Source organism: Pseudomonas spelaei, assembly GCF_009724245.1.
In the GTDB taxonomy this organism is placed as follows: domain Bacteria; phylum Pseudomonadota; class Gammaproteobacteria; order Pseudomonadales; family Pseudomonadaceae; genus Aquipseudomonas; species Aquipseudomonas spelaei.
On sequence record NZ_WNNK01000003.1, the window covers coordinates 344,465 to 397,435 of the forward strand.

Consider the following 52,971-nt stretch of genomic DNA (forward strand, 5'->3'; position numbering starts at 1 on the left):
TCAAGCCGTCGGTGCTTGAGCCCGGTTGGGGGGCGGCATCGCCAGGGCGCCGGATCGAGGAGAGATAAATGTCGGTACGTATTGATAAGTCGCATCCCGTTGAGTACAGGACGAAAAAAGGCGTGGTGGTGCAGATTGGTTTCAGTTGGAGCCCGCCGCTCGACGTGCCGGTTGGCGCGACGCTGACCCTGGCTGGGTCACCACCGCTGATGGCGTATGTCGAGGGCGACCAATGGGACAGTTACGAACAGGCGTATCAAGAAGCACAACAGGCGGCGGAGCGGTGGGTAGGCTTGATGTGCTAAAAGCGAGCACTGACCTGTGGTGAGGGCACAAGTCTTAATGCCTGTCAGTTAAATAAGCGAACGCAATGCTTAAGGCGGCAGAGATCAACGGTGGGAGCTGTCGAGCCCCGGCGAGGCTGCGATAGCGGTGGGTCAGGCAACATCAATGTTTGATGTGCCGACGCCATCGCAGCCTCGCCGGGGCTCGACATCTCCCACATTAGGACAAGCCCTCTCGCCACCGTGGACTCAGCTCAACAACCCGGTGCTGACCGCCACAATCAGGAAAACCCCCAGCACCGCGCGGTAGATCACGAAAGGCCAGGTGGAGAACCGTTCCAGGAACTTCATCAGGCCCCAGATCGCAAAAAATGCGGAGACACTGGCAACCACCAGGCCAAAGATCAGGTGGCTCCACGCTTGCGCCGGCAGTTGCGCATGGAATAGCACCCACAGCTCTTTCAGGCCGGCGAGGGCGATGGCAGGTAAACCCAGCAGGAAGGAAAAGCGCGCCGCTTCTTCGCGTTTGAAGTTCAGGAACAGCGCGGCCGTGAGGGTCGAACCGGAGCGAGACACGCCGGGAATCAACGCGCCGATCTGTGCAATCCCGACAATCAACGCATCCCGCAGGCGCATCTCACCCACGGTCCGCTGATGGCGCGCGCTGAGTTCGGCCGCAGCCAGTAACACTGCCATCACCACACAGGAAATCCCGATCACCATCAGGCCGCGCAACGGCGAGTTGCAGGCGTTGAGGGTCGAGGATAACGCCAGGCCGGCAATGCCGATAGGGATGGTGGCCAGCACGATGGCCACTGCGAGCTTGAACCACTGGTTGTTGAAGTCACCTTGGCGTACGGCACCTACGCTCCCCGTCACCACTTGCCGCACATCCCGCCAGAAGTAGCTGACCACGGCCGCCAATGCCGCCAGTTGCATGGCGGCGGAGAACGCGGAACCCGGGTCGGGCCAGCCGAGCAGGGCCGGGACGATGCGCATATGCGCGGTAGAAGAAACCGGTAACAGCTCGGTGATGCCTTGGATAATGCCCAGGATGCCGATCTGCAGGTAATCCAGAGAAGCAAAGCCAACGTCAAGGCCGCTGGAACAGATATTTGTCAAAATACTTATCCTTGGGAATAAGAAGGGAGGAGGGTGTTCCATTCAAGGAAAACAGGGCTGGAACCGTGCGCCAGCGCGTTCGAGGGCTTCATCCAGCACGCCGAGTCTAGTTGATGCTTGCTGAAAATTTTGTAACAAGATGAGAAAAATGCAAGTGATTCAGGAAACTGAAAGGTTCAGCGATCGATGTTATGAGTGATGGCGTTGGGGGCAGGTTTTGTGAACAATAGCCGCCCCCAAAAGACGCCCCGGTACGTGGCGACTTCGCGATTCGTTGACCGAGATGCCAATGCCTTCAAGCCCCGAAACCACCGTCGAGATGATCCAGACTGGCCCGGAACACGCCGAACTGATCCGCAACCTTTACCAGTTCTATGCCTATGAATCCTCCGACTGGGAGCAGGAAGACGTGGAAGTGGACGGCCGTTTCTACATTCACGAGGAACACCTGGCCCGCTACTGGCAAGCGCCGCAGTGGAGCGCCAATCTGTTGTTGGTCGACGGTTACATTGCCGGCTTCCTGTTGATCGAGTCCAGCGAGTTGCCGGACCTCAACGCTTTGGAATTGGCCGACTTGTTTATTCTGAAACGCTATCGCCGCAAGGGCATCGGCCGGGCCATTGCCACCCAGGTATTGACCAGCGGGGACGCCAATTGGCTGGTGCGTTTCTATGATCAGGACGAGGCGTCCCAGGCGTTCTGGCGTTCGGTGATGGATGGGCTGCCACGACCGGTTCAGGCGATTGAACTGGAGGATGATCCGCAGTTGGTGAGTTTTCTGGTGACGCGGGCGGTGCATTGAGGAGAGGGCAGTCTGACTGCCTCCTGGGTGGAGGCAGTGCGAGGTTTTGCTCTATTTGTAACGCTGTTCAAACAGCGCCACCTGATCCGGTGTGATCAACTGAAAGGGCACCCAGACATCCCCCTCCACCGGCTCACCCTTGATCAGTTTGATCGCCACTTGCATTGCACTGCTGGCCTGAGCCTTGGGGTCCTGGAACACTGACGCCGCGAGCATCCCGCGTTTGATGGCCGCCAGGCCGTCAGGCAGGCCGTCGATGCCGACAATTGCAATCTCGCCCTTGGCTTTGCCGGCTTGTTGCAGGGCCATGGCGGCGCCGATGGCCATTTCGTCGTTGTTGGCGACGATGGCATCGAAATGGGTGCCGGCCAGCAGCCAGTTGCTGGTCAGGTCCATGCCTTTGTTGCGCTGCCACTCGGCACTTTGCTGTTCGACGATGGTGATGCCGGGATAGTCCTTGAGCACCTGTTTGACGCCTTCGGTGCGTTCGTGGGTGGCGTTCTGCGCGAGGTCGCCCATGATGATCGCCAGGCGACCCTTGCCCCCCAGCTTTTCGGCGAGAAAACGCATCTGCAATTGCCCGGCTTCGATCTCTTTGGACGCTACGGTGACCACGCCTTCAGGCAGTACGGCCTCGTCGGGGTGGCGGTTGATATAGATCAATGGTGTCTTCGCCGCGACGGCGGCACGGGTGATGTTGGCGGTGGCGGCGGTGTCCACGGGCAACACAATCACGGCATCGACCTTCTGGTTGATAAAGCCTTCCACCTGATTGAGCTGGCGAACCACATCGCCTTGGGCATCCTCGAGCTGGAGCTGGACGTCCGCTTGCTTCGCGGCCTGTTCAAGCCCATTGCGCACATAGGTCATGAAGTTGTCGTCGACCCTGGCGATGCTGACGCCAATGCGATAACTAGCAAATGTCCATTGGCTGAAGAGCATTAACAGCGTGGCAAAAAACAAGGTGCAGCGGCTCATGATGGTTTTCCTTTTGTTGTTATGAGTTGAAATTCATCAAGATCAGTGGTGCAGGGTGAAGGCTTGCCGAAAGCGCTCCAGGGCCGTTTCGTTGTCGCCGCTGGCCCAGCCTTCGAGCCCGACGACGCCGGTGTATCCCATGTCGAACAAAGCCTTGGCAATCGCCGGGTAATGGATTTCGCCGGTGCCGGGCTCCTTGCGGCCCGGCACATCGGCCACCTGGATTTCGCCGATGGCACTGCCGGCGCGCTGGATCAGTTCGATCAGGTTACCTTCGCCGATCTGGGCATGGTAAAGGTCCAGGTTCATCTTCAAATGCGCGCTGCCCACGGCCTCGATCAACGCCAGGGTATCGTCGGCGCGGGCGAAGGGTGTGCCGGGGTGGTCGACCTCGGTGTTGAGGTTCTCCAGCAGGAACACCCGGCCGGCGTCTTCTCCCAGGCGGGCGATTTTTTCCAGGGTCTTGCAGGCGCTCAACCACATGCGCCCGCTGGTGTGGGTCACGGGCTTGACCGGCAGGCCTCGATCCCCCAGGCCGGTGCCGTGCAGATTGAGGCTGGGGCAATTCAATTGGGCGGCGATGCCCAGGGATTCCCGCGCGCTGCCCAGCAGCAGCTGGATATCGTCGGCATCGGTCAGGTTGCCGGCGATGTAGCCGGTCATGGAGGTGAAGTCAGCGCCGCTGGCGACCAGGGCTGCGATGTCCTTTTGTGTCCAGTCCCAGATTTCAACACTGAAACCCAAGGCGTGAATCCGTTTGACGCGCTCGGTGAAGGGCAGGTCGAGGAAGACCATCTCGGCACTGACGGCCAGTTTGAACGGTATGAAGCTCATGAGCGGGCTCCTGGCACGGCCACCGGCTTGCCTTGCTGGAAGGATTCGATACAGGCGCGGGCAATGGCCAGGGCTGCGCGGGCATCTTCGCCGCTGGCCAGGGGTTTGGCGCCGGTACGCACGCACTCGACAAAGTGGTTGAGCTCGGCGATGTAGGCGTCGCGCAGCAGGTCAGTGTCCATGCGCTGGGTATCGGCCTGGATGCCACCGGCCAGGTAACGCACCAGGTCGCAGTCGTTGAGGCTGCCCATGGTTAGCATGCCTGCGCTGCCGAACACTTCACCGCGCACGTCATAGCCATAGACCGCCTGGAAGTTGGCTTCGGCGGTGGCGATGGCACCGTTGTCGAAGCGGATCGTGACCACGGCCGTATCCAGAAAGCCCTTGTCCTTGTAGGCCGGGGCGATCAGCGCATCCGCCATGACTTGTACCTGAACGGCTTCGGCGCCGGGGTTGAGGTAGCGCAGGGTGTCGAAGTCATGAATCAGGGTTTCGAGAAAAATTACCCATTGCGGCGAAGCGGCCGGGTTGTTCAAGGCCGGGTCACGGGTCAGCGAGCGCAGCAGTTGCGGCGTACCGATACGGCCGGCGACCACGTCCAGGTGGGCGGTGCGAAAGCTTTTGGCAAAGCGCCGGTTGAAACCGACTTGCAGCGCGACCTGGGCGTCAGCGGCTGCGGCGATGGCGCGGTCGGCTTCGTCGAGGGTGATGGCCATGGGTTTTTCACAAAACACCGCCTTGCCGGCGCGGGCAGCGCTGATCACCAGTTCGGCATGGCTGCGGGCCGGGGCGGCGATCAATACGGCGTCTATTTCCGGGTCTTCCAGCAGTTGTTGTGGGTCGGTGTAGACCCGCGCGACACCTAACTCCGCCGCCAGGCGAGCGGCCTGGCCGGGTGTCGGGTCGGCGATGGCGGCCAGGCAGGCACCGGGGATGTGTCGAGCGGCAGTCAGGCCGTGAAAGCTGCCCATACGACCGGCACCGATAAGGCCGAGGCGGATGATCTTGGAAGTAGTACCCATGGATGACTCCTTTTCTTGTTGTTCAATGGCTCCGCGGCAGGCGTTCTGTGCGGGTATGGACAACAGAGCAAGCGTCATGCCATTTATTAACTGATTGAAAATTAAGTATTTATTATTTTGATTATTAAGTAATCGTTCATTTAAAAGACATGTCTATACTGACATGTCAAAAATATGAACATAGGGGCGAACGTCGATGCCGGTAAACCCACAGCCCATGGCCTTCAGCGCTGAAGACCTGGATTACATTACGGCCCTGGGGCCTGCGTCCTTGAGTGGCGAACCCATTGCCGAGCTGGACCGGGCATGGCAAGCGTGCCAGGAAGGACGCACCGTGCGGCCGGCCGGCGTCAGGCAAGTGATCTGGGACTCCTGGCGGCGCAGTGTCGAGGCCGGCCTTGACTCGGACGATGGCCATTACCGGTTTGTCGCGCCTGACAGCCTGTCGGCCACCCTGACGAAGAATCGGGTGTTGATCGCCGCTGCCGCAGAAGTCATGCGTGGGTTACTGGCCTACAACCCCAGGGGCCATATCAACCTGACCGATGCCGACGGCACGACCCTGTATTTTTGCGGCCTGGACCTTACCCCGGTGGGCAGTCGACTGCTGGAGTCGGTACAGGGCACTAACTGCACCGGGCTGGCGATTACCGAGGACCGGTTGATGTACGTGCTGGCCGAGGAAAACTTCGGCACCGGCTTGCGTCGACGGCGCATGCACTGCGCCGCAGCGCCCATCCGCGATGATCAGGGCAAGACACTGGCGATGCTGACCCTGACCGCCGAGCCAGGTTGGTTTCACTTCCATACCCTGGGCACCGTCCAGGCTGCCGCCGAAGCGGTCTCGCGGCAGATGGCGTTGCAAACCCTGTTGGAAGAACAGCAAACCGTGCTTGAAGTGCTCAATGAGGGCCTGGTGGTGCTGGATGAGCGGGGTCGCATCAAGGCGCTCAACGGCTATGCCCGGCAACTGTTTCGCGTGGGCCGGGACTTGCTCGGTAGCCCGTTCCAGCGCCTGGGCCAGAGTGAGCTGAGCGCTGAAATCCTGATGCGCGACGGGGAAGGGCTGCGGGACCTGGACTGCACGTTCGAGCTGCATGATCGCAGCCACCTGGCGTGCCTGGTTTCCGTTTGCGCACTGGAGCAGGGTGGGCGCGTGGTGTCTCTGCGTGAAAACCGGCGTATCCGGGAAATCACCCGACGGATCATCGGCACCCAGGCCAGCTACACCTTCGAGACCATTCAGGGCACTTCGCGTGCGATCCAGGACGCCTTGCACCTGGGCCGCATCGCCAGTCGCAGTGATTCGACCACCTTGATCCTGGGTGAGAGCGGCACCGGCAAGGAACTGTTTGCCCAGGCGATTCATAACGCCAGTGACCGTTGCAGTGGGCCGTTCGTGGCCGTCAACTGCGGGGCGATTCCGCGGGACCTGGTGCAGAGTGAATTGTTCGGGCATGTCGAGGGCGCCTTCACCGGATCGGCCCGTGGCGGTTCTGCGGGCAAGTTCGAATTGGCCGATGGCGGCACCATCTTTCTCGACGAAATCGGCGACATGTCATTCGACGCCCAGGTCAGCCTGTTGCGGGTCTTGCAGGAAGGTGAAGTGACACGTGTGGGGGCCAAGAAATCCCGTCAGGTGGACGTGCGCATCATCGCCGCCACCCACCGTAACCTGAGCCAGGCGGTGGCCGAAGGTGCCTTCCGGGAAGACCTTTACTACCGGCTCAACGTGCTCAACCTGACGGTGCCGCCGCTGCGTATGCGCCGGGACGATATTCCCTTGTTGGCGCGGCATTTTCTTGGCCGTTGCGCGCGGTCAATGCGCAAGTCAGTGCAGGGGATCGCACCCGAGGCGTTGGAGATCCTGGCGGCCTACGGTTGGCCGGGCAATGTCCGTGAGCTGGAAAACACCATTGAACGTGCGACCAACCTGGCGGTGACCGAGCTGATTCAGGTGGTGGACCTGCCCCTGGAGATCACGCAACGTCCCCGTCAGGCTGTGTCAGGCAGTAGGCCGCAACCCCAGGTCGCCCAGGATTTGGGCACCCATGAAATGAACGCGATCATCGCGGCCCTCAAGGACACCAGCGGCAATGTCCGCCTGGCTGCCAGGCAGCTGAATGTGTCCCGTGGCGGGCTGTACAACAAGATGACGCGCTTTGGGCTGAGTGCCGGGGATTTTCGTCAGGCCCTCAACCACTGAGGTCATGTTTCCCTGCTGTGTCTCAGACGTTGCCTGTCCGGCGCAGTGTCGTCTACATTGACCGTCCGCCCCCCACGCCGGAGCCTTGCCACGATGGACCTTTCAACGCTGCTTCTCTACATCCTCGCCGTCAGCGCCGTGATGATGACGCCCGGTCCTTCAATGCTCCTGGCGTTGAGCAATGGCGCCTCCAGGGGCATGCGGGTCGCCGGCTTCGGCATCGCGGGCGCGGCCTTGTCCGACCTGCTGTTGATCGGCGCCGTGGGTCTGGGGCTGGGGGCATTGCTCCAGGCTTCCGAGCACCTGTTCTCACTGGTCAAATGGGTGGGTGCGCTGTATCTGCTGTACCTGGCTTGGGTGTTGTGGCGTGCGCCGACCCGGGCGTTGTCCGCGTCTGAAGTGGCGAGCACCGCAAGTGGCCGTTCGGCGTTCCTGCGGGCGTTGTTCGTCGGGCTGTCGAATCCCAAGGGGCTGATTTTCTTTTCGGCGTTCCTGCCGCAATTCATTCAACCCGCCGAACCCGTTGCTCAGCAGTACCTGATACTCGCGGTGATCAGCGTGCTGGTCGACTGCGTGATGATGAGCGCCTACGCCCTCGGTGGGCGTCATGCCATGCGCAGGTTCTCATCCAGGGTGATGCAGTGGGTCAACCGCAGTTGTGCGGGCATCCTGGTGATGCTGGCGCTGGGGCTGACCTTGTATCGGCGCCAGGGTAGCCATTGATCACGGCCGCTGCGGCTTGACCGAGGTGCCGAAGGTATTGCCCATGCGCACGCTGGTGGCGGCCGGGGTCGAGAGGCCGACCTGATTCGGTGGGCGCTTTTCGATGGGTACGTTCTGCGCTTCTTTATTCTTCTGCGCGGCCTTGGCCGCCTGCGGGTTGTTGCCCATCTGCTGACTCAGGCAGCCATAGTCCGGCGCTTTGTAGCCATCAACCTTGACCTCGGTACAGCCGCTCGGGGGCGCTTCGGCGTGGGCGATCAACGGCAGGCCTGCGCACAGCAGCAGGCCGGCAAGGGTCGGGAGCAGCTTCATTTTCGCCTCCATGCGGCCTCGAAGAAGTAGGCCGTTATAGGCGGCAAGTGTAGTGCACGGCACCTGACGAAACGGTGATGTTTTTTTTGCTATCACCGTAACATCAGATTCATAAACTGGCCTCAGGATGACGGTTTTCTAGGACACGTCAGCCGTGCAGCGATGCAGAGCGAGGGTCGAGCGGGGGGCTTGGTGGCACGCGGCTTTCGCGTGCTGCTGCTGGGCTTTGCTGTTGATTCTGACAGTGTCGGTGGGCGTGCGTGCGGCGCAGGCCGAGGTGTCGCCTTTGCTGAACCTCGACCTGCCGGCACAGAACCTGGCGCCGGCCCTGGAAGCCTTCAGCCGGGCCACCGGGATGGCGGTGCTGGTGGACCGTGAACTGACGCGGGGACGGCGGTCGATTGGGGTGCACGGGCGTTACAGTGCACCGCAGGCCTTGGGCGTATTACTGACAGGAACTGGCTTGATGGCGCGTTATGCCCGTAGTGATGCGTTCACCCTGCAGGTACCCGAGGTCAACACGCCTGCGTCGACTCGGGGGCCGAAGGCGCGCGGCGCCGCGCGGATCAACAGCAGCTACGCCACGGCCTTGCAGCAGGCCATCGAGCGCAGTCTGTGCCGTTCGCCGCAGACCCGTCCGGGCAGCTTTCGCGCCCTGGTTCAGGTGTGGGTCAATCATGACGGTCTCATCGAACACAGTTTCCTGGTCACCTCAACTGGTGATCTTCAGCGCGACGAGGTACTGGTACGCACCCTCGCCAGCACCCAAGTCGAACGTCCGGCACCCAGCTCGTTGCGCTTGCCGGTTACCTTGCTTTTGATGCCCGACACCACAGGAAAACGCATGGAATGCACAGCAGGGGAAGGAGTTCCGGGGGCATGAAAGACACCGGGCACAGTCCGATGGTCAGGTTGTTCCTGGCATCCTACGATGATTTCAGGGTGCGCCTGCGCAAGCGCCTGGGGTCGGAGGACCTGGCCAATGATGTCCTGCATGAAACCTACCTGCGGGTCGACCGCATGGAGGAGCCGCCGAACCTGCTGCAACCCAATGCCTATCTCTACCGCATGGCCCTGAACATTGCCGCCGACCGACGCCAGGCGGATGCCCGCTTGTTGACCGGCAGTGAAGTCGAAGAGCTGCTGCAAACGGTGGATGAAGCCCAGGACCCGTCCCGGGTGGTGGGTGGCCAGAAAGAAATCCAGTCCCTGGTCAAGGCCCTCTACGAGCTGCCGGCACGGCGACGCAAGATCCTCATTGCCGCTCGGTTGGAAGAGGCGCCGCACCTGGAAATCTCCCAGCGTTTTGGCATTTCTACGCGCATGGTCGAGAAGGAAATCAAGGCGGCCCTGGGGCATTGCGCACAGCGCCTGGAAAGAAAAGTGATCCAGCGGTTCGGTCCCGGTGCCGGAAAACCGTCTTAAGTGTTGAGTCCCTGGAAAAATCCGTGAGTACCTGCGCGCTTGAACATTTTTAGCCTCCCCACCGCTCGCGATACACCCGACAGCCAGCGACGCGGCGAAGCCCGGGACTGGCTGGTTCTCCTGACCTCGGGCCAGGCCACCGTCGCCGATGCCAAGGCCTTGCGCCAGTGGTGTGCCCAGAGCCCGGAACATGCCCAGGCTTTCGAGCAGGCCAAGGTGTTGTGGCAGCAATTGGCTGTTGCCACTGAGCAACAGCAACCGCGTCATTTCGGGCGGCGTGCGTTCCTGGGCGGTGCGATTGCGGCGTCGGCCGCACTGGTGATGGTGCGGGTCACAGTGCCCGGTGGTTTTGCCGGGCTCACGGCGGACTATCGCACCGAAGTGGGCGAGCAACGCCGGGTCGAGCTGGGTGATGGCGTCAGCCTGGAGCTCAATACCCAGACCCGCATCAGCCGTCGTGAAGAAGGCATCGAGTTGCTGGAAGGCGAGGTTGAGGTGATGGCCGGTGCCGTGCAGCCGCTGAGGGTCCAGGCGGGCACCGGCTGGGTCACTGCGGCTCGGGCGCGCTTTAATGTGCGCAATACCGACCACAGTGTCTGCGTGACCTGCATCGACGGTTCACTGTTGGTGCAGGTCGCCGGGCGCAGTGTCCGCCTGGGCAGTGGCAGCCAACTGACCTACGACGCCGCCGGGCTGGGTGAGCCTGTGACCGTGGATACCCAGGCGGTGATCGCCTGGCGTGAGCAGGTGCTGGTATTCAACAACGCGACCCTGAACACCGTGATTGACGAGATCAACCGTTATCGCCCGGGAATGCTGGTGCTGCTCAATGCCGAGCTGGGCAAGCGACGGGTGCAGGCGCGTTTCAACCTCAACCAGTTGGCGGGTGTGGCGTTGCTGATTCGTGATGCCTATGGTGCCAAGTGCACAGAGTTGCCGGGCGGGGTGGTGTTGTTGAGTTAAGTGATCGGCTTTGGACTCGCCCCTCACCCTAACCCTCTCCCCAAAGGGTAGAGGGGACCGACCGAAGTGTGCTGAGAAACTCTGCGACATGAACGTCCGAGTCGATTATGGATTCACAACGGGACTTTCAGGTCGCAGGATTTCTTGAATATCCCCCGATCAGTTCCCTCTCCCCTTTGGGGAGAGGGGTGGATCTCAAGCCAACCCCATTAATTCAAAGGCCCCAACACCTGCCGATACCGCTCAACCCCCTGAGGCGTCTCACGCACCAGGCTGATCTCCATTCCCAGCGGATTCTCCTGCCGATTCCCACTCAATTGCCGCCACCCCTTGTCCGTATCCCAGACCCGCACCTGCACATCACTCACCTGTTTCAACACCGCCACCGCATCCCGAGGTGCGGGCAGTGGGTACCTGTCCTGTGGCGGCGCAATCGCCCGGTACAAGGTGTCACCCTTGAGCCACCAACGTACCCGTTGCAAGCCGGTACCCGGGTTCGCCGCACTGCGGATCAGCTCCAGGCGAAAGCCCTTGCTGTCGGAACTGCGCACGGTCAACGCCGGGAGCGTGCCCGGCGCAGGGCCGGGATTTTCGGCGTTACCCGGTAGCGCCAGCTCAATCCCGGCCCGCAGGCTGACGTCCTGTTGCAGCTGATTCAGTGCTCGCAACAGCACTTCGGTCTGTTCGGTGCTGGCCTGCAAGTGGCTGTCAGCGCGGGTGACGCTGTCCAGGCCGCGCCAGGCGATCAGGCTGACCACCGCCATCAGCATGATCGCCACCATGACCTCGATCAGCGTGAAACCGTTCTGTGCGTTCTTCATGGCTGGCTCACCACCCGCAGCAAGCCGGCCGCGTCCCGTTGCAGGCTGAGGCTGTGTTGCCCGTCAGATAGCACCACTTGCAGCGGTGGGTTGATCCATTCGGCATTGAGTATCAGGATTTGCCGGGGCTCGATGCGCACTTGCATCGGCGTGCTGTCCCACGGGCGTGGACGCAGTTGCTCGTCGCGGTTGAAGGACTCCACGCCCAGGCCGTCGTCCGTCGGCCGGCTGAAACGAAAGCCCTTGGCGTCCGCCTGCCAGGTGATTGCCCGGCCATCGGCGCGGGCTTCGGCCTGGGCCACTTGCAACAGTTGGCTCAAGCGTTCGGCGTCCTTGCGCAGCAGGCGCAGCGGGTCCGGCTTGATGCTCAGGCTGATGGCCGCGCTGGCGATGCCGATGATCACCAGCACCACCATCAGCTCGATCAAGGTGAAGCCCTGCTGTTTGACTCGGTTCATGGTGCGCTCCCTGGCGTTGATCCCATCCTGCATGATGAAGATGATGAGTCTGTGAAATAAAAACGTGCGAATTGACCTGTAGGCTGTCGGGACGGACAAACAGGAGGTCCCGCCCATGGCATTCGCCCATCGTTTTTCACCCGCCCAGGCCGTCCAGGTGTTGGCTTTGCTGGCGACGCTGGCCGGGGTGGTGACCTGGACGTCGTTGCTGCTGACGTCCGCCGAGTCCCACACCCCGACGATCGCGCCCCAGGCGCTGGCGGCTCGCAGCGACAACCCGGCGCGGCAATGGTTTTCCAACGTGCCGGCGCCGCTGGACGTCAAGGTCACCGGCGTCCTGGCGGGTGCCCGTGGCGCGGTGGCGATCCTCAGCCTCAACGACGGCCCGCCCCGTAGCTTTCTGTCGGGCGAACGGCTCAGCCCAGGGGTACGCCTGGCGGCCATTGAAGGGGATGGGGTGGTGATCGAGCGCGGCAGCGAAAAGGTCCGGGTGAATCTCGCCAAGCTGCCAGACGGTCCAGCCTTGCCAACGCTCACCCGGCAATAACCTCACTCACAGCGCTGCTTTCAGGGGCGGGCGCGCCAATAAGGTTTCCAGGCGCGCCAGAGGCGGTGCTTCGCGGGTGCTGTCCAACACCTGCACATTGACCCTGAACAGCCGGCCATCAGTGCTGGCAGTGATCACCTGTTCGCAGCGCAGCTTGAGTCGGCCTTGATCACACTCGAAGACTTTCTTGCCAGGGCTTAAACGGCCCTCAAGGCGTAACTCCGCCAGACGGCTCTGGGCCGCCAGCAAGGCCATCGACTTGTCCCGCAACAGCCCATTGCTCTGGGTCATCAAGCCTGCCACGCGCACGGCTGCGGCCATCGCCACGGCGATAATCGCCAGTGCCACCAACACTTCAATCAGGGTAAAGCCTTGCTCGTTGCGAGGGCCGCCCATGACGTGCTCCTGGCCGGGAAACAGCCCCGCAGACTAGCGCCGGAACTTTACCGATTGGTGACTAAAGCTCCCGAGGATTTTCAATACGACTGACATGTGTTCTTGCAACACTGCGCGGCGAAAAGCACTCAAGCCAAGGAATGTCGAGATGGATATCGCGCACTTCACGCCCCCATTGCCAGGCCCTCGCGGCCAGCGTGGCTTCACCTTGATCGAGATCATGGTGGTGGTGGTCATTCTCGGGATCCTGGCCGCGATGGTGGTACCCAAGGTGCTCGATCGGCCGGACCAGGCACGTGCTACGGCGGCCAAGCAAGACATTGGCGGGCTGATGCAGGCGTTGAAGCTTTACCGTCTCGACCATGGCAGTTATCCGACCATGAACCAGGGCCTGAAGGTGTTGGTGGAGCGTCCGGCGAATGCGAAAGACAGCAACTGGCGCGCCTACCTTGAACGCTTGCCCAACGACCCTTGGGGTCGGCCTTACCATTACCTCAACCCGGGCGCCAATGGTGAGATCGATGTGTTCTCCCTGGGTGCTGACGGCCAACCGGAAGGTGAGGGCGTGAATGCCGATATCGGTTCCTGGCAGCTTTGATGAACGTCCGTTCGCAGCGCGGCATGGCGATTATCAGCGCCTTGCTGATCGCCGCCGTGGTTGCGGTCATTGCGGGTGCCATGCTCACCCGGCAAACCGTCTTCACCCGTAGCCTGGAAGCCGAGCAACTGCGTATCCAGGGCCGCTGGGTGTTGCAGGGCGGGCTGGAGATCAGTCGCCAGATGCTCTGGGACGCGCGTCGACGGGATGTCTTGACCCGGCTTGACCAGCCTTGGGCCAGACCCATTGTCGGACCCTTGGCGGCGAATATGGGGGCGGCCTTCGAGGGGCACCTGGTCGATGAGCAAGGCAAGTTCAACCTGAGCAACCTGGTCACCCATCAACAGGCGGATATGGCCCAACTGCGAAGCTTCGAGCGCTTGTGCCAGTTGATCGGGGTCGATCCCGGCCTCAGTCAGCGCATCAGCCAGCGGGTGATCAGTTCCTATGATCAACGCTTGAGCAAACCGGGTTCCAGCGGCGCTGGCTTCAATAGCGGTCGAGAGACGTCTCCCGGGGCGGATGGCGACGTGCTGCCAGCCAAACGGCCGATGTTGCGCAGCCTGGACGACCTGGCCGATATCGACGGCCTGGGCCCGCGCCTGCTGCAACGGATGGCGTCGTATATCAGCGTGCTGCCCGGCAATACCTGGGTCAACGGCAATACCGCCAGTGCCGAAGTGCTCAGTGCCGTGGTACCGGGGCTCGATGTGTCCCGGGCGCGAGCGTTGGTGGCCGAACGTGACGGCGGGCGCTGGTTCATCAATCGCGGGGACTTCGTCAACCGCTTGCGCCTGCCGCAGGTGCCGATGGACGAGGTTCAGGTGGGGATTACCAGTGAATGGTTTCGCCTCCAGGGTCAGGCTCGGCATGAGCAGCGTCGGGTGACGATTGACGCGCTGCTGTATCGCTCCGAAGACCGGCAACCCCAGGTGATCTGGTCACGGGTGGGCGCATGAGTCGCCTGCGTATTGCCTTGCCGCCGCTGGATCAGTTAGACGTCGAAAGCCAGGTGCAATTCGTCCGGCTGGACCGCGCCGGACGCGTCACAGATGAGGGCCGCAGCAGCCTGGCGCAGCTGGGGCAGGCGCAGAAGAAGGCGGTGGCGGCCGAGTGTTTTCTGCACCCACGGGACAGCCAACTGGCCAGCCTGGAATTACCGCAGTTACCGGCCGCGAAAGTGGCGGCGGCGGTTGCCTGTGCGGCCCAGGCGTTGATTCTGGGACCGATCGAACAGATGCACGTCGCCCACGGTCCTCGGGAGACTAGCGGCCTGGTGCAGGTGGGCTGGCTGCCCCTGGCGGGCCTTGAGCAGTTGCATCGGGTCTTGACCCAGGCACAGTTGAACGTGCACGGCCTGTACCCGGCGCCGTATGCCTTGCCGGTACCTACTGCCGGTCAATTGAGCGTCGCGCTGGTCGATGAGCAGTTGTTGCTGCGCCACAGTCTGCAACAGGGCGCAGTGCACCCATTGGGGCCACAGGCGCTGGACGAGTTGCAGCGCAGCGGTGCTGACCTGCACCAGGTAGCAGAAGGCGCAACGCAGTTGAGTGGAACGCCGCCGACCTGGGGCCTGCATGGCCGGCTCAAGGCAGCGGATGCCGGTGCTGCCGGCTGGGGCAGGGCACTGGCCTTCAGTGCGTTGGCGCTGGCGGTCTGGACCCTGGGGCTGAACCTGTATGCCGCGCGCCAGGTCGATGAGGGGCAGCGACTCAAGGCGCAAATGAGTCAGCAGGTCAAACAGGCCTTCCCCGAACTGTCGATCATTCTCAACCCCTTGCAGCAGGCCCGCCAACAACTGGCCGCGCGTCAGAATGGCGCGGCCGGCGATCCCGGTCAGCGTTTCACCAGCCTGCTGCAACTGGCGGGCAGCAACATGCCGTTCATGGTGGGCAGCGTCGAAATCCTGGTCTTCGAGCAAGGCCGGCTGCATCTGAGCCTGCTGGCTGACAGTCGTAGCCCTGCCGTGGAGGGTGACTGGCAAGCGACGTTGGCCGAGGCCGGTTTCAGCGCCACGCGCGACGACCAGGGCTGGACCCTGATGCCGGCCAACGAACAGCTCGACGCCGATGAGTCTGCTGCAGACGACGAGGATGACGATGAATAACGCCGCGTATCGCGCTCGCTGGCAACATCTGCGCAGCCAGGGCCAGGTGTTCTGGAAGGGTCTGGCCTTGCGGGAAAAACGCTTGCTCACTGGCGCAGCCCTGGTGCTGGTCAGCCTGCTGTCGTGGCTGCTGCTGATCCAGCCACCGCTGAAGAAGCTTGATTACTGGCAAACTGAAACCCCGAAACTGCGGACCCAGGCCGAGACCTTGCAGGCGCTGTTACAGACCGCCACCCCAAACCCGCGCATCCTCGCCGGGCAAGACCTGGAGGCCGCCCTGCGCCAGGCCCTCGACGACGCCGGGCTCAAGGGACGCTATCAATTACAGGTCGCCGAAGACGCTGCCCCAGGCAGTTGGCGCCTGACCTTTCAAGAGGCCCCGGCTGAGGCTGTTGTGGGCTGGCTGCTGGACAATACCCGCGCATTTTCCCTGGACGTGTCCGAGGCCCGTTTGCAACGAGCAGGCACGGCCACCGCTGAAGACTCGGCCGGCACATTGTCCGGCACCGTTCGCATGGATCAGGCGCCTGGCGCTAAGGAAGCTTCATGAAGTGGTCTGTTTCCAACGCTGCGCGCTGCCGCACGGTCGCGCCCCTGTTGCTGCTGGCATTGGGTGCGTGCAGCACCGGCCAATCACCGACCCCCAAGCCCTTGCTGGTGGACAGTGAACTCGGCCAGCCTTTGGCCGATACCCGACGTAGCGGTGACACAACGCTCGACCATAAACCGACGGTCAGCCCACTGGAACAACGGCCTCGGGTGCTGCATCCGGTGACCAACAACGCCCGTGGCCATGCCGTCGCCCCCAGCAGGGCGGTGCCCAACCCCTTGGGTGATCAGCCGGTGCAATTGAACTTTGTCGACGCCGATATCCAGGCGGTGGTCCGGGCTTTGTCCCGTGCCACGGGTCAGCAATTTCTGGTGGACCCGCGGGTCAAGGGTAACTTGACCCTGGTCAGCGAAGGCCAGGTACCGGCGCACCAGGCCTACGACATGTTGCTGGCGGCGCTGCGCATGCAGGGCTTCAGCGTGGTGGACGTCGGCGGGGTCTCCCAGGTGGTGCCGGAGGCCGATGCCAAACTGTTGGGAGGGCCGATCTACGCGCCTGGCAGCCCGGGTGGCAATGGCATGCAGACCCGCACCTTTCGCCTGCAATACGAAAACGCAGTCAACCTGATCCCGGTACTGCGCCCGATTGTTTCGCCGAACAACCCGATCAACGCGTACCCCGGCAACAACAGCATCGTCATTACCGATTACGCCGAGAACCTGACACGGGTGGCGCAAATCATCGCCGGCATCGACACCCCGAGCGCCATCGACACCGATGTGGTGGCGGTGCAGAACGGCATTGCCGTGGACATCGCGGCGATGGTCTCTGAACTGTTGGAAAACCAGGGCGCCGACCAGACCCAGAAAATCAATGTGATCGGCGACCCGCGCTCCAATTCGATCATCATTCGTGCCGGCAGCCCGGAGCGCACGGAGTTGGCGCGTAACCTGATCTACAAACTGGACAATGCCCAGAGCAACCCGAGCAATATGCACGTGGTGTACCTGCGCAACGCCCAGGCCGGCAAGTTGGCTCAGTCCCTGCGCGGCTTGTTGACCGGTGAAAGCGAGAGTGGCACCGGCGACAACGGGCGCTCGAAACTGAGCAGCATGGGCGCTACCACGCAGGGCGGCCAGGGCGCTGCGCAAAACAGCAGCGGCACGCCCACCGGCAGTGGCAGTTCCTCAGGTTCAAGCGGCTATGGCCAAGGCGCGAGCGCTTCCAGCAGCCAGGGTGCAAGCCCTTCGGCAAGCGACCAGAACACCGCGTTCAGCGCCGGTGGCGTGACGATCCAGGCGGATGCCACCACCAACACCTTGCTGATCTCGGCGCCTGATCCGCTGTACCGCAACCTGCGGGAAGTCATCGACATGCTCGACCAGCGCCGGGCCCAGGTGGTGATCGAAAGCCTGATTGTGGAAGTGGGCGAGGACGATGCCAGCGAATTCGGCGTGCAGTGGCAGGCCGGTAATCTGGGCGGTAAGGGTGGCTTTGGCGGGGTCAACCTCGGTGGCAGTGGCCTTAATGGCTCGCCCAACAGCAAGACCAGCATCGACGTGCTGCCCAAGGGCCTGAACATTGGGCTGGTCAACGGTAGCGTCGACATTCCGGGGATCGGCAAGGTACTCGACCTCAAGGTCCTGGCCCGGGCGCTGAAGAGCAAGGGCGGCACCAATGTGTTGTCGACGCCGAACTTGCTGACCCTGGATAACGAAGCGGCGAGTATTTTTGTCGGGCAGACCATTCCGTTTGTCACCGGCAGCTATGTGACCGGCGGCGGCGGCACCAGCAATAACCCGTTCCAGACGGTGCAGCGCGAGGAGGTGGGGCTCAAGCTCAATGTGCGGCCGCAGATTTCCGAGGGCGGTACGGTCAAGCTGGATATCTACCAGGAGGTCAGCAGTGTCGATCCGCGGGCCTCGGTGGAGGCCGGGACGGTCACTAAAAAGCGCGCGATCGACACCAGTATCCTGCTGGATGACGGGCAGATCATGGTGCTGGGGGGGTTGTTGCAGGATGGCTATAGCCAGAGCAATGACGCGGTGCCGTGGTTGTCGGATATCCCCGGATTGGGTGCGTTGTTCCGGAATGAAAGCCGCAGTGTGACCAAGACCAACCTGATGGTGTTTTTGCGGCCTTACATCATTCGCGATGCGGCAGCGGGGCGCAGCGTGACGTTGAACCGCTATGAGTTTATGCGCCGGGCCCAAGGGCAATTGCAGCCGGAGCGCAGTTGGGCGATGCCGGATGTGCAGGCGCCGCAGTTGCCTTCGGTGGAGAAGGCGATCCCGGGGGCGACGCGGGCGGTGATCAGGGCGGTGCCGATTGAGGGGAGTGCGCGCCAGTGATGATGACTGAGTACTTCTGTGGGAGCTGTCGAGCCTTGGCGAGGCTGCGATGGCGGCCTGACAGCCGACCTTTATTTTTAGGCGGCGCACATATCCATTCTTGCGGTAACGGCGGCCTATGGTTCCGCCCTTACGGCGGGTCACTTTTGGCAAACGCCCCAAAAGTAACCAAAAAGTCTTGCCCCACCTATCGGCCCCTCGCTGGGGCTCCGGGTACCCTCACTCCGGCATTGCTCCGTGGGTCGCCGCGATGGGCCATCCTTGGCCCAGCGCGGCTAAACCGGCATCCCTGCCGGTTTACCCACTGCACAACGCCTGCGTTCGGCCTCTGGTTAATGGGGCCGGTAGATCAGGAGCAAGATCAAAAACCAAAGCCAAAGCCAAAGCCAAAGCCAAAGCCAAGCAAAAGCGAGATGAACGCGCTCCGCCAGGGAGTTATTTCATGAGCTTGCTCCCTTACGTCTGGGCCAAGTCCCAGCGCATCCTCCTGCGCCCGGGTGAGGAGGGCCCGTTGCTGACCATTTGCCCCTCGACCCCTGGCTGGTCCATCAACGAAGTCCAGCGCCAGTTCGGTCCAACTTCTCTGGAGCACGTGCGCGATGACGAACTCGACGGCCTGCTGGCCAGCGCCTACGCCGACACCGGCAGCGCCGCCGCCGTGGTGGGCGCCGCTGAGAACGAAGTCGACCTCGACCGCTTGATGCAAGACATGCCGGAAATCACCGACTTGCTGGACACCCAGGACGGCGCGCCGGTGATTCGCATGATCAACGCCTTGCTCACCCAGGCCGCCCGCGACGAAGCCAGTGACATCCACATCGAGCCCTATGAAAGTCACTCAGTGGTGCGCTACCGCGTCGACGGCACCCTGCGTGATGTGGTGTCGCCCCGCAAGGCGTTGCATGGCGCGTTGGTGTCGCGGATCAAGATCATGGCCCAGCTCGACATCGCCGAGAAACGTCTGCCCCAGGACGGTCGCATCGCCCTGAGGGTCGCGGGGCGGCCCATTGATATTCGGGTGTCGACGGTACCCACCGGCCATGGCGAACGGGTGGTGATGCGGCTGCTGGACAAGCAGGCCGGGCGCCTGCAACTGGAAACCCTGGGCATGGAAGCGCAACTGTTGGCCAGGCTCGATACGCTGATCCGCCAACCCCACGGCATCGTGCTGGTGACCGGGCCTACGGGCAGCGGCAAGACCACCAGTTTGTACGCCGCCCTCGCGCGGCTGGATGCCAGCACCAGCAATATCCTCACTGTAGAAGACCCGGTGGAATACGACTTGCCGGGTATCAGCCAGATTCAGGTCAACGCCAAGATCGACATGACGTTCGCCCTGGCCTTGCGGGCGATTTTGCGTCAGGACCCGGACATCATCATGATCGGTGAAATTCGTGATCTGGAAACCGCACAAATCGCCGTGCAGGCCTCGCTGACCGGGCACTTGGTGCTCGCCACCCTGCACACCAATGACGCGGTGTCGGCGGTCAACCGGTTGATCGACATGGGTGTCGAACCCTTTCTGTTGGCCTCATCCCTGCTCGGCGTATTGGCCCAGCGCCTGGTGCGCCGCCTGTGCCCGCACTGTAAGGAAGAGGACCCAGCAAACCCCGGCACCTGGCGTCCGGTGGGTTGTGCTCACTGCAACCAGATCGGCTACAGCGGTCGAACAGGCATCCACGAGTTGTTCTGTATTGACGATGACCTGCGTGGCCTGATCCACCAAGGCGCCGGTGAGCAGGACCTGCGGGCCGCCGCGCGACGGGCGGGGATGTTGAGCATGCGTGAGGACGGCGAGCGCTGGGTGCGCAGCGGCGCCACCGCACCTGAAGAAATCCTGCGTGTGACACGGGACGCCTGATGAATCGCTACCGCTATGAAGCCGCCGATGCCACCGGCAAACTTGAATCCGGCCACCTGGAAGCCGACAGCCAGAGCGGCGCATTTGCCAACCTGCGCAGCCGGGGCTTGACCGCCTTGCTGGTACAGGTTGAGGACAACCACCCCACGGCCCATGCGGGTGGATTGTTCAGTGCCAAGCTATCGGACAATGACCTGGCGTGGGCCACTCGCCAACTGGCCAGTCTGCTGGGGGCCAGCCTGCCGTTGGAGGCGGCCCTCAGTGCCACGGTGGAACAGGCCGAGCGCAAGCACATCGCCCAGATCCTCAGTGGCGTGCGCGCCGATGTACGCAGCGGCATGCGCCTGGCCGACGCCTTGGCAGCGCGGCCTCGGGATTTTCCGTCGATCTACCGCGCGCTGATCGCGGCGGGGGAAGAGTCCGGCGACCTGGCCCAGGTCATGGAGCGCCTGGCGGACTATATCGAGGAGCGCAACAATTTGCGGGGCAAGATCCTCACCGCGTTCATCTATCCGGGGGTGGTCGGGCTGGTGTCCATCGGCATCGTGATTTTCCTGCTGAGCTACGTGGTGCCGCAGGTGGTCAGCGCCTTTTCCCAGGCGCGCCAGGACCTGCCCGGGCTGACTCTGGCGATGCTCAATGCCAGCGATTTTATCCGCGCCTGGGGCTGGTTGTGTTTTGCCGTGCTGGTGGGCGGCTTCTGGAGTTGGCGCCTGTACTTGCGCAACCCGGTGGCGCGCTTGAACTGGCACAGTCGCGTCCTGCGGTTGCCGCTGATTGGGCGTTTTGTACTGGGCCTCAACACCGCACGGTTTGCCTCCACGCTGGCGATTCTCGGTGGCGCCGGGGTACCGCTGCTGCGGGCGCTGGAAGCGGCACGCCAGACCTTGTCCAACGACCGCCTGAGCCAGTGCGTCAGCGACGCCACGGCCAAGGTTCGCGAAGGCGTCAACCTGGCACCGGCCCTGGCGGTGGAGAAAGTGTTCCCGCCGGTGCTTATCCACCTGATCGCCAGCGGCGAAAAGACCGGCTCCCTGCCGCCGATGCTTGAGCGTGCCGCGCAAACCCTGTCCCGGGACATCGAGCGGCGGGCGATGGGCATGACGGCGTTGCTCGAGCCCTTGATGATCGTGGTGATGGGCGCGGTGGTGCTGGTGATCGTCATGGCGGTGTTGTTGCCGATCATCGAGATCAATCAGTTGGTCACCTAAGACCAGCCCTGCCAATCCTGTAGCCGCTGCCGAGGTACAGAGCCGGGCACCCGACCGCCATTACCGGCAAGCTCGGGTTCCCCGTTCTGTCATCTGCCGACCCCGCAGGTACTGCCCGTGCGCGTTCCAGCGCAGCCTTCTCGAATCGCCGTGAAACCTCACTGTCACCTGAGCCGAAACCGTCCGCTTTTGTTGCCGAAACACCCGAGAATCTTTTTAAAAATCAATGGTTTTCTCCCGAGGTTTTTTCCTTTAGCTGTCATCGGAAACTGCGAACTTCTTCGCCATGGCCTCACCTTCAAGTCACCCCTGATCCAGGCTTGGGACCGGAGCGCCATAGCGTCATGCAAGAGCCATCTACTCAACGTACGAACACGACGAAAGGAGCATCTTCATGTTTAAGCGCAATGTTCTCGCGGTATCCATGACCCTCGCTGCCCTGTGCACCGCCCAGGCTGCCATGGCTGACATCAACGGTGGCGGCGCAACCCTGCCACAACCGCTGTACCAGACTGCCGGTGTGTTGACTGCCGGTTTTGCCCAGTACATCGGTGTGGGCAGCGGTAAAGGCAAACTGGCTTTCCTGAACAACGACTACAGCCAGTTCGGGACCGGCACCAAGAACGTACACTGGGCAGGTAGCGACTCCAAGCTGAACGCTAATGAACTGGCTAGCTACGCCAGTAATCACGGTGCAGCCTGGGGCCCACTGATCCAGGTACCTTCGGTGGCCACTTCAGTTGCCATTCCGTTCAACAAGGCTGCTGTTGCACCTGATCCAGGTGTCGACCTCAGTGTTGATCAATTGTGTGGCGTGTTCTCTGGTCGTTTGACCACATGGAATCAGATCTCTAACTCGGGCCGCACCGGTGCTATCACCGTGGTTTACCGTGATGAGGCCAGTGGCACCACGGAGTTGTTCACCCGTTTCCTGAACGCCAAGTGCACCAACGAAGCGGCTGGTAAATTTGCTGTCACCACCAACTTCGCGTCCAGCTACCCAGGTGGCTTGCCTGCGAACGCTGTAGCCGCTACCACCAGCCAGGGTGTGATGAACGCGCTGAACGCTGGCGAGGGCCGCATTACTTACATGAGCCCGGACTACGCGGCGTCTACTCTGGCCGGTCTGGATGACGCGACCAAGGTCGCCAAGGTTGCCGGTGTTTCACCAGCACCTGCTAACGTGTCGGCAGCAATCGCCGCCGTTGACGTGCCTGCCGCTGCCAACCGCTCCAACCCGAATGCTTGGGTCCCTGTGTTCGCCGCAGCTGCCAACCCCGATGATCCAAGCGTAGTGGTCTACCCAGACAGTGGCTACCCAATCCTCGGCTTCACCAACCTGGTGTTCAGCCAGTGCTACGCCGACGCCACCCAGAGCACTCAAGTACGTGCTTTCTTCACGCGTCACTACGGCAACTTGGTCAACAACGATACGGCCATCAACAACAACCGCTTCGTACCACTGCCAACCAACTGGAAAAAAGCGGTACGTGACACCTTCCTCACCGCTTCCAGCGGTCAGAGCATCGGCAACACCAGCGTCTGCAACGCCATCGGCCGTCCGCTGTAATTCGGGCTTTCGACGCTAGGTAACACCCGATCAGCAACGGCCTGTGCCGTTGCTGATTTTTTTTGCCAGGGGGGTGCCCTCTGATGTGCATAGGTATCTACACATTTCTTGAGTTCCCTGAAAAACCTGTAGCCGCTGCCGAGGCACGAGGCTGCGATGGGTAGCGAAGCGCCCCCTCGAGGGCAGTCCTGCGGCCCGCATCGCAGCCTCGTGCCTCGGCAGCGGCTACAGAAAGTCAGGCCCCTGCGCAACTGTGTAGATAACACCACGAAAGGAGTTTGCTCATGTTCAAGTGCAACGTTCTCGCGGTTTCCATAAGCCTCGCCGCCCTGTGTGCGGCCCAGGCGGCAATGGCCGACATCAACGGTGGCGGGTCGACCCTGCCGCAACCGCTGTATCAGACTGCCGGTGTATTGACTGCCGGTTTTGCCCCTTACATCGGTGTGGGCAGCGGCAAAGGCAAATTGGCGTTCCTGAACAACGATTACAGCCAGTTTGTGCCGGGCGTCATCAACAAAAATGTGCATTGGGCCGCCAGTGATTCCAAGTTGACGGCGGCTGAACTGAGTACCTATCGGGCTAATCATGGCGAGGCCTGGGGGCCATTGATTCAGGTCCCGGCGGCAGCCACCTCGATCGCCATTCCCTTCAATAAGGCCGGCGCTGCAGCGGTCGACTTGAGCATCAACGCGTTGTGTGGGGTGTTCTCCGGGCGTTTGACCCAATGGGATCAGATCCCCTCATCGGGCCGCACCGGTAACCTGACGGTGGTTTACCCGGCGCAGAGCAGTGGTACCACCGAGCTGTTTACGCGTGTATTGAACGCCAAGTGCAATGAAACCGGACGCTTTTCTGTCACGACGAACTTCGCTGCCAGCTACTCCGGCGGCTTGCCGGTGGGGGCTGTGGGTGCCATCACCAGCCAAGGCGTGATGGATGCCATGAATGCCGCCGATGGCCGTATCACGTTCATGAGCCCGGCCTATGCCGCGTCTACCTTGGCGGGCCTGGATGACGCCACCAAAGTGGCCCGGGTCGCGGGTGTATCGCCTGCGCCTGCCAACATCGCCGCCGCGATTGCAACGGTTGCGCCGCCTGCGGTCTCTGACCGCTTGAACCCGAATGCCTGGGTGCCGGTGTTCGCAGCCACGTCCAATCCGTTAGACCCAAGCGTTGTGCCTTACCCAAGCAGCGGCTACCCAATCCTCGGTTTCACTAACCTGATCTTCAGCCAGTGCTACGCCGACGCGACCGAGACGGCGCAGGTGCGCGCCTTCTTCGCCCGTCATTACGGTGCGCTGGTCAGCAATAACGTGGCGATCAACAACAATCGGCTGGTGCCGCTGCCGGTGTACTGGAAAAACGCGGTGCGTGAAACGTTCATCACCGCCGCCAGTGGCTTGAGCATCGGTAACCCGAACGTCTGCACCGGGCTGGGTCGCCCTCTGTAACCCCTTGAACGGCAACGGCCCGGGTCGTTGCCGTTTGCATTCACTGGGTGTCGCTATCAGTCGCATATGAATTTTCCATGACAGAAGTTCAGTCGCGCCCCTCGCCAACGGCCTAACTCCCATACGTGACGCGCGTCTTCGGCAATGACAAAGAAGGATGAGTCCAGATGGTCCGCTGCAAACCAACGGTAAATGTGAATGCCCAGGGCCCTGGCGGCCAGACGATCCTGCGCCTCAAGCCGCTGGCCCATGCCATTGCCTTGTTGCTGGTAGCGGGCAGCGCCCAGGGCGCCACGGCGTTCAGTTCCGGTTGGTTCGCGGCCAAAGGTGCCTCTCAGGCGGCGACGGCTGCGCGTCCCGGCGCCCAAATGCCGGGCATGCCGCCACCGTTGTCCCAGCAGACACGGGTCAATCAGCAGTTGCAGCGCTCCTTGAGCACCCTCAATACCAGCGTCGCCGCCATTGCTGCCCAGCAGGCGGCCCAGGCGGCGGGGCGGCAGGCTGCGTTGGGGCAGATCTCGAACATTCCCGACGGCCTCGGCAAGGGCGGGCTGCAGGTGGACAACAGCCTGACCCAGGGCTGGACCAACGCCAAAAGCCCGGTGCAGAACCAGGCGGGTGGCAAAACCACAGTGGCCATCGAGCAGACCGCCGACAAGGCGATCCTCAACTGGGAGACCTTCAACGTCGGGCGCAACACCACCGTCGACTTCCAGCAGCAGTCGAACTGGGCCGCGCTGAACCGGGTCAATGACCCCAACGCCCGGCCGAGTGAGATCCAGGGCCAGATCAAGGGCGCTGGCACCGTGATGATCATGAACCGCAACGGTGTGGTCTTCAGTGGCACCAGCCAAGTCAACGTGCGCAATCTGGTGGCCGCTGCCGCGACCATCACTGATGAGCAGTTCACTCAGCGCGGGATCTACGTGGACGCCAGCGGTACCCAACCGACGTTCACCGAGGCGGCAGGCAAGGTTGAAGTGCAGCGCGGGGCGTTGATCCAGACCCACAACCCGGCTACGTCCACCGACGCCGGTGGCTACACGTTGCTGCTGGGCTCGGAGGTGGAAAACGCCGGTACGATCATCACTGCCAAGGGCCAGACCACCCTGGCGGCCGGTGACAGTTTCTACATCCGCCGGGGTGTCGGCACGGGAGGCAATGACCGTTCCACCACCCGTGGCAATGAAGTGGCGACCAGCCTCAAGGCTGGCAGCAGCGCCGGCAAGGTCAGTAACAGCGGCCTGATCATGGCCTCCACCGGCGATATCACCCTCACCGGGCATCAGGTGCAGCAAAACGGCGTGGCGCTGGCCAGCACGTCGGTGGACACCCGTGGCACTGTCCACTTGCTCAACTCCGCCGGCGACAAAACCGGCAGTGTGACGCTGGGAGAGGGCAGTACCACGGCGATCCTGCTGGACAGCGGCACCAGCACCGCCCTCAACAGCCAGCGGGATAACGGCTTGGTCAAGCTCGACGGCTTGTCGGTCAACCTGATCACCGGGCAATTCAACAACCTGAGCAGCCTCGCCGACCGCACCGATCAATCCCGGGTGGAAATCGTCAGCGGCGGCACGGTGGACTTCCAGAAAGGCTCGATCACCTTGGCCACTGGCGGCCAGGTGGCGGTCACGGCCGGCCAGCGCAGCCTGGTGCGTGACGGCGCGATGATCGATGTGTCCGGCGCCGTCGGCGTCAAGGTGGCGATGGAATCCAACAACATCAAGATCAACGTCCAGGGCAATGAGCAGCGCGATGCCTCGGTTAACCGCGAAGGCGGCAAGTTGATCAACAACGATGTCTGGGTCGACCTGCGGGAGTTGGTGTTCGTCCCGGCAGGCACCAATGGCTACGCCACGGACCGTTGGTACACCGCCGGCGGCCTGTTGGAAGTGGGCGGCTATCTGGGCACCCAAGGTCATTCGGTAGGCGAGTGGATGGCCCAGGGCGGCACGCTGACCTTTACCGGCAAGGAGCTGGTGACCCAGGCGGGCGCGCAGCTCAACCTGTCGGGCGGTACCGTGGATGTGCAGGGAGGGTATATCCAGCAAAGCTGGCTCAAGGGGCCCGATGGGCGCCTCTATGAGCTGTCGAAAGCGCCGGGGGACATTCTCTACACCGGCTTCTACAAAGGGTTTGAAGACACCAGTGCACGCTGGGGGCGCACCGATCTTTACTACAACCCGTTGATCGCTTCGCAACGTCGATACGAGGCCGGTTACACCGTGGGTCGCGACGCTGGCAAGTTGGTGGTCGGCACCTCCAGCGCTGTTCTGGAAGGCCAGTTGATCAGCGATGTATTCCAGGGCGATCGCCAAACCCAGGCACCGAATATCAACCTCGATGGCTATCAGCAGTCGCAGAAAACCATGGCCCAGCGTGCGCAGTTGATCATTGGCCAGTACACGCCGATCTTCAACAAAAGCACCGGCACCCTGCGTTACGGCCTGACCCCGGCCATGGATCAGGTGCTGATCGAAGGCAATACACAAAAAATCGCCGAGGGGCTGGACCTCACTAGCGCACTGCCGAGTGAGCGTCAGGGCAAATTGGTGCTCGACAGTGATCAACTCAACGGTTTCCAGTTGGGAGCGATCAAGGTCGGGGCCAGGCAGCAGATTGAAGTTAATGGTGTACTCAACGTGGCTGCCGGCGGCGATATCACCTTGTACGGGCCACAGGTCAAGCTCAACGCCAACCTGACCGCCAAGGGTGGCAGCATCAATGCCGGGAACGTGCTCAATCAGGTCAACCTCAACAGCAACAATGTCGTCGGGGATGTGATCCTGGCGGGCCAGGGACGGGTCGACGTGGCCACCGGGGTCAAGCTGGATGCCTCCGGACGCTGGAACAATCTCGCGCTGGAACCCCAGGTTACCGAGGGCGTTGCCTATGCCAACGGTGGCAAGGTATCGCTGCGCAGTACCGGTGACGTGAAACTGGCGTCCGGGAGCCTGGTGGATACGTCATCGGGGGCAACCATCGGACTGGATGGCAAGGTCAGCGGCGGCAAGGGCGGCAGCGTGACCCTGGGGGCGTTTGGTGCCCTTGAGCTGGGCGGTGAGATCCGTGGTTATGGCGTCAGCGGTGGTGGCACCTTGGCCTTGCAGGCTCGCAAGGTGTTGATCGGCGATGGCGCACGGGACGCCGGCACCCTGCAACTGGCCGGGGACTTTTTCAATAAAGGCTTTTCGGCCTATGACATCACCGGCAATGAAGGGCTGATTGTCGCTGACGGTACCCAGGTCGATGTCACCACGCCGGTCTATCGCGTGGGCGAGCAGGGGACGACCACGCCGAGTGGCAGTGATCTGGCCAGTGTCATGGAGCGTTGGACCCCAGAGTTGTATCAGCAGGATGCGCTCAAGAGTGTGCTGACCCAGCGTCGTGGCGCCGGGTTGACCTTGACCGCCGGCCGCCAGGAATCCACCGCCGCGCAACTGGCGACCACCGCCCTGACGGTGGGCCAGGGTGCGGTCATCAACGTTGATCCAGGCCAGGCAATCAACTTGCGCAGCGTCGGCCAATTGACCCTGGACGGTACGCTAAATGCCTGGGGTGGCAGCGTCAGCCTGGGCGGCCTGGCTACGCCGCCACAGACGCTGGAGCAGGCCAATGCCATCGGCCATGGCCGCTCCATTTGGGTCGGTGAACACGCCTTGATTGACGCCACGGCCCGGGCCGCGACGGCCGTCGACAACCGTGGGCGCAATTACGGCCTGGTGCGTGATGGCGGCAAGATAACGGTAGGCGGCACTATCGACTTGGCCACCGGCATTGCCAAGGCCAGTGACGTGTTTGTGGTGGTGCGCGAGGGCGCGCGGTTGGAGGCCTCGGGCACTCAAGCTTTACTGAATATTCCCGGGCAGGGCGCGGTCGGGGTAAACAGTAACGGTGGCAGCATCAGCCTGGCCTCCAATAATGGTTTGTATCTGGACGGCAGTTTTATCGCCAGGGCGGGTGGTGCCGGCGCGGCGGGAGGGAGCCTCACCGTAGCGTTGGAGAGTCCGAACTACGACAGATTTGTTGCCACGGATAGGGTACTCAAAGGCCGTGAATTGCACCTTGGCCAGACTCATCAAGCCCAAAACCTGGCGGCTACCGCCGAGCAGGCGGCCGGCAGTCTGGAATACGGGCATGGTCGCCTGGGGGTGGATCAAGTCAGCTCGGGTGGCTTTGACAATCTTGCGCTCATGAGCAACGGCCTGATGAGCTTTGATGGCGATGTTTCATTGAGCATGGGTCAGAGCTTGCGTCTATTCAGCGCTGCCTACAGCCTCAGTGAAAGCGCCGATGCCCATTCCCGGGTCAACCTGTCGGCACCGTATCTGTTGCTGGGTGGCATGAACACGCCTGGGCTGGATCCGTACGTGCGTCCGGTGATCCTTCTGCCCAAGCCGTCCTTGCGGGCAACCGAGGCGCAGTTCACTGCCGGCGGTAACTTTATCGATGTGCGTGGCAGTGTGTTGTTTGGCAGCAACGGTAGCCTGAGGCAGGCAGACAGCAGTCTGGTGGGGGTTGAACGTCGCGGTTTTGATCAGGTGAACCTCACCAGCCAGGGCGATTTGCGCTTCCTGGCGGGAACCAACGCGAATGAAGTGGCCACCGGCATCAGTACCCAGTTGTTGACTCAAGGTGACATGACGTTGCGCGCGGCGCAGTTGTATCCAGGCACCGAAGCCAGTGCGCGAGTGATCGCCGGTTACCAGAGCGAACTCAACAGCGCCAACATGACGTTTTCCCCCACGCGCACGCTGACCATTGGCCGTATCGGGGATGTTGACGTAGCGGTGCCCTATTCAGCGTTTGGTCGATTGCAACTGGGCGCCGCGACGGTTCGCCAAGGCGGTGTGGTTCGAGCGCCTCTGGGGTTGATCAGTATGGGCAACATGGGGAGCAACCTGGTCCAGTTGTTGCCTGGCAGTTTGACATCGGTGAGTGGCAAGGGCCTGGTACTGCCTTACGGCGGCACGGTCGATGGGCAGGTCTATCAATACAACGGTCAGACGGTGAGGTTTCTCGGCCAGGGGGCCGTTGTCGGTAACGAGTTGAGTGTCGGGGTGATTCTGGGTGGCAAGTCGATCGCGGTACTGCCGGATGCCACCCTGGACCTCTCCGGTGGCGGCGAGTTGTTGGGGGCCGGGTTCATTTCCGGGCGGGGTGGTTCTACCGATGCGCGCTACAACCCCTTGGTGCAATTCGGGGCCAATAGCGGTTTTGTGTTACCGGGCCTGGCCACTAACCCGGTGTACGCGATTGTGCCGGGTGCGCAGCCCACTGCGGCCCCACTGGCGCCGGAAGGCGGGGCGGTCGCACCGCTGATGGGCCAGCAGGTCACCATCGGCGCGGGTGTACCGGGGTTGCCGGCCGGCACCTACACCTTGATGCCGTCCACCTATGCACTGATGCCTGGGGCGTTTCGCGTCGAGATCAATGGCCTGGCCGGGGAGGGCAGTGACCCGGCTACCCGTCTGATGCGCAATGGTTCCTGGTCTACCGCTGGGCACTTGTCGATCGCTGACACCGGGATCAGCAAGAGTACGGCAAGTCAGTTGATCCTGACTTCGGCCGACACCCTGCGCCGTTACTCTCAATACAACGAAACCGGCTATGCCCAGTTCGCTCGCGCCGATGCGGCCAGGCTCGGCGTGCCACGCCCTATGGTGGAGGTGGATGCCAAGACCTTGAAGTTGGCGCTGCACCCCGGCAGCGGCGCTGAGGCGTTTTCGTTCCAGGGGATTGGGCACTTCGACGCGGCGGACGGTGGTTACGGCGGTGCTGTGGCCGTACGGAATATGAGCGATAGCGGTCTCGAAGTGGTGAAGGCCGGCCAGCCGGCGAGCCATTCGTTCAGTGGCGTGACCCTGAACGCTGAAAGCCTCAACGCACTGGGTGCTTCGCGCCTGATACTGGGCGGCCTGACGCTTGTGGAATACGGCCAGTCAGGCAATTACATTACCTTTGCCGGTAACGTGAACACTCCCAGGGGCAGCATCATTCTGCGCGAAGGCGCGACGCTGGCGGCCCCAGAAGTCCTTCTGGCCAGTAATTCCGGCGAGATTCTTCTGGAGCAAGGCGCATCCATCAACACCTTGGGGCGTGGCAAGGCCAGTTACGATGCCCGGGACGGGTTTACCTACCAGGTCGCGAACATGCTGGCGGTTTCCAATGGCGTGCTCAATGTGCTCAGCACGTCACAAGGCCAGGAGGTCAGTGACGGTATCAGGCTCGGTGTCTGCGCCAGCGCTGTGTGCAGTGGGCAGACCGCACTGTATTCCGAAGGCAGTGTCGTGGCCTTGACCGACAGCACCTTCCAGCTGGGTGATCAGGTGCGTTACGGTACCCGGCACCTCAACCTGGGGGTGAACAGCATCAACCTCGGCAGCGCCGAGGCCTTGGCTGCTGTAGCGGGTAGTCGCTTGCCGGCCGGGCTGACCCTCACTCAACCGCTGCTCGATCGTTTGCTACGCGGTGACACCCAGCTCGGTGCACCTGCCCTCGAGACCCTGCAACTCTCGGCCCGTGACAGCGTCAATTTCTACGCCAGCACCACACTGGATACCTATGACCCGGTGACTGGAAAATCGTTGCTGGACAACCTGATGCTCTCGACACCGGCAATTTATGGCTTGGGAGGCGTCGATGATGTGGCAACCCTCCACACGGCCAACTTGATCTGGTTGGGTGCGACAACACCCCCAGGCGCCGTGGTGGCCGGCGGTGCTGGTACTGGTAGCGGGCGCCTGGATATCAACGCCGAGCGTATTGAATTCGGTTACGGCGCCTTTGCCCAGCCAAGCACCACCAAGACTTTTGACCGCCTGGCCCTGGGCTTTGCCAACGTCAACCTCAACGCCAGCGAACGTATTACCGCCAACCACAAGGGCAGCCTGTCGGTCTATCAGAGTCAGGGGGCTTATGACCCGATCAAGGGCTTCCAGTACAACGGGGGCAATCTCTCCATCCTCACGCCGTTGATGACCGGTGAAGGGGGCTCGGTAAATCGCCTCACAGCGGGCGGTGCGATTGATGTCGGCGCCTCGGCGGGTCCGCGTGGCATGGCTAACGGCCAAGGCGCCGAGTTGTCGCTTCAAGGCGACAGCATTCGTCTGGCCAGTGCGGTGGTATTGCCCAGTGGCAAGGTCAGCCTTGGCGCCCGTGGCGACGTGGTGCTGACCGACTCGGCGCTGATCGACGTCGCCGGTCGTGCCATCGCGTTCAACGATGTGACCCGGTATGGCTGGGGCGGCGAGGTGCTGTTGGACAGCCGCAACGGCAACATCCTCCAGGCGGCGGGTTCGACCATTGACCTGTCGGCCAAACACAACCAGGCCGGCAAGCTGCGGGCCGTGGCGCTGGACGCGGCGGGTGGTGTTGTCGACCTGCAAGGCAAGATCCTGGGCAGCAGCACTGGCTATTACGATGCTGGCGGCACCTTGATGCCTTATCAGGCCGGTACGGTGGAGATCCAGGCGCAGCGCCTGGCGGACAGCGGTTCCCTGGACCAACAGTTTGCGTCCCTCAACCAGCGCTTGAACGAAGGCCAGGTATTCGGTGCGCGCAGCTTCCAGCTCAAGCAGGGTGACCTGACCATCGGCAATGGCCTCAAGGCTGGCGCTATCAGCGTTTCGGTGGACAACGGTAGCTTGCGGGTCAACGGGGTGGTGGATGCCAGTGGCGAGCGGGTCGGTAGCATCAACCTGGCCGGCAAGCATGGCCTGACCCTGGATAGCGGTGCGGTGCTGGATGCCCATGGCAGCAAACTGCGGGTCGACAGTTACGGCAAGATCATTGATTCGCCAAACCGGGCCATGGTGGTCCTGGGTTCCGGCAACGGCTTGCTGACATTGGCCGAGGGCACGCGTATTGACCTGCGCCATGGCACGCAAACCCCGTCAGGTAACGATGGTCGTAATCGCGGCACCCTGGAGTTGAACGCGCCACGGCTGATCAATACCGACGGTACCAGCAACGACATCGCCATTGATGCCCGTGGCCGCCTGGATATCCTGGGCGCCCGATCGATCAACCTCAACGGCATGGTCAGCTATGACGACGCGGTGGAGAAAACCGATCCGACTGCCAGCGGGCGGCCGTATCAGGTGATCGACCAGGCGTACCTGGATGGCAAGCATGCCTTGAGCACAGCCTTCATCAACGCGGCGCTGCTCAACAACAACCTGCTGCAGAACAAGCTCGCCGGTTTGAATAACCCGACCTATGCCGATGTGTTCCACCTGCGTCCTGGTGTGGAAATCGTCAGCAAGACCCCGGACGGTGATCTGGTGGTGCAAGGCGACGTTGACCTTTCTGGTTATCGCTACGCCAGTCTTAACCCCCATAGTCAGAAAACCTCGGTTTACGGCTCGGGTGAGTCCGGTAGCCTGACCTTGCGTGCCGGTGGCGACTTGAACATCTACGGCAGCATCAACGACGGTTTTGCACCACCTCCGGTGACGGTGGATGACAAAGGTTGGGTGTTGTTGCCAGGGACCGACTTCACCGGCGGCGATATTGTCGTGCCCGGTAACGGCGTGACCTTGGCCGATGGTACGGCCTTCCCAGCGGGCACCGTGTTGAACTACGACTTACCGATCAAGGGGATGACCTTGATCGCCGGTACTCGTTTGCCGGTGCGTGCAACCCTGGCTCAGAATCTGGTATTGCCGGCCGGCACGGTGCTCGCGGCGGCGGTACGGGATGCTTCCGGGAATGTGTTGTGGGCGGCTGGTACGTTGTTGGGCCAGGCGCAAACACTGGTGGCCGGCTCACAGTTGGACGCAGGGAGCCTGTTGACCCAAGGCACGTCGCTCAAGGCCATGACCTGGCCCAAAGGGGTTCCATTGCCCTTCGTGTCCGCACCCGCGAGGCCTGCTGACAATATTGTCTCCCTTAACGGCAATATACCGCTGCCACGGGGGGCGTTGATTCCTTCTGGTACCAATATCAAGCTGCCGGACGGGGTGGAGTCGGTGCAGTTGCGCCCGGAAGTGGCTGGCCGTCAGGGTAAGCTCTGGGCCATTTCGCCGATGCTGGCCGAAGGTTCGCAATCCTGGTCGTTGCGGTTAGTGGCGGGCGCCGATACTGAAGCGGCAGACAGCCGCATTTTGCAGGCACATCCGCGCAGCGGCGACTTGCACTTGGCGGACAGTCACTACGGCATGTTTGCCAAGAAACTGCCCCCGCAAGGTGTTCAGGTATGGAGCGCGCAGGCAGTCCTCGAGCTCGGTCCGGATGGCGAGGGGCTGGATATCAAAGAAGGTGAACCGATTGACCAGGCATTGCTTGATGACTTGAACCAGGGAAAGATCGAGGACTTTTGTGGCACATTCCCGCAGTACTGTGCGACCAAGACCCAGTATGTCTGGACCAATGATGCAGTGGACGAACTGGGAGTCGAGGCTGGAACAGTGATCACCGACGCGTTCATCAAGGGGCTGGGTATTCCAGGTATGGAAACGGTCGAGGACGTATGTACTCAGGTACCGTCTTTTTGCCTGGCCCAGGGGGATACGAAGTACGAGGCAACGCCATCAAGTGCGCGCTTCAGTGTGATCCGTACCGGCACAGGTGACCTTGATCTGCTCAGCGCCGGTAACCTGAGCATGGATTCGCTGTACGGCGTCTATACCGCAGGGACCTCTTCCACGGCCACTTACAAGGGAGACCCTTATAACCAGCCCAAGGTCCTCGGGGCGGACAAGACTGTGCTGAACGATCCGGGCAGCTACTTCGAGCAGTTCGTCAACGGTTCCGCCGACAGCCTGTATCGGGCCTGGTACCCGGAGGCGGGCGGTAACCTCACCTTGAACGTCGGTGGCAACCTGACGGGAAATATCATTGGCAGTGCCACGAGTTCCTTGCGACCCAATCCCCAGGACCGAGGTACTGATTCGGCAGGCGTCGACAACTGGTTGTGGCGTCAGGGCAGCGGTACAGTGAATACCGGTGGGCAAGCCCAGCCTACGGCCTGGTGGGTCAACTTTGGCAGTTACACTGCTGATGGTGGCGCGGTCGACAAGTTGGTCGGTTTTACCGGTTTTGGCACCTTGGGTGGTGGGGACCTGGATGTGCGGGTAGGGGGGGACGCCGGGCTGCTTCAGCGTATGGCTGGCAACACCCTGCTGTCCTCCGTCAATCCGCGCAGTCAGGGGCTTGTGTTGGCAGTCGGCAGCACTGGTCGGGTTGCCAATGATGGCAGCAGCCTGCAGCTAACGGGCGGTGGCGATCTACGAGTCCGTATCGGTGGCGCCTTGAACCCTGGTAACAACCCTGGTGCCGACGATCAGAACGGCATGCTGGTGGATATACGCGGCAATGCCCAATTGTTCGGCACCACCACGGGCAGTATTGAACTGACCTACGGCAGTGTGGTAAGTGCGCATAGCCCCGGTGAAACCCGGGCGTTCGATTCGTTGCAGGCCACCCGTGGCCGGGCGGGAGGTGGCATGACCCTGGTGCCGGGCGATGCCACCTTCAGCCTGGCGACCTTGGGCGACCTGGTCGTGCATGACGTGATCGACCCGGGCCGCGTCGTGCTGGCCAACAAATCATCCTTCACCCGTGGTGCAGAACAGGGAACCGGCGAAAGTTGGTTCTCATTGTGGACCGGGCACACGGCCATTGATGTATTTTCCGCCGGGGGCAATTTGGCCCCGAACGTCAGCGGCAGAGCGTCCGATCTGGCGATTGTCTACCCCTCGATTGTACGGGCGACGGCAGCCAGTGGCAGTCTTTACTACGGCAAGGCTGTCGCGATAGATACTAATGACGTTAATTACAGCAGCCCCCTGTTGTTGGCCCCGGGCTCCAACAGTGAATTGCAGTTCTTGGCGCATGACTCGATTTACGCGGGTGGTATGTTTGTCACGCCATCGGCGGCCGACCCCGGGATCATGGCCACACCTTGGCAGACGGCGTTTGTCGGCAGGATAGGCGGGCAGATTGTCACCGGTGGCAGCAACCTTTCGACTAACGGTAGTTCGTCGAACTCCAATCCACTGCCATTGTTTGTCTTTGGATCCGCCACCGCATCGGCAGCCTCGAATATCTCAACGCAACCGTCGCGCTTCTATGCCTTGACCGGAGATCTGCTGGGGGTCAGCAGTGGGCGGATCATATCCTTTAGTCCTAACCCTGGAGATTTGCATGCGGGACAGACTTGGTATGAAGGTGGTGGGCCAGTATGGATGATGGCCGGGCGGGATATTGTTAGCAGCGGTAGTCGCTTTAATACGGCTGCCAGCCCCGAATACATCCAATCGACGGGCAACCTGTTCATCCACAACAACCCCAACGATATCTCCATCGTTTCCGCCGGGCGGGACATTCTCTACAGCAACTTCCAGGTGGCCGGGCCCGGTGCATTGGAGGTGACGGCTGGCGGCAACATCCTGATGTCCGGGCGTCCGGTTTCCAGTGGCGGCGAAGTCAGCATTACCAGCCTTGGCCCTGTGATGTCGGGTGACAACCGCCCCGGTGCGAGCATTGTCATGCAAGCCGGTGCTGGCCCCAACGGCCCGGACTACCGTCGCTTCGTTGAGGCCTACCTCGATCCGTCCAACCAGCTGGTGGCTGGCGAACCGCTGACCTTGCAAGGCCAGAAAGTCGCCAAGACCTACGAAAAAGAACTGGCCACCTGGCTGGCCGAGCGCTTCGGGTTTGTCGGCGACACCGACCAGGCCCGTGCCTATTACGCGGCGCTGCCGGCCGAGCAACAACGGGTGTTTGCCCGCGACCTGTACTTCGCCGAACTCAAGGCTGCCGGCCGCGAGTACAACCAGAACGGCGGCGTGCGCCAGGGCAGTTACGTGCGCGGCCGGGCGGCGATTGCCGCGCTGTTCCCGGACAAGGACGTGGCCGGTAACCCGATTACCTACAAAGGCGATATCACGATGTTCGGCGGATCGGGTGTGCACACCGATTTCGGTGGCTCGATCCAGATGCTCACGCCGGGTGGCGGTCAGACCTTCGGTATCGAAGGTGCTGCACCGCCGTCGACGGCGGGGGTAATCACCCAGGGCGCCGGAGATATTCAGCTGTATTCCATGGGCAGCATCCTGCTGGGCCAGAGCCGGATCATGACCACCTTTGGCGGGTCGATCATGGGCTGGTCGGCCGAGGGTGACATCAACGCTGGCCGGGGCTCCAAGACCACCGTGGTGTATACGCCGCCCCGGCGGATCTATGACAACTGGGGCAACGTCAGCCTGTCGCCATCGGTGCCGAGTACCGGTGCGGGGATTGCCACGCTTAACCCGATTCCTGAGGTGCCGGCGGGGGATATCGACCTGATCGCGCCGTTGGGCACCATCGATGCGGGGGAGGCGGGGATTCGGGTGTCGGGCAATATCAACATTGCGGCGTTGCGGGTGGTGAACGCGGCGAATATCCAGACCCAGGGCAAGTCGTCCGGGGTGCCGGTGTCGGCGGCGGTGAATACCGGGGCGATGACGTCGGCCAGTGCGGCGGGGGCGGCGGCGTCCCAGGCGGCGGAGGATGCGGCGCGTAATCAGCAGGCGGCGGCGCGTCAGGGCAGGGCGTCGATTGTCACGGTTGAGGTGTTGGGGTTTGGGACGGAGCCGGTGCGGCGTGGGCCGGATTCGGCTTCGACGTCACCGGTGTATAACCCGGACAGTCCGGTGCAGGTGCTTGGGGCTGGGCCATTGAGTGACCAGGCGCGGGCGCAGTTGACGGATGAGGAGCGGCGGCAGATTAGTTTGTAGGGTTTTCAGGGACCTCTCGTTGTATTTGGGGCGATCAGTGATCGCCCATTTTTTTGGGTGGGGGTAGGGTACATATCCGTTGCTGCGGTCACGGCGGCTATTGGTTCCGCTCTTACAGCGGGTCACTTTTGAAAAGAGCCCAAAAGTAACCAAAAGGCTCTTGCCCCACCACTTGGCACCTCGCTAGTGCTCGGTGTGCCCTCACTCCGGCATTACTCCGTGGGCCGCCGCGACGGGCCATCCATGGCCCAACGCGGCTAAACCGGCGTCCTGCCGGTTTACCCACTCCGTAATACCTGCGTTCGGCCATCGTGGTTTAACGGGGCGCCTAAGATCAAAATCAAAAGCACGGCGGCCTGAAAGCCGACCTGAGTGGTAGAAGCAAAGGCAAGGCCCAGCAAGGGCCAGAGCGAAAGCAGATCTGCTTTTCTGTGGGAGCTGGCTTGCCTGCGATGGCATCACCTCGGTGTTCCTGAAAGACCGAGTTGCCTGCATCGCAGGCAAGCCAGCTCCCACAGTCGACCGTGCCCGCGTTTGATCTTGCCTTTGCTTCACACCACTCAAGCCGGCCGGTAGGCCGCTGTGCTCTTGATCTGCTTTTGACTTTGATCTTAGGCGCCCCGTTAAACCACGCTGGCCGAACGCAGGCATTGGTCCGTGGGTAAACCGGCAGGACGCCGGTTTAGCCGCACTGGGCCAGGGATGGCCCATTGCGGCGGCCCACGGAGCAATGCCGGAGTGAGGGCATGCCGAGCCTAGGCGAGGCACCGAGTGGTGGGGCAAGAGCCTTTTGGTTACTTTTGGGCTCTTTTCAAAAGTGACCCGCTGTAAGAGCGGAACCCATAGCAGCCGTTACCACAGCAACGGATATGTACACCCCCTCCAACAACCCACGAATGAAGCTTTTATGACAAAAGTTCGGTAGTCCCCAGCCACTCCCGTCTTGCCTATGTAACGCGCTTGAGGAGGCCGCAAGGCAACTTTTCGGCCAGTGACAAGATGCCAGGAGTGGAGCAAATGGGCACTATGGAACGCTACTCGAAAGTGGGTATGCAGGAGCTGGATCAGCGCCTGTCAAAGATCGTCGAAGCCGCCCGCAAAAAGCCGGTCTCGGTCTATCGCTACGGCGCACCCTGGGTCTGGATCGTCTCCCAGGATGACTGGCAAAGCGCCTTGAAAGAAGTCTCCAGCTACATCCCTGCGGGCCATTCGCTGGTGCTGCTGCGCCCGCAGATCGACGACGTGTTCGACCAACACCGCGACCTGCTCCAGGCCCTTAACGTCGAGCCCGGCCTGGTGATCGCGCCACGCACGGTGCTGCAGGTTCTCTTGCTGCAACTGCTCTATTCAGTCCCCAGCGAACAGCAACTGCACGAACAGCTCAATTACAACCTGCTGTTTCGCTGGTTCGTCGGACTGGACCTGAGCCAGAAAGTCTGGAGCGCGGCCACTTTGCGGCGTGACATCGCCACGCTGCTGGATGACCCGCGCGCAGTGCAACTGATCCAGAAAATCATTGGTGAAGTGTTCTGCGGCGCCTTGCTGCACATGCCGGAGTTCTCGCTGAACTTCGCCCTGCTGCACACCTGGCTGGCACGCCACGGCGCTACCTCGACCACCAGCAATTGAGTCGGCCAAACGCTGTGCAAACAGCGACGGCCAGTTCCCGGTATCCGGGTTTTTCGAGCATTTCAGGGGGCGGTGTGGAGCATCTGTTCAAGTCGACGTGGCCGCTCGGTACCGGGCGTTGCCTGGCGCTGTGCTGGTTGGCGCTGGGGGCGTTGGCGCAGCCGGCGCAAGCCGAGGAAGAGGGCACTCAGCCTGAGGCACCGGTGCGTCTGGTGGACGTCAATGAGTACTTCGTGCGCGGCAATACCGTGCTTGATGCGCGGGCCATCGAGGAGGCGGTGTATCCGTTTCTGGGGCCGCAAAAGTCTCTGGGGGATATCGAAGGCGCCCGTGATGCCTTGCAGAAGATCTATCAGGAACGCGGCTACCAGTCGGTGTTTGTCGAGTTGCCGGAGCAGAAGGTTGATGACGGCATCGTTTACCTGCAAGTCAGCGAAACCAAGGTAGGCCGGGTGCGGGTGGTCGGTGCCAAACACTATTCGCCGGTAGAAATTCGCGACGAGGTACCGGCGCTGAAGGAAGGCGCGGTACCGGACTTTGCCCGCGTGCAAACCCAACTGGCCGGCCTCAATCGGGGTGCCGGGCGCCAGGTCACGCCGCTGGTTCGCGAAGGCCAGCGCCCGGGCACCATGGACGTCGACCTGCAAGTGGAAGACCAGAACCCCTGGCACGCCAGCATCGGCCTGAACAACGACTACAGCGCCGACACCGAGAAGCTGCGCAGTGTTGCCACCCTGGGTTACGACAACCTCTGGCAACTGGGCCACAGCATTTCCCTGACCTACTTCACCGCGCCCCAGGACAGCTCCAACGCCAAGGTCTGGTCGGGCTCCTACAGCGCGCCGCTGAACGAGCGCTGGACCTTGCAATTCTCCGGTTATCAGTCCGACAGCAATATCGCCACCATCGGCGGCAGCAATGTGTTGGGTAAGGGCCACTCCTATGGTGTGTCGGCGATCTACAACCTGCCGGCCGGTGGTAATTGGGCCAACTCGTTGTCGATGGGGGTGGACTTCAAGGACTTCAAAGAGCAGATGCGTTTCGGCGGCAGCAGCGACCAGATCCCGCTCAAGTACGCACCGATGACCTTCGGCTACAACGGCTATCGCTACAACGAACACTCACAGTTGGGGCTGGGCCTGAACCTGGTGGTCGGCACCCGCAGCTTTTTCGGCTACGGCAGCGACGACAAGGAGTTCCAGTACAAACGCGACCAGGCCAGCGCCAGTTTTGCCGTACTCAAGGGCGACCTGAATTACACCTACACCTTCGCCAATGACTGGCAGTCGGCATCCAAGGCCGGTTTCCAGTTGGCCTCCGGGCCACTGGTTTCCAACGAGCAGTATTCCGCCGGTGGCGCCACCTCGGTACGCGGCTACCTGGCCGCCGAGCGCACCGGGGACGAGGGCTTCTTGCTGTCCCAGGAGCTGCGCACACCCTCTCTGGCCAAATTTCTCGGCAGTTATGTGCAGGAGTGGCGCTTCTATGCGTTCGCCGAAGGGGCGCGCCTGCGCCTGCACGACCCGCTGCCGGAGCAGGAAGACGAATACAGCCTGGCCAGTGTCGGCCTGGGCACCCGCGCCAGTTTGAGCAAATGGTTATCCGGCAGCCTGGATTGGGGTTACCCGCTGCTCGATGGACCGAACACCCAGAAACAGGACTCGCGACTGCACTTCAGTGTGCAGGCGACTTTCTGACCCTTTTGACGGAGATCCCTTCACATGCAACGCCTATTTCTGAGCCTGTTGATCTGCCTGGGTTTCGCACTCCCGGCTACCGCCCATGCCTGGTGGCAGGACGATTGGCATTACCGCAAACAGATCTCGGTGGACACCACCGCCCAAGGTGCGGCGATCAGCCAGGCACTGGGCCGCACTGCGCTGCTGGTACGCCTGCACACCGGCAACTTCACGTTCGATGGGGTCAAGGACGACGGTTCCGACCTGCGCTTTGTCAGTGCCGATGACAAGACGGTATTCAACCACCAGATCGAAAGCTTTGACCCCTTGATGGGCATGGCGCTGATCTGGGTCGATGTGCCCAAGGTGGAAGGCGCCCAGCGCCAGGATCTGTGGATGTACTACGGTAACCAGAAGGCTCCTGCTGCGGCCAACGGCCAGTTGACGTTCGATCCGAACTACACCGCGCTCTACCATTTCGACGGCTCCAACGGTATGCCGCCACGGGACACCACGGCCTATGGCAATACCGCGTTGAACGCCACCGGTGCCAGTATCGACGGGGTGATCGGTCGTGCGCTGCAGTTCAGTGGCCAACCGTTGCTGTTGCCGGCCAGCCCCTCGTTGCAACACAACGCGGGCGGGGCCTTTACCTTTAGCGTCTGGTTGCGCCTGGACCAGGCCAGTGGCGAACAACTCGTGCTGGCTCGCCGCGAAGGCACCCAGAGTCTGTTGCTGGGCTTGAACCAGGGCATGCCGTTTGTGGACGTCGACGGCCAGCGAGCGGTCTCGACCCAGCCGTTGAACCCGGGGCAATGGCAGCACCTGGCGTTCACCGCCGAGGGTGACAAGGTCACGCTCTACGTCAATGGCCGCGAAACCGCGAGCCTTGCGGCGGCGGTGCCGGCGTTCAATTCACAGATGGCGATTGGCGCTGACCTGCCAGCGGTAGCCGGAGCACCTGCCAGCACTTACTTGCCGTTCACTGGGGCCATGGACGAGCTGCGGCTGTCCAAGGTCGCGCGTCCGGCCAGCCTGTTGTTGGCCGATGCCAGTGCCCAGGGCGCCGAGTCGAAACTGGTGGTGTATGGCGTGGATGAAGAACAGTCAGGCTTCGGTTTCGGCAGCCTGGGCTTCTTGCTCAAGGCCGTGCCGGTGGACGCCTGGGTGATCATCCTGGTGCTGGTGGCGATGATGTTCCAGTCGTGGATCATCATGTACCGCAAGAACCGCATGGTCGGCCAGGTCAGTCGCGCCAACGAGCTGTTCCGCGAACAGTTTGCGCAGATCGGCACGCGCCTGGAAATGTTCGCCGATGACCAGCCATTGGCCGAACGCCTGAACCATTCTTCGCTGTGGCGCCTGTACCTGGTGGCGGTCAAGGAGATCCGTACCCGCCGCGCCCAGGGCGCCGACACCTCGTCGGTCTCGGCGGCCACCATCGAGGCCATCCGCTGCTCCATGGACGGGGTGCGCACCCGCGAGAACCAGCAACTGAGTTCCAAACTCTCGACCCTGTCCAACGCGATTGCCGGCGGCCCTTACATCGGCCTGCTTGGCACGGTGCTGGGGATCATGGTGGTGTTCCTTGGTACGGCCATGGCCGGTGACGTGAACATCAACGCCATCGCCCCGGGCATGGCGGCGGCCTTGCTGGCCACGGCCATGGGCCTGTTCGTCGCGATCCCCGCACTGTTTGGCTACAACCGCCTGATTACCCGCAACAAGGAAGTCAGTGCCGACATGCGCGTGTTCGTGGACGAGTTCATCACCCGCCTGGCGGAGATGCACGGCGAAAGCCAGTCCAGTGAATCGGCGCATCAACGTGCCCACCACGCCGCCTTGCCGGCCTGAGGAGAATCATCATGGCTTCCGTGAATGCCTCCCACGACGATGACGACGACGCCGCTGTCGACAGCATCAACATCACGCCCCTGGTGGACGTGCTGATGGTGGTGCTGGTGATGTTCATCCTCACCGCCACTGCCCAAGTCTCGGGGATCCAGATTCACCTGCCGAAGGCCAGCGCTTCGGTGTCGTTGTCCGAGGCCAAGACCAAGGCCATTTCGGTGAATGACGGCGGCCAGGTGTTCCTCGACGCCTATCCGGTGACCCTCGGCGAGCTGGAAGAGCGACTGCGTATCGAGAAAGCGCAGAACCCCGACTTTCCGGTGATCGTGCGCGGCGACGCCATGGTGCAGTACCAGAAGGTGATCGAGGTGCTCGACTTGTTGCGGCGCCTGGAGCTGTCCCAGGTCGGGCTGGTCACCGGCAAACCGAGCCAGGGCTGAGTGATGACTGCACAGATGCCGATCCCGCCTGTACCGGTGAAGAACAAGCCGCGGTTGCGCCCGCTGAAGTGGGGCGCAGGCCTGCTGTTGGGCGCTGTGGCCGCCTGGTTGCTCTGGCAATGGGCCAATGACATGAGCGGTGTGCGCCGCGAAGCACCCAAGGTGCCGATGATTATCCCGTTGCCGCCACCGCCACCGCCGCCACCGGAAAAACCCAAGGAGCCCGAGCCCAAGGTGGAAGAGAAGATCCCCGAGCCTGAACCCACGCCTGCACCCGAGGAGGTCAAGCCTGAGGAACAGGCACCACCGTCTCCGGCCGACGACCTGGCTAACCCGATGCAGATCGACGGCGACGCGCAGTCCGGTAGCGACGCGTTCAACATCGGCGCCGGCAAGGGCGGCGGCATGGCAGGTTCCGGTGGCGGTGGCCTCGGAACTGGCACGTTCAAGCAATACCTGGCGGGCGTGTTCCAGCGCCTGCTGCGTGAAGACCCCGAGTTGCGCAAGAAGGCCTACGCGGTGCAGGCCGACCTGTGGTTGAGCGCGGATGGCGAGGTGACGCGCGTGGAGCTGGCCAAATCCAGCGGCGATGCCGACACCGACGCCCAGGTAATGGCTGCACTGCGGGCCACGCCACGCCTGAAAGAACGTACGCCGGCCTCTCTGACCCTGCCGGTACGCCTGTCCCTCAAGGGCCGGCGACCGGATTGATCGAACCCCATTTTGCAGTTCTCTACAGGAGTTGTGTGCAGATGATTTCCCATGTGAATCGATTGACCCTGGCGGTCGGCATGGTCATTGCGACCCTGGTCGGCCAGGCGACGGCAGCACCTGCCGCGCCCTCGGAAAACGCCACGATCAACCTGATCCGCCTGCTGGTGCAGCAAGGTGTGCTCAAGCAGGAACAGGCCGAGGGCTTGATCGCCCAGGCCGAAAAAGAAGCCCAGCAAGCCCGCCAGGCCAGCACCGCCACGGCGGTTGCGGCAGGTCCGGCGACGGCCCCGGGGGACGTGCGGGTGCAATACGTGCCGGCGGCGGTACGCGATCAGATCCGCGATCAGGTCAAGGCCGAAGTCATGGCCACCGCCAAGCAGGAAAACTGGGCCCAGCCCAATACCTTCCCCGATTGGGTCTCGCGTATCAGCTTCGACGGCGACATTCGCCTGCGGGACGAGTCGCGCTACTTCTCCGGCAACAACAGCAATGAAATTGTCGACTACGCCAAGCTCAACGACTCGGGCCCTTACGACGTCAACAAGGACACCAACAGCAAGCTGCCGCCGTTGCTCAACACCCGCCAGGACCGCTCAAACAGCATGCGCCTGCGGGCACGGTTGGGCATGAAAGCAGTGGTGGCGCCGGACTGGACCGCCGGCATTCGCATCGGCACCGGCTCCGACAACAACCCGGTGTCCACCACCCAGGCCCTCGGTGGCGGGTTTGGCAAAAAGGACATCTGGCTCGACCAGGGCTACCTGACCTGGAAGGCCACCCAGGACCTGACCCTGACCGGTGGGCGGTTCGCCAACCCGTTCTTCTCCACCGACATGATGTATTCCAACGACCTCAACTTCGACGGTGTGGCGGCGCTCTTCAACCACAAGCTCAGCAGCGACTGGAGTGTGTTCGGCACCCTCGGTGCGTTCCCGGTGGAGTACAGCTCAGACACGGCCAGCAACAATGGCCTGGACAAGGAAGACAGCGACAACAAATGGCTGTTTGGCGGCCAGATCGGCGCCAACTGGAAGATCAACAACACGAACAGCCTCAAGGGCGCGTTGGCCTACTACCGCTTCGACAGCATCGAAGGCCAGCGCTCCAGCCCCTGTACGCCTTGGGCCGGTCAGCCAAGCTGCGACAGTGATGGCTCGCGCTCGGCCTTCATGCAAAAGGGCAACAGCGTGTTCCTGCTGCGCAATATCAGCGCCAACCCGGCCACGCCTGGCCTGACCCCACAGCCACAGTACGTAGGCCTGGCTTCGAAGTTCGACGTACTTGACCTCAATCTGGTCTGGGACAGTGAGTTGCCGAACGACTTCAAACTGCGCAGCCAGACCAACTTCATTCACAACCTGGCCTATGACAAGGGCGAGATGCTCAAGCGCAGCGAAGGCGAGATCGTCAACAACATCAACCGCGATGGCCAGTTTGAAAGCGGCGCCAACGCGATGATGGTGCAGTTCACCCTGGGCAGTGCGCTGGAGATGAAAAAGGCTGGCGACTGGAACGTATTGGCGGGCTACAAGTACATCCAGCCTGACGCCTTGCCCGATGGTTTCAACGACTCCTCATTCCACCTCGGCGGCACCAACGCCAAGGGCTATTTCATCGGCGGCAACTACGGTATCGACAAGAACATCTACGCCAGTGCGCGTTGGCTCAGCGCCTCCGAAGTGTATGGCGCACCGTTTGAAGTCGACGTCATGCAACTGGAACTCAACACGCGCTTCTGACGCGCAGGGAGACACCCCATGAACACGCGAATTTGCGGCCTGTTACTGGTGATTGGCAGCCTGGCCGCCACCGGCGCCTCTGCCGAGGGCATGGAGGAGCGCTTGCGCACTCAACTGCGCAGCACCACCGCCCAGTTGCAGGCCTTGCAAAGCGAGCAGGCCCAGGCCAGCGCTGCGCGCATCGCCGCCGAGAACCAGGCCAAGCAGGCCCAGGCACAGATCAAGCAGTTGACCGCCGAACTGGACAAGGCCCGCGGTGTGGCCGAGCAACTGGTGGGGCAGCAGCAGAGCCTGCACAGCCAGGCCCAGGCGCAGGTAGCGGCCAGCAACGAACAGACCGGCAAGTTCAAGAAAGCCTATGAAGAACTGCTGGTGCTGGCCAAGGGCAAAGAGACTGAGCGCGCGCGCTTGCAGGTGCAATTGAGCGAACGTGACACACAAGTGCAGCAATGTTCAGCCAAGAATCAACAGATGTACGGCGTGGCCCAGCAGTTGCTGACGGCCTACGAAAAAATCGACGTGGCCGAGGTCATGAGCATCCGCCAGCCGTTCGCCAGCGGCGCACGGGTCAAGTTCGAAGAACTGGCCCAGGGGTTTGGCGACCAGCTGTACCAGAGCCGCTTTGACGCGCCCCAGGCTGTCGTCAATCACTGATCAACCAGGAAGCGATAAACCATGAGCGAATTGATCACCAGCGTGACGCCCAAAGGCCTGACCGAGTTATTGCAAGCAGCGGGCTACCGGGTCAACCAGACCGACCAGAACGGCATCGTGCAACTGCTCAGCGCCAGTCAAGGCATCGGCTTTGCCGTGCGGTTTGGTAACCCGGCAGCAGAGCAGGGCAGCTACGTGGATTTCACCTACAGTTGCGCGCTGCGGGTCCAGGGCCAGTTGCCGGAAGGTCTGGCACAGGTATGGAACGCCTCGCGGCGTTTTGCGCGGTTGTCGTTGCAGGGTGAATTCCTGCTGATGGAAATGGACGTGGTGGTGGCCGGCGTCGGCGCCGACCACCTGCGCAGTCAACTGGAACTGTGGGACCGCCTGTTGCAGGAATTCATCGTCTACCTGCGTGAGTACAGCCAGAATGCCGCGCAGCTTGAGGCGGCGCCGACCGTGGAAAACCGCGAAGAGGCCCCGGTCCTGTGAAAAAACCTACCCTGGTGATCGGCGCTGGAGCGCTGGCGCTGTTGGTGGTCGCGGTTGTATCAGGCCTGCGTCCGGGCAGTGATCCGGTAGCTGCCCAGCAACCGGTGCCCATCATCAATGATGGACCCGCCGTGGCGCGCCTGGGCAATCAGCAGGTGGCGTTACCGGAGCTCAAGGCCTTATTGGCGACCTTGCCGGTTGAGTCGCGCGAGCAACTGCGGGGGAATCGCGGCGCCCTGGAAACCTGGATCCGCTCGCGGCTGGCGCAAAAGACCGTGCTGGAACAGGCCGACGCCCAGGGCTGGCGCCAGCGCCCGGAGGTGGAGCAACAGACCCGTGCCGCCACCGAGCAGATCGTGTTTCGCGACTACATGTTGTCAGTCAGTCAGGTTCCCGCCGACTACCCAAGCGAGGCGGAACTGCAGCAGGCCTACGACAGCGGCAAGGCCGGATGGCTGACCCCGCCGTTGTACCGGGTCAGTCAGATATTTCTCGCGGTGAATGACCCGCAAAACCTCGACGCGGTGCGCCGCCAGGCCCAGGAACTGAGCCGCAAGGCGCAGGCGGCGCCGGGTGAATTTGCGGCCTTGGCCGGGCAGTATTCCCAGGACGTCGACAGTGCCCGGCGCGGCGGCGACTCGGGTCTGCAACCGTTGCAGCAACTGGTGCCAGAGGTACGGGGTGCCGTCTCGCGACTGAAAGTCGGTGCGGTTTCGGACGCGGTACAAAGTGCTGCGGGCTTTCATGTGCTCAAACTCACTGGGCAACAACCGGCGGGCACCGCCAGCCTCGACGAGCTGCGCGAGCGCCTGACCCAGGCTTTGCGCGACCAACGCCAGGAGCAGATCGCCAAGGCGTACCTGGAGGGCATGCTCAATACCGCCACCTTGAGCATTGATGGCGCCGAACTGAACAAGGTCCTGGAATAGAAAACTACAAGGCTTGGATGCAAAGACCCATACGACAGGGAGTCCCCCATGGCATTACTGGAACCCGCTGCACCCCAAGACAGCACGCCGTATCGCACCCACAGTCACGGGCGGGAAACCTGGCTTGCCCAGACTGCCACGATCGTCAAGAGCGATTCGGAAGTGATCGGCTACTTTCTTACCAGCGCCCGCTGTGGCTGCTTCATGCAGGCGGCACGCCGGCTTAATATCAAGGCGACGTTGCTGCGCAAGCGCCTGGCACAGTTGGAAGAGCACCTGGGGCGTACGCTATTCAGCTATCAAGGCAACGGGGTTCTGCTCAGCCGTGAAGGCCAGCAGTTGCAGGCGCATCTGGTTGCCAGGGCCCATGAGTGGCGCCTGCCGATGATCGAGCAACCGCTGATTCGCCTGGCCGTGGCCGAGCCGATCCTGCATGACATCCTCGGGCGCGACCTGATTGCGTTGTTGCGACGTAATGCGAGCGTGCGACTGGAGATTATCTCCATCGACAGCGAGCTGGCGTTGCAAGCCGTGGAGGCTGATGTGGTGCTGTGGTTATCGGGAACGGACGCGTCAACGCCCGGCCCCGGTTGTGCTACCCAGCCGCCACGGGCGCTGGCGAGCCTGAATTACCTGCCGCATATCGCCAAGCGTTACTCACGGCTGGCGACCCGCCCGGACAGCCTCGAGGATCTGGCCGACTACACGTTGGTGCAGTGGCAACCGGACCAGCAGGTCGAAGCCTTGCAGCCTTGGAACACCCTGGTGCGAGAGCGCCTGGCCGCTGTGGTGCGGGTGCACGTCTATTCCCTGATGCTGGAAATGATTCGCTGCGGTGCGTGCATTGGCTTGTTGCCACGCTATATGAGTTGCGTCGACCGTGGGCTGATCGCTTTGCCCGGGTTACTGAGCGAGAAGATGCAACGTCAGGTCTGGATGGCGGTGAATGCGGATGTGCGGCATCCGCAGGAGGTGGACATGATTGTCGAACTGATCGTCAGTACGTTTGAGGGGCGCAGGGATTGGTTTGATTAATCGGGTGCAAATCAGCGTCCTTCAAACACCGGCGGCCTGCGCTCTGCAAACGCCGCCAGCCCCTCGCCGAAATCCGCGCTTTCACAGGCCTGGCGCCGTAACTCGGCAATCTGCTCCATGGCCTGCACCGGCATGGGTTGCAGGTCTTCGAGAATCCGCAGTTGTTCCTTCACCGCCTGGATTGCCAACGGTGCCTTGGCAGCGATGCCCTGGGCCATTTCCAGGGCGGTGGCTTCCAGGGTTTCGGTGGTTACCAGTCGGTTGATCACGCCGAAACGTTCGGCGCGTTGTGCATCCAGTTTCTGCGCACAGAAGAACATTTCCTTGAGCACATGGATCGGCAGGTTGTTGAAGAACCGCAACAGACCGCTGGTGGTGTAGGGCAGGCCGATATTGGCCGGGGTCATGGCGAAGCTGGCGCTGTGATCGGCGACCACCAGGTCGCAGCTCATGGCCAGGTCGACTGCGCCACCCCACGCCGAGCCCGAGATGGCGGCGATGACCACGCCGGGGTAGGCGCGGATCCTGCGCAGCACCCGCTCCAGGGGTTTGCCGGGGGCCACCGGATCGCGATCGTGGGACAGCTCGCCGATGTCGTGGCCGGCACTCCATACCGATTGGCCCACTTCAGCACCGAGAATCACCACACCAACCCGTTGCTCCGCGAGGGCGGCGAGGTGTTCGTCGACGGCGTTAAGCAGTTGCGCGCTCAAGGCATTGCGCTGGCTGGGGTTGCTGAAGACCAGGCGAGCGATACGCGGCTCGAGCCTCTGGACCGTGACGTAGTTGGAAGTCATTGTGCGGCTCCTGTTGAGTGTTGGTAGAGAACGTTGGCCTTGAGCAGGGCCTGAATCGACGCAGGGTCGAAACCGGCCTCTTGCAGCACCGCCACGCTGTGCTCGCCCAGCAGGGGCGGCGGGCGTTGTTTGCGGTCAGCGGCGGTGCCTGCGTTATTGAAAATCGGCGTCACCACCTGGCGCAATGCACCCAGGGTGGGATGACTGAGGGTTTGGGTCAACTGGCTGTGCAATACCTGTGGGTCATTAAAGACTTCGTCCAGGGTATTGATCGGGCCGGCAGGCAACCCGGCGGCGATAAACAGCTCGGTCCATTCCCGTTTGCTGCGGGTTTTCAGGCGGCTTTCGAGGATGGCTTTCAGTTCTTCCCGGCGTTCCACCCGGGCTTCATTGCTGGCGAAACGCGGATCGTCCGGCAGCGCCGGGAGGTCGAGCAGGGCGCATAAACGCCCCCACATGGCTGGGGTGATGGGTGCCAGGTTCAGCGGACCGTCCAGGGTCTGGAAGACCCCGTAAGGGGCGATCACCGAGTGGGCGTTGCCGGTGCGTCGCGGCACATCCCCCAGGCTCAGGAAACGCTGGCCATGGACACTGAGCAAACCCACCAGGCTGGCCAGCAGCGAGGTGTTGACGTGTTGGCCGCGCCCGGTGCGTTCACGCTCCAGCAGGGCCGCCAATACGGCGCTCACCAGCCACATGCCCGAGGTCAGGTCGCCAATGGCGGTGCCGGTACGGGTCGGGTCGCCGTCGCTGAAACCGGTCAGGCTCATCAGGCCCGAATAGCCTTGGGCGATCTGGTCGAACCCCGGCCAACTGCTCATCGGTCCGTCGTTGCCAAAGGCGTTGATACTGCCCAGGATCAGCCGTGGATTGCGTGCGCTGAGTACTTCATAGCCCAGGCCCATGCTGTCCAGAGTGCCGGGCTTGAAGTTCTCGATGACGACGTCGGCTCCATCGATCAGTTGCTGGAGGGTGTCCAGGCCATGGGGGGAACGGAAGTCCACGCACAGGCCGCGTTTGTTGCGGTTGCACGACAGATAGTAGGTGCTGACGCCCCGGTCGAACGGTCCCCAGGTACGGCTCATGTCGCCGGCGGGGCCGGGCTCGACCTTGATCACATCGGCCCCCAGGTCTGCCAGCACCATGGTGCAGAACGGTCCCGAAAGGGCGCGGCTCAGGTCGATGATCTTGATGCCTTGCAACGCTTGCATGGGTTTCTCCTGTCCGGGTTATTGCGGCAATGTCTGGTGGCGGGTTTCGACGGCAAACGGCAGGATCAGGATGCCCAACACAAAGGCGGCAGCCGTCCAGGCGATAGGCGCTCCGATGGAGCCATACCCATGAATCGCGGCGGCCAGCAGGAAGTTGACCCCGGCACCGATGAAGCGCCCCACTGAGGCATTGAAGGCAAAGGCCGTGGCGCGAATCCGGGTGGGGTACTGTTCGGGCAGCCACAGGGAAAAGATCGCGAAGTTGCCGCCGAAAAAACCCAGGAACAGCAGCGACACCATGAACAGGTGCAGGCCGTTATCCAGGTAGAACACCCAGCCGAAGGCGAAGACGATCGAGGCCGCCATGCCGCCGAAGTAGATACCCAACGCCTTGCGCCGGCCGACGCGTTCGGCCAGCCACGGTGCGACGAGGCAGCCGAGGATGGTGCTCAACGACAACACTGCCGCGCCAATCGACGCCAGGTGTACCGCGCCCACGTGGTCGATACCGGCGCGGGTCGCCAGGGTGACCACGGCGGTGGCTTCATACACCGAGCCGGCCCACAGCCCGACAATGGCTACGCCCACCAGGGCCGAACTGGTCAACGTGCGACGACGAAATGCCGGAGCAAAGATTTCCCACCACACGGCACGTGTGGTCGTGGCGGGTTTTACCTGGCGAATCTGCTGGGGTTCCTTGACCTTCAACGCGGTATAGATCGCCACGACCGCCGGGAACAGTCCGCACAAAAACATCACCCGCCAGCCATAGGTGGCGCCGACGGTGTAGTTGAGCAAGGCGGCAATGAAAAAGCCCAGGTAGTAACCGGTCTGCAAGTATCCGGCGCCCATCTTGCGCCGGTCTTCCGGCCAGCTCTCGGCCACATACGTACCGGCCAGGGCCCACTCGCCGCCGACGCCGATCCCAGCGATCAAACGGAAAATCGCCAGTTGCCAGATGTTGTCGGAGAACGCTGCCGCACCGGTAAACAACGAATACACCAGGATGCTCGCAGCCAGCACCTTGACCCGCCCGAACCGGTCCGCCAACGGTCCCCAGATGAATGAGAGCCCCCAACCCACCAGAAACAGACCAAACATAATCGAGCCGTACATGGCGATGTTGGCAGGCGTGGGGGCGAGGCCCGAGTTGGGCAGCAATTCGGTGAGGGCGGGAATCAGCACCAGGGCAAAAATCACCGAGTCCACGCCATCCAGGACCCAGCCCAGGTACACCGCCCAGAAACCGCGAATCTGTTCGCGGGACAGGGGCGTCTTGATTGGTTTTATGCTCGTTGCCGACGCGGTTAACGCTTTGGACATGACGATCTCCCATTGACCCTGATCGGGCCTATAGAAGCGCGGCGAGGCGCTTCGTTTATTGTGAAATCAATCTATGCCCGTGACCCATAAGCCACAAATATGAAATTCCTTTGGTTCCATCGGATCTTTATATAGAGTCGAATTTTTCAGGAGGCTCCCATGGACCTGCGCCAGCTGCGGTACTTCATCAAGGTGGTCGAGTGCGCGAACATCACCCGCGCCAGCGAAGCCCTGCACATCGCCCAGCCGGCGATCAGCCAGCAGATGCGCAATCTGGAGCGGGACATGGACATGCAGTTGCTCGAACGCAGCGTGCACGGGGTGGTGCCGACTGCTGCGGGGCAAACCTTGTATCGGCATGCCATTGAGTTGTTGCGACAGGCCGATGGCACTCGGGAACTGCTGCGTCAGGATGCTGAATATCCGCAAGGCAAGGTTTCGGTGGGCATGCCGTCGAGCACGGCGCGGATGCTGGCGATTCCTCTGGCCCGGACCATTCGCAGTCGTTATCCGGGGATCAAGCTGGAGTTGATCGATGCGCCGAGCGCCGAGCTTGGAGGGTTGATCACCGTAGGGCGGGTGGCGATGGCGGTGGTTGTCGATGGGGTGCCGACCCGTGGTGTGGCGTCGCGGCGGTTGCTCAGTGAGATTCTGTACCTGGTGGCGTGGCCGGAATTTTTGCTGCCTGATGGGGCGGTGAGTATTGAGGCGCTGGCGAAGATGCCGCTGGTGTTGCCGTGTGCGCCGAATACCATTCGCAGCCGGGTTGATGCGGCCATGCAGGAGGCGGGGTTGCCGTTTGAGGTGGAGTTTGAGGCGAACTCGACGGATCTGTTGTTTTCGGCGGTGTTGGCGAAGTTGGGGGTGACGGTGTTGCCCTGGGCGGCGGCGCATGTGGAGCTGGAGCAACGCAGGCTCAAGCTGGCGAGGATTGATCATCGGTTGTTTACGCGGGAGTTGTCGTTGTGCTGGCCGGATACGGGGGTGCAGAGCAATGCGGTGGAGAAGGTCAGGGAGACGATTTTTGAGTTGTTTGAGGGGTTTGAGGGGGAGCCTGGGTGGGGGTATTGAGTACATATCCGTTGCTGCGGTCACGGCGGCTATTGGTTCCGCTCTTACAGCGGGTCACTTTTGAAAAGAGCCCAAAAGTAACCAAAG

General features: G+C 62.2%; 41 protein-coding genes (1 of these 41 running past the window's edge). 30 read left to right on the top strand and 11 right to left on the bottom strand.

Annotated elements, in window-relative coordinates; translation table 11 throughout:
- Both GNF76_RS05695 and GNF76_RS05700 read left to right on the top strand, forming a co-directional pair.
- A protein-coding gene (locus GNF76_RS05695; protein ID WP_155582198.1) for an FdhF/YdeP family oxidoreductase crosses the window boundary here: on the top strand, positions 1–19 show its 3' portion. 2,306 nt of this gene lie to the left of the window's left edge; the window shows 19 of its 2,325 coding nt (coding positions 2,307–2,325); its start codon lies off the left edge, out of view; the stop codon is at positions 17–19.
- A 49-nt stretch (positions 20–68) separates the two neighbouring features.
- On the top strand, positions 69–305 hold the full coding sequence (locus tag GNF76_RS05700) for a hypothetical protein (RefSeq protein ID WP_155582199.1): 237 nt from the start codon (positions 69–71) through the stop codon (positions 303–305).
- A gap of 228 nt (positions 306–533) precedes the next feature.
- Here GNF76_RS05700 and GNF76_RS05705 read toward each other — a convergent pair whose 3' ends face one another.
- Positions 534–1,406, bottom strand: a complete 873-nt coding sequence (locus GNF76_RS05705; protein WP_155582200.1) for an undecaprenyl-diphosphate phosphatase — start codon at positions 1,404–1,406, stop codon at positions 534–536.
- Positions 1,407–1,689: 283 nt separating this feature from the next.
- Here GNF76_RS05705 and GNF76_RS05710 point away from each other — a divergent pair, with 283 nt between their 5' ends.
- Positions 1,690–2,208, top strand: coding sequence for a GNAT family N-acetyltransferase (locus GNF76_RS05710; RefSeq protein ID WP_246211867.1), 519 nt, complete (start codon positions 1,690–1,692; stop codon positions 2,206–2,208).
- A gap of 51 nt (positions 2,209–2,259) precedes the next feature.
- On the opposite strand, the gene GNF76_RS05715 is transcribed toward GNF76_RS05710, so the two are convergent.
- The 3 genes from GNF76_RS05715 to GNF76_RS05725 are packed head-to-tail and all read right to left on the bottom strand — an operon-like array spanning position 2,260 to position 5,042.
- Entirely contained in the window at positions 2,260–3,186 is a 927-nt protein-coding gene (locus GNF76_RS05715) for a sugar ABC transporter substrate-binding protein (RefSeq protein ID WP_155582202.1), read from the bottom strand.
- A 42-nt stretch (positions 3,187–3,228) separates the two neighbouring features.
- Positions 3,229–4,020 carry a TIM barrel protein gene (locus tag GNF76_RS05720; RefSeq protein ID WP_155582203.1) on the bottom strand — a complete coding sequence of 264 codons (792 nt, stop codon included), beginning with the start codon at positions 4,018–4,020 and terminating at the stop codon, positions 3,229–3,231.
- The gene (locus GNF76_RS05725; RefSeq protein ID WP_155582204.1) at positions 4,017–5,042 is read right to left on the bottom strand and encodes a Gfo/Idh/MocA family oxidoreductase; all 1,026 of its coding nucleotides are present in this window, start codon (positions 5,040–5,042) and stop codon (positions 4,017–4,019) included. Before GNF76_RS05725 ends, GNF76_RS05720 begins: the two co-directional genes overlap by 4 nt.
- A gap of 196 nt (positions 5,043–5,238) precedes the next feature.
- Between GNF76_RS05725 and GNF76_RS05730 the strand changes: the two genes are divergently transcribed.
- Positions 5,239–7,248 (top strand): sigma-54 interaction domain-containing protein, encoded by a 2,010-nt coding sequence (locus tag GNF76_RS05730; protein WP_155582205.1) that lies wholly within the window; start codon positions 5,239–5,241, stop codon positions 7,246–7,248.
- 93 nt (positions 7,249–7,341) lie between these two features.
- The gene (locus GNF76_RS05735) at positions 7,342–7,971 is read left to right on the top strand and encodes a LysE family translocator (RefSeq protein WP_155582206.1); all 630 of its coding nucleotides are present in this window, start codon (positions 7,342–7,344) and stop codon (positions 7,969–7,971) included.
- Here GNF76_RS05735 and GNF76_RS05740 read toward each other — a convergent pair whose 3' ends face one another.
- Positions 7,972–8,283, bottom strand: a complete 312-nt coding sequence (locus GNF76_RS05740) for a hypothetical protein (RefSeq protein ID WP_155582207.1) — start codon at positions 8,281–8,283, stop codon at positions 7,972–7,974.
- 235 nt (positions 8,284–8,518) lie between these two features.
- Between GNF76_RS05740 and GNF76_RS05745 the strand changes: the two genes are divergently transcribed.
- From GNF76_RS05745 to GNF76_RS05755, 3 genes are read left to right on the top strand one after another with little or no spacing between them, the layout of a single operon-like run.
- A complete protein-coding gene (locus tag GNF76_RS05745; protein WP_178123199.1) occupies positions 8,519–9,166 on the top strand; it encodes a secretin and TonB N-terminal domain-containing protein in 648 nt (215 codons plus the stop codon).
- Positions 9,163–9,708, top strand: coding sequence for an RNA polymerase sigma factor (locus tag GNF76_RS05750; RefSeq protein ID WP_155582208.1), 546 nt, complete (start codon positions 9,163–9,165; stop codon positions 9,706–9,708). Before GNF76_RS05745 ends, GNF76_RS05750 begins: the two co-directional genes overlap by 4 nt.
- Before the next feature lie 39 nt (positions 9,709–9,747).
- Positions 9,748–10,671 (top strand): FecR family protein, encoded by a 924-nt coding sequence (locus tag GNF76_RS05755; RefSeq protein ID WP_155582209.1) that lies wholly within the window; start codon positions 9,748–9,750, stop codon positions 10,669–10,671.
- Positions 10,672–10,880: 209 nt separating this feature from the next.
- On the opposite strand, the gene GNF76_RS05760 is transcribed toward GNF76_RS05755, so the two are convergent.
- Together GNF76_RS05760 and gspH are read right to left on the bottom strand one after the other, a co-directional pair.
- Positions 10,881–11,492, bottom strand: coding sequence for a type II secretion system protein GspJ (locus GNF76_RS05760; RefSeq protein WP_155582210.1), 612 nt, complete (start codon positions 11,490–11,492; stop codon positions 10,881–10,883).
- The gene (gene gspH / locus GNF76_RS05765; RefSeq protein WP_155582211.1) at positions 11,489–11,950 is read right to left on the bottom strand and encodes a type II secretion system minor pseudopilin GspH; all 462 of its coding nucleotides are present in this window, start codon (positions 11,948–11,950) and stop codon (positions 11,489–11,491) included. Before gspH ends, GNF76_RS05760 begins: the two co-directional genes overlap by 4 nt.
- A gap of 115 nt (positions 11,951–12,065) precedes the next feature.
- Here gspH and GNF76_RS05770 point away from each other — a divergent pair, with 115 nt between their 5' ends.
- Positions 12,066–12,497: a type II secretion system protein N gene (locus GNF76_RS05770; RefSeq protein ID WP_155582212.1), complete on the top strand. Its 432-nt coding sequence runs from the start codon at positions 12,066–12,068 to the stop codon at positions 12,495–12,497.
- Positions 12,498–12,503: 6 nt separating this feature from the next.
- Here the strand turns inward: GNF76_RS05770 and gspI are convergent, their stop codons facing one another.
- Positions 12,504–12,893 carry a type II secretion system minor pseudopilin GspI gene (gene gspI, locus GNF76_RS05775; RefSeq protein ID WP_155582213.1) on the bottom strand — a complete coding sequence of 130 codons (390 nt, stop codon included), beginning with the start codon at positions 12,891–12,893 and terminating at the stop codon, positions 12,504–12,506.
- Between the two features lie 148 nt (positions 12,894–13,041).
- Between gspI and gspG the strand changes: the two genes are divergently transcribed.
- From gspG to GNF76_RS05875, 20 genes are all read left to right on the top strand, one after another.
- Positions 13,042–13,491, top strand: a complete 450-nt coding sequence (gene gspG / locus GNF76_RS05780; protein ID WP_155582214.1) for a type II secretion system major pseudopilin GspG — start codon at positions 13,042–13,044, stop codon at positions 13,489–13,491.
- Positions 13,491–14,450, top strand: coding sequence for a type II secretion system minor pseudopilin GspK (gene gspK, locus GNF76_RS05785; protein ID WP_246211868.1), 960 nt, complete (start codon positions 13,491–13,493; stop codon positions 14,448–14,450). Before gspG ends, gspK begins: the two co-directional genes overlap by 1 nt.
- Positions 14,447–15,598: a type II secretion system protein GspL gene (gene gspL, locus GNF76_RS05790; RefSeq protein ID WP_155582215.1), complete on the top strand. Its 1,152-nt coding sequence runs from the start codon at positions 14,447–14,449 to the stop codon at positions 15,596–15,598. Before gspK ends, gspL begins: the two co-directional genes overlap by 4 nt.
- Positions 15,591–16,148, top strand: a complete 558-nt coding sequence (gene gspM, locus GNF76_RS05795) for a type II secretion system protein GspM (RefSeq protein WP_155582216.1) — start codon at positions 15,591–15,593, stop codon at positions 16,146–16,148. The genes gspL and gspM overlap by 8 nt, the downstream gene beginning before the upstream one ends.
- Positions 16,145–18,499 carry a type II secretion system secretin GspD gene (gene gspD, locus GNF76_RS05800; protein ID WP_155582217.1) on the top strand — a complete coding sequence of 785 codons (2,355 nt, stop codon included), beginning with the start codon at positions 16,145–16,147 and terminating at the stop codon, positions 18,497–18,499. The genes gspM and gspD overlap by 4 nt, the downstream gene beginning before the upstream one ends.
- 442 nt (positions 18,500–18,941) lie before the next feature.
- Positions 18,942–20,360, top strand: coding sequence for a type II secretion system ATPase GspE (gspE, locus tag GNF76_RS05805; RefSeq protein WP_155582218.1), 1,419 nt, complete (start codon positions 18,942–18,944; stop codon positions 20,358–20,360).
- Positions 20,360–21,571, top strand: coding sequence for a type II secretion system inner membrane protein GspF (gene gspF / locus GNF76_RS05810; protein ID WP_155582219.1), 1,212 nt, complete (start codon positions 20,360–20,362; stop codon positions 21,569–21,571). Before gspE ends, gspF begins: the two co-directional genes overlap by 1 nt.
- A gap of 394 nt (positions 21,572–21,965) precedes the next feature.
- The gene (locus GNF76_RS05815; protein ID WP_155582220.1) at positions 21,966–23,141 is read left to right on the top strand and encodes a substrate-binding domain-containing protein; all 1,176 of its coding nucleotides are present in this window, start codon (positions 21,966–21,968) and stop codon (positions 23,139–23,141) included.
- Between the two features lie 284 nt (positions 23,142–23,425).
- The gene (locus tag GNF76_RS05820) at positions 23,426–24,592 is read left to right on the top strand and encodes a substrate-binding domain-containing protein (protein WP_155582221.1); all 1,167 of its coding nucleotides are present in this window, start codon (positions 23,426–23,428) and stop codon (positions 24,590–24,592) included.
- Between the two features lie 167 nt (positions 24,593–24,759).
- Positions 24,760–37,320 carry a filamentous hemagglutinin family protein gene (locus tag GNF76_RS05825; protein ID WP_155582222.1) on the top strand — a complete coding sequence of 4,187 codons (12,561 nt, stop codon included), beginning with the start codon at positions 24,760–24,762 and terminating at the stop codon, positions 37,318–37,320.
- A gap of 1,026 nt (positions 37,321–38,346) precedes the next feature.
- Positions 38,347–38,949 (top strand): transposase, encoded by a 603-nt coding sequence (locus tag GNF76_RS05830; RefSeq protein ID WP_155582253.1) that lies wholly within the window; start codon positions 38,347–38,349, stop codon positions 38,947–38,949.
- A gap of 74 nt (positions 38,950–39,023) precedes the next feature.
- On the top strand, positions 39,024–40,646 hold the full coding sequence (locus tag GNF76_RS05835) for a ShlB/FhaC/HecB family hemolysin secretion/activation protein (RefSeq protein WP_178123195.1): 1,623 nt from the start codon (positions 39,024–39,026) through the stop codon (positions 40,644–40,646).
- A 24-nt stretch (positions 40,647–40,670) separates the two neighbouring features.
- Positions 40,671–42,482 carry a DUF2341 domain-containing protein gene (locus tag GNF76_RS05840; protein ID WP_155582223.1) on the top strand — a complete coding sequence of 604 codons (1,812 nt, stop codon included), beginning with the start codon at positions 40,671–40,673 and terminating at the stop codon, positions 42,480–42,482.
- Between the two features lie 11 nt (positions 42,483–42,493).
- The gene (locus GNF76_RS05845) at positions 42,494–42,919 is read left to right on the top strand and encodes an ExbD/TolR family protein (RefSeq protein WP_155582224.1); all 426 of its coding nucleotides are present in this window, start codon (positions 42,494–42,496) and stop codon (positions 42,917–42,919) included.
- A 3-nt stretch (positions 42,920–42,922) separates the two neighbouring features.
- A complete protein-coding gene (locus GNF76_RS05850; protein WP_155582225.1) occupies positions 42,923–43,630 on the top strand; it encodes an energy transducer TonB family protein in 708 nt (235 codons plus the stop codon).
- 41 nt (positions 43,631–43,671) lie between these two features.
- On the top strand, positions 43,672–45,372 hold the full coding sequence (locus tag GNF76_RS05855; protein ID WP_155582226.1) for a putative porin: 1,701 nt from the start codon (positions 43,672–43,674) through the stop codon (positions 45,370–45,372).
- Between the two features lie 18 nt (positions 45,373–45,390).
- Positions 45,391–46,026, top strand: coding sequence for a DNA repair protein (locus GNF76_RS05860; RefSeq protein ID WP_155582227.1), 636 nt, complete (start codon positions 45,391–45,393; stop codon positions 46,024–46,026).
- Positions 46,027–46,047: 21 nt separating this feature from the next.
- On the top strand, positions 46,048–46,518 hold the full coding sequence (locus GNF76_RS05865; protein WP_155582228.1) for a YbjN domain-containing protein: 471 nt from the start codon (positions 46,048–46,050) through the stop codon (positions 46,516–46,518).
- The gene (locus GNF76_RS05870) at positions 46,515–47,447 is read left to right on the top strand and encodes a peptidylprolyl isomerase (RefSeq protein WP_178123196.1); all 933 of its coding nucleotides are present in this window, start codon (positions 46,515–46,517) and stop codon (positions 47,445–47,447) included. The genes GNF76_RS05865 and GNF76_RS05870 overlap by 4 nt, the downstream gene beginning before the upstream one ends.
- A gap of 48 nt (positions 47,448–47,495) precedes the next feature.
- Complete coding sequence (locus tag GNF76_RS05875; RefSeq protein ID WP_155582229.1) at positions 47,496–48,482, top strand: LysR family transcriptional regulator; 987 nt, start codon at positions 47,496–47,498, stop codon at positions 48,480–48,482.
- 11 nt (positions 48,483–48,493) lie between these two features.
- On the opposite strand, the gene scpB is transcribed toward GNF76_RS05875, so the two are convergent.
- From scpB to GNF76_RS05890, 3 genes are read right to left on the bottom strand one after another with little or no spacing between them, the layout of a single operon-like run.
- On the bottom strand, positions 48,494–49,279 hold the full coding sequence (gene scpB / locus GNF76_RS05880; RefSeq protein WP_155582230.1) for a methylmalonyl-CoA decarboxylase: 786 nt from the start codon (positions 49,277–49,279) through the stop codon (positions 48,494–48,496).
- Complete coding sequence (locus tag GNF76_RS05885) at positions 49,276–50,490, bottom strand: CaiB/BaiF CoA transferase family protein (protein WP_155582231.1); 1,215 nt, start codon at positions 50,488–50,490, stop codon at positions 49,276–49,278. The genes scpB and GNF76_RS05885 overlap by 4 nt, the downstream gene beginning before the upstream one ends.
- An 18-nt stretch (positions 50,491–50,508) precedes the next feature.
- Positions 50,509–51,813: an MFS transporter gene (locus GNF76_RS05890; protein ID WP_155582232.1), complete on the bottom strand. Its 1,305-nt coding sequence runs from the start codon at positions 51,811–51,813 to the stop codon at positions 50,509–50,511.
- Positions 51,814–51,972: 159 nt separating this feature from the next.
- Here GNF76_RS05890 and GNF76_RS05895 point away from each other — a divergent pair, with 159 nt between their 5' ends.
- Complete coding sequence (locus GNF76_RS05895; RefSeq protein ID WP_155582233.1) at positions 51,973–52,884, top strand: LysR substrate-binding domain-containing protein; 912 nt, start codon at positions 51,973–51,975, stop codon at positions 52,882–52,884.
- The last annotated feature ends 87 nt before the right edge of the window (positions 52,885–52,971 follow it).

Coding starts and splice junctions, on each gene's coding strand:
- gspG (WP_155582214.1), top strand. CDS start 13,042: ATGGATATCGCGCACTTCACGCCCCCATTGCCAGGCCCTCGCGGCCAG.
- gspM (WP_155582216.1), top strand. CDS start 15,591: ATGAATAACGCCGCGTATCGCGCTCGCTGGCAACATCTGCGCAGCCAG.
- gspI (WP_155582213.1), bottom strand. CDS start 12,893: ATGGGCGGCCCTCGCAACGAGCAAGGCTTTACCCTGATTGAAGTGTTG.
- GNF76_RS05830 (WP_155582253.1), top strand. CDS start 38,347: ATGGAACGCTACTCGAAAGTGGGTATGCAGGAGCTGGATCAGCGCCTG.
- GNF76_RS05820 (WP_155582221.1), top strand. CDS start 23,426: ATGTTCAAGTGCAACGTTCTCGCGGTTTCCATAAGCCTCGCCGCCCTG.
- gspK (WP_246211868.1), top strand. CDS start 13,491: ATGAACGTCCGTTCGCAGCGCGGCATGGCGATTATCAGCGCCTTGCTG.
- GNF76_RS05895 (WP_155582233.1), top strand. CDS start 51,973: ATGGACCTGCGCCAGCTGCGGTACTTCATCAAGGTGGTCGAGTGCGCG.
- gspD (WP_155582217.1), top strand. CDS start 16,145: ATGAAGTGGTCTGTTTCCAACGCTGCGCGCTGCCGCACGGTCGCGCCC.
- GNF76_RS05710 (WP_246211867.1), top strand. CDS start 1,690: ATGCCAATGCCTTCAAGCCCCGAAACCACCGTCGAGATGATCCAGACT.
- GNF76_RS05850 (WP_155582225.1), top strand. CDS start 42,923: ATGACTGCACAGATGCCGATCCCGCCTGTACCGGTGAAGAACAAGCCG.
- gspH (WP_155582211.1), bottom strand. CDS start 11,950: ATGAACCGAGTCAAACAGCAGGGCTTCACCTTGATCGAGCTGATGGTG.
- GNF76_RS05730 (WP_155582205.1), top strand. CDS start 5,239: ATGCCGGTAAACCCACAGCCCATGGCCTTCAGCGCTGAAGACCTGGAT.
- GNF76_RS05740 (WP_155582207.1), bottom strand. CDS start 8,283: ATGAAGCTGCTCCCGACCCTTGCCGGCCTGCTGCTGTGCGCAGGCCTG.
- GNF76_RS05855 (WP_155582226.1), top strand. CDS start 43,672: ATGATTTCCCATGTGAATCGATTGACCCTGGCGGTCGGCATGGTCATT.
- GNF76_RS05865 (WP_155582228.1), top strand. CDS start 46,048: ATGAGCGAATTGATCACCAGCGTGACGCCCAAAGGCCTGACCGAGTTA.
- GNF76_RS05875 (WP_155582229.1), top strand. CDS start 47,496: ATGGCATTACTGGAACCCGCTGCACCCCAAGACAGCACGCCGTATCGC.
- GNF76_RS05885 (WP_155582231.1), bottom strand. CDS start 50,490: ATGCAAGCGTTGCAAGGCATCAAGATCATCGACCTGAGCCGCGCCCTT.
- GNF76_RS05715 (WP_155582202.1), bottom strand. CDS start 3,186: ATGAGCCGCTGCACCTTGTTTTTTGCCACGCTGTTAATGCTCTTCAGC.
- scpB (WP_155582230.1), bottom strand. CDS start 49,279: ATGACTTCCAACTACGTCACGGTCCAGAGGCTCGAGCCGCGTATCGCT.
- GNF76_RS05700 (WP_155582199.1), top strand. CDS start 69: ATGTCGGTACGTATTGATAAGTCGCATCCCGTTGAGTACAGGACGAAA.
- GNF76_RS05890 (WP_155582232.1), bottom strand. CDS start 51,813: ATGTCCAAAGCGTTAACCGCGTCGGCAACGAGCATAAAACCAATCAAG.
- GNF76_RS05840 (WP_155582223.1), top strand. CDS start 40,671: ATGCAACGCCTATTTCTGAGCCTGTTGATCTGCCTGGGTTTCGCACTC.
- GNF76_RS05760 (WP_155582210.1), bottom strand. CDS start 11,492: ATGAAGAACGCACAGAACGGTTTCACGCTGATCGAGGTCATGGTGGCG.
- GNF76_RS05815 (WP_155582220.1), top strand. CDS start 21,966: ATGTTTAAGCGCAATGTTCTCGCGGTATCCATGACCCTCGCTGCCCTG.
- gspF (WP_155582219.1), top strand. CDS start 20,360: ATGAATCGCTACCGCTATGAAGCCGCCGATGCCACCGGCAAACTTGAA.
- GNF76_RS05725 (WP_155582204.1), bottom strand. CDS start 5,042: ATGGGTACTACTTCCAAGATCATCCGCCTCGGCCTTATCGGTGCCGGT.
- GNF76_RS05770 (WP_155582212.1), top strand. CDS start 12,066: ATGGCATTCGCCCATCGTTTTTCACCCGCCCAGGCCGTCCAGGTGTTG.
- GNF76_RS05735 (WP_155582206.1), top strand. CDS start 7,342: ATGGACCTTTCAACGCTGCTTCTCTACATCCTCGCCGTCAGCGCCGTG.
- gspL (WP_155582215.1), top strand. CDS start 14,447: ATGAGTCGCCTGCGTATTGCCTTGCCGCCGCTGGATCAGTTAGACGTC.
- GNF76_RS05845 (WP_155582224.1), top strand. CDS start 42,494: ATGGCTTCCGTGAATGCCTCCCACGACGATGACGACGACGCCGCTGTC.
- GNF76_RS05825 (WP_155582222.1), top strand. CDS start 24,760: ATGGTCCGCTGCAAACCAACGGTAAATGTGAATGCCCAGGGCCCTGGC.
- gspE (WP_155582218.1), top strand. CDS start 18,942: ATGAGCTTGCTCCCTTACGTCTGGGCCAAGTCCCAGCGCATCCTCCTG.
- GNF76_RS05720 (WP_155582203.1), bottom strand. CDS start 4,020: ATGAGCTTCATACCGTTCAAACTGGCCGTCAGTGCCGAGATGGTCTTC.
- GNF76_RS05860 (WP_155582227.1), top strand. CDS start 45,391: ATGAACACGCGAATTTGCGGCCTGTTACTGGTGATTGGCAGCCTGGCC.
- GNF76_RS05750 (WP_155582208.1), top strand. CDS start 9,163: ATGAAAGACACCGGGCACAGTCCGATGGTCAGGTTGTTCCTGGCATCC.